This window comes from Bradyrhizobium sp. SZCCHNRI1009, assembly GCF_032487575.1.
Classification (GTDB): domain Bacteria; phylum Pseudomonadota; class Alphaproteobacteria; order Rhizobiales; family Xanthobacteraceae; genus Bradyrhizobium.
In genome coordinates this window covers 1-43,970 of record NZ_JAUEUL010000036.1, presented here as the reverse complement: position 1 = coordinate 43,970, position 43,970 = coordinate 1, and the positions used below count along the sequence as shown (strand labels likewise).

Genomic DNA, 43,970 nt, shown 5'->3' with positions numbered 1-43,970 from the left:
CAATTTTGAGGTGTCAACCATGTCTCCGAACACCTGTCAGCCATGTCCCCGGGCTGAACACTGCGCTCGCAATGACGCCCGTACTGTCTGCCGTGCTCACGTTGTCCGACAGCACTTTCTGATGCATGAGAATATAGTTTCGCGACCTCGCGACACGTTTTGCGCCCGAGCTTTGATTTTTCGCCCTCTCATCAAAGAGGGCGCAGGGAAGGCCGGGCGCTGGCCGCGCCCGTGGCCCGCCTGCTCAAAAAATGCAGGCGGCAGGTACCACAGGTCTGGCCGAATACGCCCGGCCCTCCCTGCGCGATGGTTTTGACGGCTGCTTCGCGTTCTCCCCGGCGCACCGGCTTTTGGCCACCGTTGCCTGCGCGGCGCGTGAGCGCCGGCGCAAGCGTGACACCAGCATCGGGGTGTCAGGACCGCGCGACTTGACCGTGCGTGCATCGCCGTTCGTCCGCGCGAATGATCACGCTGCAACGACACACGCCCATCGCATTCCGCTGCCGACGTCCATGACGACCGCGATACGTCCCCTCCGACGCAACGGAACGAGCCGGACTCTAATGCTGATTTTGCGAAATCGGCAAGTGGATTATTTTTCAGCGGAGGGCTGGACAGGATTTTCACGCGCGATCTGATTTGCCCGTCGGGCAGCCATAGCGCCGTCGCACTCCGCGACGCCGACCGGCCGGGTGCCGCGCCGGTTTCGGAGCTTAACCCTCATGGTGAGGAGCGCCGAAGGCGCGTCTGCGGACGATGCTGCGCATCGCCGGGCGAGCCACGAGGTCCGAGCAGGGACCTCGCCCTTCGAGACGCCCGCCTTCGGCGGGCTCCTCAGGGTGAGGAGAGGAGGCTTGCCGCGGGACTAAGTAGTCAGTGGCCAACACGGCGATCGTGGGCTCTCGTGAGGTTGGAGATGATGACCCATGTTCAACTCCGGCTTCGAAGCTAACCCTCATGGTGAGGAGGCGCGAAGCGCCGTCTCGAACCATGAGGCCCACGATGAGGCCGCATACTCACCGCCTTGATCGCGCCTGCGATGCGTCACAGCGAAGGCCGTCATTGATCCAGATCAAACGCCCTCAAAAACACACCCCAGATCCGGATCAAATCCTTGATGTTCCTCGATTTGATCCAGATCAAACGGCCGCACGCCTACCGCAGCATGGCCCAGACACGTCCATATTGGCCGTCAAAAAGCGCCACATCTCGCCGTCAGATTCTGCGGCACAGCATGCGCTGATGACGCGAACTAACAGGCACGGCGGACCAACACGTCCGGCCCGAAATCGTCACACCAGCGCGCCCGTACAGAGAAACCAGCGTCCTGGAAAGCAATGCGAAACAACAGCGCTCAACGTTCGGCTCAACACGATTATGCTTCCCACCAACGACAGACCCGGCCACTCGCCCACGTGGCCGTGAACGTGGCACCGGCCCGGTATCAGCCGGCCGCACAGCCCGGCAGCCGCAGCACCGGACGCGGCGAGCGGCGGTTCTGGCTGACGATGCAGACAGCGATGCTGGCCGTCGGCGTGCTGCTGGTGAACCTGCTGCTGTTCTTTCCTGCGCTCGGCATCGCGCTGATGTGGAATCTGCTGATTCCCGTCGCGCCCGCCTTGGTGACGATCTCGCCCGGCCTGTGGCGCAACATCTGTCCGATGGCGACATTCCATCTGCTGCCGAACAAGATGGGCATCTCGCAGAACATCAGGATGCCGGAATGGGGCGCGGCGACGCTGGCGGTGATCAGCGTGACGCTTCTCTTCATCGTGGTACCGATGCGGCGCATCGGGCTCAATGTCGATGGCCCGCTGACGGCGGTCATGCTGCTGTCGGCCGCGGTCATGGCGTTCGCGATGGGCTCGGTGTTCGAGATGCGCTCGGGCTGGTGCACCTCGCTGTGCCCGATCCATCCGGTCGAGCGGCTCTACGGCACCAACCCGGCGCTGACCTTCAAGAATGCCCGCTGCAACATCTGCGAGGCCTGCAGCAATCCGTGCCCCGACTCCACGCCGGAGCTGACGCCGACCGCCGGCGTGCCCACCAAAGTCCAGCAGTTCCTCGGCAACTTCCTGATCGGCAGCTTCCCCGGCTTCGTCTGGGGCTGGTATCAAGTGCCGGATTATCCGCCGCAGCAGGTCGACCAGGCCGCGATCATCACCGCCTATGTGTGGCCGCTGGGCGCCGCGCTCGTCAGCTACGTCGTGTTCAGGGTCGGCGAGCGCATCCTGCGCTACAGGCCCGCCGCCCGCACCCGGATGCATCGCATCTTCGCGGCGGCCGCGATCAGCACCTACTACTGGTACCGCCTGCCCGGCCCGGCATCATTGCTGCCGGACTGGTTTCCGTTGGTCTCGCATCTCATCACGACGCCGTTCTTCTTCTGGTTCCTGGTGCTGCGCTCGCCGAAGGTGAGCTGGCTGAAGCGGCCGGTGATGGCGTCGAACTACTGGTCGAGCCGATTCGAGAGCACGGCCAACAAGAATCTCATCCGCGTGTCGCCCGGCAAGGCGTGAAGCCCCGCGGTCTCGTCCCACCATCGTCACAGCGTATCCGATCGAGGAGTAAACCATGTCGAACTTCAGGACCGTCACCGTCAAGGGCCGCCAGTTCCGCGTCCGCGCGGGTGACGTGCTGCTCGATGGCGCGCTCGCCAACGGCGTCGAGATTCCGTTCGACTGCCGCGCCGGCACCTGCGGCACCTGCATGGTTCACGTCTCGAAGGGGCAGACGGTGTGCGGCGAGACGCATACGCAGGGCATGATCTATGCGTGCCAGGCGCGCGTCGTCTCCGACCTCGACGTCGACGTGGAGGACGTGCCGGAGATCGATATCAGCAAGGCACGGCTGGTCGGCCTGCGCGAGGTCGCGCCAGATATCATGGAGCTGATGATCGCGCCCGAGAAGAGCATCAGCTATCTGCCGGGCCAGTACTTCAAGTTCACCTTCGCCGGCTATCCGGCGCGCGCCTACAGCCCGACCGCCTCGTTCGACGGCCGCATCGGCGGCCGCGTCATCCATCTCAACATCAAGAAGGTCCGTGGCGGCCGCGTCACGCAAGCGCTCGGCAGCGGCATCCGGCCCGGCCATCGGCTGCGCATCCAGGGGCCCTATGGTCACGCGTTCCTGCGTCCGGGCGGCGCCGGCCGTCTCGTCCTCGCCGGCAGCGGCACCGGCTTCGCGCCGATCTGGGCGATCGCGGCGATGGCGTTGCGCGAGAACCGCAGCCGTCCCATGGTGATCATCGCCGGCGCCAAGAAGCTGCCGCAGCTCTACATGACGCCGATCCTGGCGCAGCTCGCGCGGCTGCCGAATGTCACGATCATTCCGACCGTGGAGGAAGGCCCGATCAACCATCCGTCGATCCGCACTGGGCGGATCGAGCCGCACATGCCGACGCTGACGTCTTCCGACGTGGTCTATGCCTGCGGCTCGCCGCGCATGGTGACCGCGCTCGCCGGGATGGTCGAGAAGGCCGGCGCGACGTTCTATGCCGACCCGTTCGATTCAGCACCGCCGGAAGCGCCATCCGGCCTGATCGGACGCATCAAGACGCTCGTGGCGCGACGTCCGCCCGAGCCTGAGCCGGGCCGTGACGGCGGCAGGGGGCGTGACGCGTCGCTCGATCCGTTCGAGCGGGCGTTGTCGCTGGTGCCGAAGGATCCGATCGACGACGATCTCGGCCTGCGCCGGTCGGAGCCACGGCGCAGCCCGGCCGCCGAACGCGACCACGCGCTCTCGCTGGTCCGCGAGCGCGCCGCGCGCGGCGATCCCGCCCAGCTGCAGGAGCGCCCGCGCCGCGTCGCCGGCGAAATGGCGTCGGGCCATGTGTGAGGCGAGTGAGGCGGCCGCTCCAATTCCCAACATCGCGCTCGCAAGCATGAAGGGGCGTAGAGCCGGCAGAGCCGTGCAGCCGTCCTTCGAGACGCCCGCCTCCGGCGGGCTCCTCAGGACGAGGGCTGAGTGTGCGGCGCGATCCTCAAGAGCTTCAAACCCTCTCCATGAACACGCTAACAGCGTGTTCATGGTCCCGTATGCAGCGGCTGCTCCGCCACTTGCCCCTCATGGTGAGGAGCGCCGCATCGCGGCGCGTCTCAAACCACGAGGCCCCAAATGCCTCGATGCACACCGGTCGTCACTCCGGGGCGCTCGCGCAAGCGAGCGAGCCCGGAGTCCATAGCCACGAATAGACGTGGTGGAGCACGATCACTGAGAGCCGTCTGACTCACGACGGCTGCGGCGTATGGATTCCGGGCTCGCGCTGCGCGCGCCCCGGAATGACGGCGAGGATGGAGAGGCAGCCCGTCGTCAAATCAGCTTCCGCCGCGCGAGGCTGCGCATCAGGGCGCCGACGCCGAACGTCCACGGCTCGCATTCGTCGCTGTTGCGCATGCGGTTGACGAGGCGGCCGAGCTGCGGAGCTGAAATCGTGACGATGTCGTCGCGCTTGTGCGTAAAGCCCTGACCGGCTGCGTCGCGGTCCTTGACCGGCGCGAACATCGTGCCGAGGAACAGCGCGAAGCCGTCGGGATATTGATGCACGGCGCCGATGGTCTGCGCGACGAGGTCGGTCGGATCGCGGCTGATCTTGCTGATGGAGGAATGGCCGTCGAGCACGAAGCCGTCGCTGCCGGTCACGTTCAGCGCGACGTCCATCTTCCTGACGTCGTCGAGCGAAAAGCTCCTGTCGAACAGGCGCAGCAGCGGTCCGATGGCGCAGGAGGCGTTGTTGTCCTTGGCCTTGGACAGCAACAGCGCCGAGCGGCCCTCGAAGTCGCGCAGGTTGACGTCGTTGCCGAGCATCGCGCCGACGATCTTGCCGCGGCTCGACACCGCCAGCACCACCTCCGGCTCCGGGTTGTTCCAGGTCGATTTCGGATGCAGCCCGGCATCCATGCCGGTGCCGACCGACGACATGGTCGGCGCCTTGGTGAAGACCTCGGCGTCGGGGCCGATGCCGACCTCGAGATACTGGCTCCAGGCGTTCTGCTCGATCAGCACCTGCTTGAGGTGCATGGCCTGGTCGGAGCCGGGCTTCAGCTTGGAGAAATCGTCGCCGACGAGACGCACCACCTCTGTCCGGATCGCCTCGGCCGAGGCCGGATTGCCGCGCGCGCGCTCCTCGATGACGCGCTCCAGCATCGAGATCGCGAAGGTGACGCCGGCCGCTTTGAGCACCTGGAGATCAACCGGCGCCAGCAGCCACGGCTTGGCGGGATCACGGCGATCGGGGGGCGTGTTGGCGAGGATCGCGGCGAGATCGCCGATGCGCTGCCCGCCCATGCCGCGCAGTGCAGCCGCGGGATCGTCGTGCTCGCACAGCGCGCTGACGGTCGGGAAGGCCGAGGTGACATCGTAGACGCCGTCATCGCGCACCGCCACGACGGCCGGACCATCGACGTCGGGCCGCCAGACCCGGCCGACCAGCGTTCCCTGGGTGCCGTCGTCGGGCAGCATGGTCTCGGGCGTCAGATTGATCATGGCGTTCTCCCTGGTGTCTCGTTGAGGCAGCCGTAGCATTGCTGCGAGAATGATCCAAGATGGGAGCGCGCGATCACCAGCTGTAGCGCACCACGCCCTTGCCCGCGTAGGAGCGGCTGATGGTCGAGAACTCGCCTTCGAAGGTCGCGGCCGCCGACCAGCCGTTGCGCCAGGCGATTTCGGCCGAGGCCGTGGTGAGCGCGAGGTCGCGCGACTGCGCGGCGCCGTTGACGATGAAACTCGTGCCTGGCAGCGCCTGGAAGCCGGCGGTCATGGTGCGATCCGGGTTGAAATTGTGCGCCCAGGCGGTGCGGCCACGCAGCGACAGCACGCCGTCGGCGAGCGCAAACGACCGGTCGACGCGCGCGCCAAGCTCGATGCGCGCATCCGTCACGGTCTTGCCGGCATAGCTCAGCGCGAAGGTGCCCGCGCCGGAGAGCACCTGCTCGGCATAGGACGGCAACACGTAAGCCGTCGCCTGCCCGCCGAGATAGGGCGTGACCCCGCCCCATCGCGTGGCGTAGCGGCGGCCAGCCTCGAGGCGAGCGGAATAGGCCGATGCATTGAAGCGGGCGCGGAGCTGGTCGACGCCGGCGACGGCCACGGTGCGGTCGGTGGTCACGTCGTGCCAGCCATAGGCGAGCGCGGCGGAGAGATAGTCCGGGCCGTTGCGATAGCGGGCGAAGGCGCCGGCCTGGAACAGGTCGGAGCGGCCGCTGCCGCCGCCATTGACGCTGAAGCTGGTGCCGCCGCCCGACAGCGCGAAGCCGGCCAGCCAGTTCGGCGACACGATGTAGTCGGCGCCGGCGGCGAAGCCGACCTCGCGGATGGTGGTGTCGTTCGAGCCGAGCGCGGCATTGCCGTCGGTGAACGAACCGCCACCAAACGGCGCCGCCCAGGTGCTCCAGCGCTCGTCGAAGCGCCGGGCCAAAGCGGCCTTGACCGGCATGCGCGCGAAGGCATCACGCGGCGCGGCGCCCTGCCCTGCGTCGGCGAACGCCGTTGCCGGAGCCGATGCGTTCGCGCGGCGCCCGGCGACGAAGGGATCGGTCATCAGGCCAAGGAAGATCTTCATCGAGTCGAACATCGCCTGCTGCGAGGCGGTGGCGATCTCGCCGGACGCCTGCGTCAGGCCGGCCGGGGTCAGCGCGCCGAAGGCGAGCGGGATGCCGCCGGTGCGGTTGAAGTAGCCGGTCGTGGTGTCCGTGACGTTCTGCTGGTTGGTATTGGTCCCGGCCGTGCCGAGCGTCAGGTTCAGATAGACGTTGTTGGCGTCGTAGCTCAGGCTCGAGGAGAAGTTGGCCGGCAGGTTGGTGTTGACCAGCGCGTTGAAGGTGCCGCTGATGCCGCCGGCGGCATTGACGATCGTGTACTGCTTGCTGACGTAGCTGCCAGGGGTGAACGCCGCCTGCACCGTGGCGCCACCCAGCGTCGCGGTGCCCGTCACGTTGACCCGGTCGGCATTGGCCGGCGACACCTCGACCATGTAGCTCGCGGCAGCCGTGAACACGAGATTGCCCTGCACCGTCAGCAGCCCGATCGAATTGCCGGGCGCGAGCGCGCCGCCATTGACCAGCGTGCTGCCGACGACGCCGTTGCCGCCGAGCGTGCCGCCGGCATTCACGGTCACGCTGCTGCCGGCGATCGAACCGTTGACGGCGAGGATGCCGCCATCGACCGTTGTCGGACCGGTGTAGGTGTTGATGCCGGACAGCGTCAGCCTGCCGCTGCCGACCTTGGTCAACGCGCCAGGTCCGACCGTGCCGCACTCGCACGGGTCGTAGTCGCTGATCACGCCGGAGACCTCGGTCGAGAGATTGTTGCCGCCAACCACCAGCGTGTTGAAGGCGCCGATGTAATAGTTGCCGGATCCCGCCAGGGAGCCGGCGGTGATGCGGCCGTCGCCATTGGCCCCCGTGCTGCCGGAGAAGTCGACCACGCCGGTGCCGTTGGTCACGAACTGCGCGGCGCCGCCGGTCGTATTGTCGAGGAAACGGGTGCGACCGCCCGCATTGGTGATGATGGTGGCGGAGCCTGCGGTCGCATGGTCGAAGAACAGGGTGGAAGCGCCGTCGTTGGTGGTGATGGTCGCATTCGCCGCGGTGGAATGGGCGTTGAACTGGATATGCCCGTCCATGTTGTTGGTGATCTCTGCGTTGCCCGCGGACGGCGTGTCGCTGCCGAAGCCCATCCCGAACATCAGGTAGGAATTGCCGCCATTGGTGATGACCGCGTTGGCGGCCGTCGCGGCATTGACGAACGCGACCAGGCTGAACGTATCATTCGTGATCGTCGCATTGCCGGCGCTGGTGTTGGCGTTGAACAGCGTGCGGCCCTGATGGTTGGTGATCACGGCGTTCCCCGCCGTCGCCGTATCGGTGCCTCCGGCGACGCCGAACGCCGTCGTGGCGATCGACTGGTTCACGATCGTCATCGTGCCGGCGGAGCTCGCGCCGAGGAAGTTGGTGGTGCCGCCATCATTGGTGAGCGAGACGATGCCGGACGTGTCGGCCCTGACGACGTTGAAGATGCCGAAATTCGACACGTCGCCGATGATGCGGGCGGTGTGGGTGGCGTCGCCGAGCTGCAGGGTCGCGCCGTTGCCGATGAAGGTGCCGCCCGAATAGGAGTTGTTGCCGAGCAGGATGGTGGTGCTGTTGCCGAGCAGCTCGGCGCGCACGCCGGCAACGGTCTCGCCGAGGTTGTTGCCGATGGTAATGGTCTGGCCGGAATTGGCGTCGTTGATGAAGCCCCAGCCGGAGCCGGCGACGCCGAAATTCACGTCGGCGCCGCCGATCGCATAGGACTGGGCGTTGCCGAGGACAATCCAGGAATCCGGATTGAGCGGCGCGGTGACCGTGATGGTCGATGCGCCGGTGGCGCCGAACAGCGCCCGCTGGCCGCTCGATGCGGGTGGCGCGCCGGCCGGCGGGGTCTCCCAGTTGGTCGCGAGGTTGTAGTCGGAGGTCGCAGTCGAAGAGCCGGTGCCGCCCCAGGTGTAGTCGGTCTGGGCCTGCGCCGACGTCGTCGGCCCGAGCCCGAAGAGCCCGAGCATGAGCCCCAGCGCGCCCCACACGCCTCGCGCCGTCGGACGCCCCGCCGTTTCGACCCGCCTCTGCACGCAATCCCCCGATCTTGCTCTGCACCCCCGTGATGCAATCCAAGACCTAGCAGGCGCGCGGCGCCCGCCGAGATCGACGGCGTCCCTGTTCCTTGTTTGAAATCAGCGCGTTACGCGTTTGATCGCGGTTGTAGCGGGCGCGCAACGCATCCACCCAAAAAGTCGCCCCCCGCAATGGCCTGGGGGACGTGCGACCGATGGCTCACGGATTCGGCGAGCTCTCGCCGGCGACCTGCAGCAGTTGCGAGCGACGGACGCGCTCGCGATGGGCAGTGTAGAGGCCGCTGGAAACGATGAAGGCGGCGCCGACGATGGTCCAGACGTCCGGCACCTCGCCGAACACCAGGAAGCCGAGGATGCTGACCCACAGCAACTGGGTGTAGGAGAACGGCGCCAGCACCGAGGCGTCGGCATAGCGGAATGCCAGCACGACGATCCACTGCCCCATGGTCGAAGCGACGCCGACCAGCACGCCGAAGGCGATGTCCTGCCAGGACGGCGTGGTCCACACGAATGGCACGATGGCCGAGAGCACGCAGACGCCGGCGATCGACGAATACGACATGATCGTGATCGCGTGCTCGCGCCCGCTCATCATTCGCGTCATGATCAGGGTGCAGGCCCAGGCAAAGGCCGAGACGATCGGAAACAGCGCGGCAAGATGGAACGCGCCGGTGCCGGGGCGAAGAATCACCAGCACGCCAAACAGGCCAACCGCGGTTGCGACCCAGCGCCGCAGGCCGACCTTCTCGCTGAGGAAGATGATCGACAGCGCGGTGACGAACAGCGGCGCGACGAAGCCGGTCGCGGAGGCCTCGGCGATCGGCAGATAGCGTAAACCAGTGATGAACATCAGCGACGAGCCGAGCAGCGCGACGCCGCGCAGCAGCTGGAACTTGAGCTGCTCTGTGCGCATCGCGAACAGCGGCGAGCCCGGGATCATCGCCGGCACCATGATCGCTGCGAACACCACGAAGCGGAGCCAAGTGATCTCGATCGAGGGCAGCGTCTTCGACAGATATTTCGCCGTGACGTCCGAGGTGCCGAGGAACACGGTCGACAGCAGGATCAGCGCGATGCCGCGGAACGGCCTGTCGGCGCGTGCCGGCGCGCGCTTGCGCGCGGCTGTCGGCTTCTCCTGCACGGAGGTCGGCATGTCGTCGAGGCGCGCGGCGGCGGCCGCACTCGGGGGCGGGGTCACGGTCGAACTCGGAAGTTTTGGAACGGGGACGATTCGGTGAGTGGCGACGAAACGCCAATCACTACGTTGCGACAACCCATCGAAGCGGGCAGCACTTATGCGTTGCCACGCGTCCGGGTAGCAAACATCCGTAATTTTCCGTGATGCTGCGCTACAGCATGGGCAGCCCACGCGGCTTCGGCCCGCGCGGAAAGGCGTGATCGATCGCGGCGATCTCGGCCGCGGTGAGCTCGATGTCGCCGGCCGCCGCATTCTGCTCGGCATGCTCGGGCCGCGACGCCTTGGGGATCGCGAACAGCGACGACGCCCGCGTGAGGAAAGCGAGCGCGACCTGGCGCGGCGTCGCGCCGTGCTGCTCCGCGATCCGCTGCAGCACCTCGCCGCCGGCGCTGCGGCGTTCCGGAAAGTCGTCATGGCCGAACGGCGAATAGGCGACGACGGCGACGCCGTGCTGGCCGCACCACGGGATGACGGCGTGCTCGATGGCGCGCTCCTGCAGGTGATAGAGCACCTGGTTGCAGGCGATCCTGCCGTCGCCGGCGACCTCCAGCAGCTCGTCGAGATCGTCGACGTCGAAATTGCTGACGCCCCAGGCCGCGATCTTGCCGGCCGCCTTGAGCTCCTCGAACGCTGCCACCGTCTCCGCGAGCGGATAGGAGCCGGGCCAGTGCAACAGATAGCAGTCGAGCCGGTCGGTCTTGAGCCGCTTCAGCGAGCGCTCGCAGGCGGTGATGGTGCCACGGCGGGAGGCGTTGCTCGGCAGCACCTTCGACACCAGGAACACGTCGTCGCGCCGGCCGGCGATGGCTTCGGCGATGACGAGCTCGGCATCGCCATACATCTCCGCGGTGTCGATGTGGCTCATGCCGAGATCCAGGCCGCGCCGCAACGTGGCGATGGCGCGGCTGCGGTCGGCGTGGTCGAGATACCAGGTGCCCTGCCCGATCACGGACACGCCGGCGCTGCCGGTTCCGAATGTCTTGTGCTTCATGGCGGCGAGCATAGAGGATGGAGCGCGCGACGTCGATTGGCGCTCCCCAGGAACGTCATTCCGGGGCGACGCGTCAGCGTCGAACCCGGAATCTCGAACTTGGTTTGCACCGGCTCGTTTCCGCCATGTCGAGATTCCGGGTTCGGGGCCTTGCGGCCTCGCCCCGGAATGACGGCGGGCTTTGCTAGCTCGCCACCTTCACCGACGCCTCGGCCTGCGCCGGCGTCTGCGCGATCAGCCGCTTCATCTCCGGAATGCACGAGCCGCAATTCGTTCCCGCCTTGAGCTGCGCGCCGATCGCGGCGGGCGTGCGCGCGCCGGCGGCGATCGCATCGCAGATGGTGTCGCGGCCGACGCCGAAGCAGGCGCAGACGATCGGGCCGCCGCCGACGCCGTCGGGCGCGCGGCCGGACAGCAGCATGCGGCGCTGATCGTCGTCGAGACGATCGGCTGAAAACATCGTCTTCACGACGTTCCAGTCGCCGGCATCATGGCCCGGTCCGACGAAGACGCAGGTCTCGATGCGGTCGCCGCCGAAGGACGCGGCGCGATAGACGCCGCCGCCGACATCCATGTAGTCCGTGACATCGTCGGTGGCGCGCGCCTTGAACCACGCCGGCCAGCGCATGAGGTCGCCGTTGTCGGCGAACAGATAGCCGAAGCCGCCCTGCACCGTCGCCCGCGCCCACCACAGATGGGACGGCAGCGCGAGCTCGGTGCGCGACAGGATGAAGCCGCGGAAGACGTACTCATAGGGACTGATCGCGGCCGGCGTCGCCTTGGCCTCGGGCTGGCCGGAGAACGGATCGGTGTGCGAGGCGACGAGCGCGCCGACGCGGCCATGCGAGGAGTTCGTCGCGTTCCAATGGATCGGCGCGAACAGCATGCCGCGCTGCTGGCGCTCGCTGACGACGACCTTGAGGATGCACCGGCCGTGCTCGGTCGTCACCTTGGCGAAGCCGTCATGCATCAGGCCGTAGCGCAGCGCGTCGTCCGGATGCACCTCGACGAACGGCTCCGGCAGATGCGCTCCGAGACGCGGGCTCAACCCGGTGCGCGTCATGGTGTGCCACTGGTCGCGGATGCGCCCGGTGTTCAGCCGCAGGGGCCGCGCGGCATTGGTCTCGCTGCGCAGCGCCGGCACCTCCGGCGCGACGAAGCGGGCCTTGCGGTCGCCGGTGAAGAAGGCGCCGTCGGCGAAGAAGCGCGGCGCGGGCGGCTTGCCCGCGCGCACCGGCCATTGCACCGGGGCCATTGTGTCGTATTCGTCGTCGCTGAGGCTCGCCAGCGCGCCGATGTCGAAGTCGCGGCTGCCGTCGTTCTCGAACCCCGACAGCGCGGCGTGCTCGCGGAAGATGTCCGCGGCGGAGCCGTAGTCGAAGGCGGAAGCGAAGCCGAGCCGCTTGCCGACCTCGCTGAGGATCCACCAGTCCGGCATGGCCTCGCCGGCCGGCGCCATGAAGGCGCGCTGGCGCGAGATGCGCCGCTCGGAGTTGGTGACCGTGCCCGACTTCTCGCCCCAGGCCTGCGCCGGCAGCAGCACGTGCACGCCAGCATCCACGGTGTCGTTGGAGCGCACGTTCTCGGAGACGACGAGCAGCTCGAGCTTCTTCAGGGCCGACAGCACGAGATCGGCGTCCGGCAGCGACACCGCCGGATTGGTGCCGATCACCCACAGCGCCTTGATCTCGCCGCGCGCGATCGCCTCGAACATCGCGACCGCCTTCAATCCCTCATGGGTGGCGATATCGGGCGCCTTCCAGAAGCGCCTGATACGATCGATGTCCGGCGGCGTGAAGCCCATATGCGCGGCGAGCTGGTTGGCGAGCCCGCCGACCTCGCGGCCGCCCATCGCGTTGGGCTGGCCGGTCAGCGAGAACGGCCCCATACCCGGCTTGCCGATGCGCGCGGTGGCAAGATGGCAGTTGAGGATCGCATTGACCTTGTCGGTGCCCTGAGCCGACTGGTTGACACCCTGCGAGTACAAGGTGACGACCTCTGGCGTGTCGCGGAACAGCTTGAAGAAGGCGGCGACATCGGGCTCGGACAGACCGGTGGCGAGCGCGGTCGCCGCGGTGCTGCCGGCAAGGCTGCGCGCGCGCGCCAGGGTCTCGTCGAAGCCAGACGTATGGCGCGCGATGTAGTCGCTGTCGAGCGCGCCGTTGTCGGCGAGATGCACCAGCAGGCCGGAGAACAGCGCCGCATCCGTGCCGGGCCTCAATCCCAGGAACAGGTCGGCTTCTTCAGCCGTGTCGGTACGGCGCGGATCGATGACCACGAACCTGGCGCCGCGCGTCTGCTTGTTGGCCAGCATGCGCTGGTAGAGCACCGGGTGGCACCAGGCGGCGTTGCTGCCCACGAAGACCAGCAGATCGGCCCGATCGAGATCCTCATATGTGCCGGGGACGGTGTCGGCGCCGAAGGCGCGGCGGTGGCCGGCGACCGACGACGCCATGCACAGCCGCGAATTGGTGTCGACATTGGCCGAGCCGAGAAAACCCTTCATCAGCTTGTTGGCGACGTAGTAGTCCTCGGTCAGCATCTGGCCCGAGAGATAGAACGCCACGGCGTCCTCGCCGTCGCGGGCGACGATGTGCTTGAGGCGGGTCGCGACGTGATCGAGCGCATCGCTCCACGCCACCCGCTCCATGCCGCCCTTGCAGCGGATCATCGGATAGAGCAGCCGGCTCTCGAGCCCGAGCGTCTCGCCGAGCGCCGAGCCTTTGGAGCAGAGCCGGCCGAGATTGGCCGGATGCGACGGATCGCCGGAGATCGCCGCGCCGCCGCTGCCGTCGGGCGTGGCGAGCACGCCGCAGCCGACGCCGCAATACGGACAGGCGGTGCGCACCGTGCGCAACTGGGGATCAACAGTCGTCATCGTGCGAGGTCCCCTCTCTCACGCTGCCCGTGGCCGCGCCGCGGCGCGGCCGAACATCATCTCGGTCCGGATCGCCGCGACCGGCTCGCGGCTGCGGATCAGGTCGCGATACCACAGAGCATCCCTGGTCTCCCCGATCAGCACGGCGCCGGTGAGGCGCCCGTCGGCGATGACGAGCTTCTTGTAGATGCCGCGCCTGGCATCGTTGAGCACGATCGTCTCGCTGCCCTCGGCACCAACGAAATCTCCGGCCGAGAACACCGACACCCCCGACACTTTCAGATTGGTCGAGACGACGCTGCCGCCATAGGCCGCCTTGCGTCCGGCCAGATGCTGCGCCAGCACCCGCGCCTGCTCGTAGGCCGGTTCGACCAGCCCGTAACAGGTGCCGCGGTGCTCGGCGCATTCGCCGAGCGCGAAGATGCCGGGCGCCGAGGTCTGCATCGCGTCGTCGACGACGATGCCGCGGTTGACGGCGAGCCCCGCTTCCTTTGCCAAGGTCACATTCGGCCGGATGCCGGCGGCGAAGATCACCGCGTCCGCGGCGAGGCGGCGCCCGTCGGCCAGCTCGACGCCTTCGACCCGGCCGTTGCCGTGGATGGAAGCGGTGCTGGCATTGAGCAGAACCTCGATGCCCTTGCGCGCCACCAGCGACTTGAGCAAAGCGGCGGCCGGCGCATCGAGCTGCCGCTCCATCAGCCGGTCCATCAGATGCAGCAGCGTCACCTTGGCGCCGGCGCGCGCCAGGCCATAGGCCGCTTCAAGCCCGAGCAGCCCGCCGCCGACGACCACGACGCGGCCCTTCTTGGCCGCCAGCGCCAGAAGCACGTCGGTGTCGCGGCTGTCGCGGAACGTGTGCACGCCCGGCAGATCGGCGCCCGGCACCGGCAGCCGCAGCGGCAGCGAGCCGGTGGCGAGGACGAGGCGCGAGAACGCCACGTTCTCGTCGTTCTCGATCTGCAGCTCGCGGCGGCCGACATCGATGCCGGTGACGCGCGCGCCGTACTTCAACGTCACGCCGCGCTCGCGCCACCAGGCGGCTGGCTTGAGCTCGATCTCATGCGACGCGGCCTCGCCGGCCAGCACCGACGACAGCAGCACGCGGTTGTAGGCCAGCCGCGGCTCCTCGCCGATGACGGCGATCGCGTAGCGGCCGAGCACGGTCTGCGACAATTCCTCGGCCAGCTTCGCAGCAGCCATGCCGTTGCCGACGATGACGAGCGGTTCACTCAAGGCGCCTACTCCGCCGCCTGCGCCTTGCCATAGGCTTCCGCGATCATGTAGCCGGACAGCGTGGCATAGGCCGCGGTCCAGGCGGCGGCGACCTCGGGCGTCCAGCCGTCGCCGAGGCCCTTTTCCAGGGTCCACAGCAGCGCAGCACCGACTACCGGATAGTGCTCCGGCCTGGCACCGTAATCGACGTGGCGCTTGGCGAGCGCGCTTGCCGCCGGCAGGATCGCAGGCAGGTTGGTCAATCCATTCACCACGACCGCCAAGGTCGCCATCAGCTTCTTGCGCTGCTCGGTGAGGTCGTCCGGAAACATCGCGCGAACCTGCGGCGCGACCTCGAACAGGCGATCGTAGAAGATGGTCGCGGCCTGATCAGAGATCGGCGCGACCTTGGCAAAGCTATCCTGAACCAATGCGATCTGAGACGGTGTCATGGGAATCCTTCGATGATGGAAACGAGAACCCGTTAGTCGCCCGACGCGGAGAGCGGTTCGATCCGCTCTCCGCTTTCCAATCGTCACGCCGCCTCGACGTAGCGATGGCGCTCGTAGAGGAATTCCAGCACGCGCTGCCGGCACTTCACGTAAGTCGGGTTGGTCGCGAGCTCGAGCCGCTTGCGCGGCCGCGGCAGCGCGACCTCGAGCACCTCGCCGATATGCGCGCTCGGGCCGTTGGTCATCATCACGATGCGGTCCGACAGCAGCACGGCCTCGTCGACGTCGTGCGTGATCATCAGGATGGTGTTGCCGAGCTTCTGATGCAGCGCCATCACCGAATCCTGCAGGTGCGCGCGGGTCAACGCGTCGAGCGCGCCGAACGGCTCGTCGAGCAGCAGCACCTTCGGCTCCATCGCCAGCGCACGCGCAATGCCGACGCGCTGCTTCATGCCGCCGGAGATCTCGTTCGGGCGCTTGTCCTTGGCGTGGGCCATCTGCACGAGGTTGAGGTTGTGCATGGTCCAGGCGTCGCGCTCGGCCCGGGTCTTGGTCTTGGCGAACACCTTGTCGACGCCGAGACGCACGTTTTCATAGACCGTGAGCCAGGGCAGCAGGCTGTGGTTCTGGAACACGACGGCGCGGTCGGGTCCCGGCGAATTCACCTCGCGCTCCTCCAGCAGTACGCCGCCGGTGGTCGCCGTGGTAAGGCCTGCGACGATGTTGAGCATCGTCGACTTGCCGCAGCCGGAATGGCCGATGATCGAGACGTACTCGCCCTTCTCGATCGAGAGGTTGATGCCCTTCAGCACTTCGGTGGTGGCGTTGCCGCGGGTGAACGTCTTGTCGACGTGATCGAGCTTCAGATAGGCCATGATCCCTTCCCTCTCAGTTCGTCGCGGTGCCGCGGGTGACGACCTTGCCCAAGACCGCGATCAGGCGGTCGAGCACGAAGCCGATGATGCCGACATAGAACAGGGCGAGAATGATCTCGCTGATGTGCGAGGAATTCCACGCGTCCCAGATGAAGAAGCCGATGCCAACGCCGCCGATCAGCATCTCGGCCGCGACGATCGCAAGCCAGGACAGGCCGATGCCGATGCGCAGGCCGGTGAAGATGTAGGGGGCCGCCGCCGGGATCATGATCTTGGCGAAGAACTCCAGCGGATTGAGCTGCACCACCGCCGCAACGTTGCGGTAGTCCTGCGGAATGTTGCGGATGCCGACCGCGGTGTTGATGATGATCGGCCAGACCGAGGTGATGAAGATCACGAAGATCGCCGACGGCTGGCCGTCGCGGAAGGCAGCCAGCGACAGCGGCAGCCAGGCGAGCGGCGGGATCGTGCGCAGCACCTGAAAGATCGGATCGAGGCCGCGCATCGCCCACACCGACTGGCCGATCAAGGTGCCGACACCGACGCCGACGACAACGGCGATCGCGTAGCCGAAGGCGACGCGGCGCAGGCTGGCCTCGAGATGCCAGAACAGGCCCTTGTCGATGCCGCCGTGATCGAAGAACGGATCGAGGATCAGCTCGCGGGTATCGCTGAACACCCGGGAGGGCGGCGGCAGCGCCGAGCCCGCCCGGCGGCAGACCAGCTCCCAGATCAGCAGGAACAGCATCAGCACGATCAGCGGCGGGACGACACGCACCGCGACGTCGCGCGCCATCTTCACGTAGCGCTCGGCTTTTGGCTGCTGCTTGGGAGTCATGGTCACGATGGACGCGGACACGGACGTGGACGCGGTCGGCACGACCTTCGGAGCGCTATCGTTGATCAACGCTGGCATGGACATCGGAAACCTTTCTCCGTGCAATGAGAGGGGCCGCGCGTTTTGCACGCGCGGCGGGAGGTCCTGATCAGGCCTCGATCCGCTTGATCGACAGCGACTTCAGGTAGGCCGCCGGATCTTCCGGATCGAACACCTTGCCGTCGAAGAACGTCTCCTTGCCGCGCGACTTGGAGGTCGGAATCTCGGCGACCGCGACGTTCATCTCCTTGGCGGCCTCGCGCCAGATGTCCTCGCGGTTGACCTTGGCGATCAGCGACTTGGCGTCGAAGCCAGCTTCATACTTGCCCCAGCGGATGTCCTCGGTGATGAACCAGAGGTCGTGGCTCTGGAACGGATAGGAGGCGAAATCACGCCAGTACTTCATGATGTGCGGCGAGTTCTCGACCACCTTGCCGGTGCCGTAGTCGAACTTGCCGGCGGTGCGTCCGGCGACGTCCTCGACCGGGCAATTCATCCACTGCCGCTTGGCCATGATGGTCGCAAGCTCCTGCTTGTTCTCCATCTTGTCGCACCACTGCTGGGCCTCCATGACCGCCATGGTCAGCGCCTTCGCGGCCTTCGGATATTTGTCGACATAGGCCGAGCGCATCGCGAAGGATTTCTCGGGATGCTTGTTCCAGATCTCACCCGTGGTGACCGCGGTATAGCCGATGCCCTGGTTGACGAGCTGCGCATTCCACGGCTCGCCGACGCAGAAGCAGTCCATCGTGCCGACCTTCATGTTCGCCACCATCTGCGGCGGCGGCACAACGATGGTCTCGATGTCCTTGTCGGGATCGATGCCGCCGGCCGCGAGCCAGTAGCGCAGCCAGAGGTCGTGGGTGCCGCCCGGGAAGGTCATCGCCGCCTTCACCGACTTCCCCGCCGCCTTCTTCTTCTCCAGCGCGGCCTTGAACGGCGCGGTATCGAGGCCGAGCTTCAGGTCTGCATATTCCTTGCCGACCGAGATGCACTGTGCGTCGAGATTTAGCCGCGCCAGGATGTACATCGGCGTCGGCTGGTTGTTCTGCGTCACCTTGCCCGAGGAGATCAGGTACGGCATCGGCGTCAGGATGTGCGCGCCGTCGATGCCGTTGCCCTCGGAGCCGAGCACGAGGTTGTCGCGCGTGGTGCCCCACGAGGCCTGCTTCTGCACGTCGACATCCGGCATGCCGTATTTGGCGAAGATGCCCTTGTCCTTGGCGACGAACAGCGGACCGGCGTCGCTCAGCGCGATGAAGCCGAGCTTGGCGCTGGTGACTTCCGGCCCCGCCCCCTGGGCAAAAGCGCCGCCCGGAAAGCCCAGCCTCGCGGCCGCGAGCAGCGCGGCCGTGCCTGCGCCGGCCTTGAGAAGCTGGCGACGGCTGAGGCCGTTGCGGCGAGCAGGATTGGCAGTCTTCGTCATGAGTGCTGTCGTCCTTTGTCTGAGAAGAGCGCTCGATGGATGAATGGCCGTCCGTTGCGGGTCGCCGCGCCACGCACAAAAGGGCGTGTTCCGAGATGGCCTCGGAAGGGGCAGCGTCACGATTCGGATGAGGGTTGCGCGGACGGCATCGATGGCGTCGCAAACGCTCTTTCAAGCTTCGTGCCAACGCGCCGATTTTTAGTTTCGAAGCGAATTCAAACGCTTAGCCATGCACAGCGATGCATCAGACGCAGGAGGTCGCATCCAAAATTTGCGATTCGCCCACTTTGTGTGCGCCGCACACCAAGTGGGCATAGCGCGATTGTTCCATGAGCATCCGGGCATCAAAGCAGCCCTTCGAAACATCCGCGGCGACGACATCCAAGCGCAATCAATTGAAACTACTCATCTTTATACTGGCGCCAGATTTGGCACAGGCATTGCTTGCAATTCGGCAAGTCAACGATGACTGCGGTTCGCTGGACTGTCGAGGCCGATGGGGCCTGATTATCCGGGACGGACGCGCGCACGCGACCGAGGTCTTCTCGGCGCGGTCGTCGTGACGCCCTTCCCGCATTCGACATCCGATCCGCCTGCCCGTGGCGATGTCCTTCGAGAGCCAGACCCTCTCGCAAGGCAGCTCGCAATCCATTCCCGAGAGCAAGCAAAGGACGTTTGAATGTCGTATCTCGCGCCTTCCGAATTCGTGACCAAGATGGTGGACGCAGGCGAGTCCAAGATCTTCATGTCCACCCGCGACACCGTCATCCGCGCCTACATGGCGGGCGCGATCCTGGCGCTCGCGGCCTGGTTTGCCGTCACGATCAATGTGAATACCGGCCAGCCGATCATCGGCGCCCTGTTGTTTCCGGTCGGCTTCTGCATGCTCTACCTGCTCGGCTTCGATCTCCTGACCGGCGTGTTCGTGCTGTCGCCGCTGGCGCTGATCGACAAGCGTCCGGGCGTGACCATCGCAGGCGTGCTGCGCAACTGGGGACTCGTCTTCATCGGCAATTTCGCCGGCGCGCTGACGGTGGCCTTCATGATGGCGTTCGTGACGACCTTCGGCTTCACGCAGGAGCCGGACAAGGTCGGCGCCGTCATCGGCAATATCGGTGAAGGCCGGACGCTCGGCTACGCGGCGCATGGCGCGGCCGGCATGGCGACGCTGTTCATCCGCGGCATGCTGTGCAACTGGATGGTCTCCACCGGCGTGGTCGGCGCGATGATCTCGACCACCGTGCCAGGCAAGGTGCTGGCGATGTGGATGCCGATCCTGGTCTTCTTCTACATGGTGTTCGAGCATTCGGTGGTGAACATGTTCCTGTTCCCGTCGGGGCTGATGCTCCATGCGAAGTTCTCGATCATGGACTATCTGATCTGGAACGAGATCCCGACCGTGCTCGGCAATCTCGTCGGCGGCCTCTCCTTTACCGGCCTCACGCTCTATGCCACCCATATCAGGACGCAGCCGAAGCGCGATGCCAAGGTCTCCGTTCGCGCAGCCGCCTGATTTCATTTTCCCTTGGGAGCCCGCCCGCGCTAAGGTCGGGCTCCCTCGCCTTCGCCCCACAGCCAAATGCCATTGCGGATCACAATCGGAGCGCATTCCGACAAAGGGCAGAAGCCGGGCAACCAGGACTTCCACGGCGCCCTGATCCCCGATGAGCCTGCGCTCAGCCTGAAAGGCATCGCGGTCGCCATCGCCGATGGCATCAGCAGCAGCGAGGTCAGCCACATCGCGAGCGAGTCCGCGGTCAAGAGCTTCCTGACCGATTATTACTGCACGCCGGATGCCTGGTCGGTGAAGACGTCGGCGCGACGCGTGATCACGGCCGCCAACTCCTGGCTTCATGCCCAGACCAGAGCCAGCCAATACGCCTATGACCGCGACAAGGGTTACGTCTGCACGCTCAGCGCGATCGTGATCAAGGCGGCCACCGCGCATCTCTTCCATGTCGGCGACTGCCGCATCTCACGCCTCGCCGGCCATTCGCTCGAGCAGCTCACCGACGATCATCGCGTCATGATCTCGTCGCAGCAGAGCTATCTGGGGCGCGCGCTCGGGGTCAACCCTCAGGTCGAAATCGACTATCAGGCTGTCAGGATCGAGCGCGGCGACATCTTCGTGCTCGCGACCGACGGCGTTCACGAGCATGTCGGCAAGCGTTTTGTCGCCAACGTGTTGAAAGAGAATTCCCTCGACCTCGACCAGGCGGCCCGCATCATCGTCGCCGAGGCGCTGGCGCAGGGCAGCGCGGACAATCTCACCATCCAGATCGTGCGGATCGACGAGCTCGGTGTCGGCGACGCCGCCGAGATTCCGGTCCAGGCCGAGCAGCTGCCGCCGGCGCCGCTGCTGGACGCGCGGATGATCTTCGAGGGCTACCGGATCGTGCGCGAGATCCATTCCAGCAGCCGCAGCCACATCTATCTGGCGGTCGACGTCGAGACGGAGCTCCCCGTCGCCATCAAGGTGCCTTCGATCGACCTGCGCGGCGACCCGGCCTATTTGAAGCGCTTCCTGATGGAAGAGTGGATCGCGCGACGGATCGACAATCCGCACGTGCTGAAGGCCTTCCCATCGACGCGCCGCCGCGATCATCTCTACGTCGTCACCGAATTCGTCGAAGGCCAGACCCTGGCGCAATGGATGATCGACCATCCGAAAGCCGATCTCGATACTGTCAGAGACATCATCGAGCAGATCGCCAACGGACTGCAGGCGCTGCATCGCAAGGAAATGCTGCACCAGGATCTGCGGCCTGCAAACATCATGATCGACCGGACCCGGACGGCGAAGATCATCGATTTCGGATCGGTGCGCGTCAGCGGCGTGGTCGAGGCCGACCCGGCCGCCGACCACGACAGCATCCTCGGCACCCAGCAATATACGGCGCCGGAATATTTTCTCGGCGAGGGCGGCTCCGAATGGTCCGATCAGTTCTCGCTCGGCGTGATCGCCTACCAGATGCTGACAGGCCGGCTGCCCTATGGCGCGCAGATGGCGCGCGCGAGAACCCCGGCACAGTTTCGCAAGGTGCGCTATCAGCCGGCCTCGGGCGATGACCAAACCGTCCCGCTGTGGATCGACGGCGCACTTCGCCGCGCCGTCCATCCGGTCGCTGCCAAACGTTACGAGAGCCTCTCGGAATTCGTCTTCGACCTTCGGCACCCCAATCCGGCCTATGTCGGCGGCGACCGGACACCGCTGATCGAGCGCAATCCGCTGCTGTTCTGGAAGGCAACGACGGCGCTGCTCGCGATCGCCGTCGTCATCCTGCTCGCGGCTCGCCACGGCGGCTGGTAGGCGAGCCCGGCGCTCGCGCCCCGATCAAGCGGGTTCAGGCGCGATCGCGCCGAGCGGACGCGGCGCCACGCCCGCTCCCGGCTTCATGCGGAAATCATAGGTCATCAAGTGCCATGGCCCGACGGCCAGCTTGCCATCCGGCATCACGGCGTCGGTGCTCCGTTGCACCTGGGCGATGAGGTCGTCCTTGACGCCGAAGACGACGTCGCTGTCGAGATATTCGTCGCCGCCGACGAAGACGTGGGTGATCAGCGGCTCGTAATCCTTGGCGTCCACCAGGAAATGCACATGGGCCGGGCGCATCGGATGACGCTTCGTCTCGAGGATCATCCGTCCCACCGGACCGTCGGTCGGGATCGGATAGCTGCAGGGCAGGATGGTGCGGAAGAAGAAGCGACCATCCGCATCCGTGATGAAGCGCGCCCGCGACGACGGACCATCGCTTTCATAGGACGGCCGCTGCGAATCGTAGAAGCCCTCGTCGTCGGCATGCCAGACATCGACCGTGGCGCCCGCCAGCGGAGCACCCGACAGATCGGTCACCCGTCCCTGGACGAACATCTTCTCGCCCTTGAGATCCGCCGAGATGTCGGTGCCGTGGGGCGTCACCTTGTGCTCGCCGACGTAGAACGGACCGAGCACGGTCGTCTCCGTCGCCCCTGCCCGGTCGCGATGATTGATGGCGTCGACCAGCATCGACACGCCGAGCACGTCGGACAGCAGGATGAACTCCTGCCGGCTCGCGGTGCAGGTCTGGCCGGTGCGGGTCAGGAACTCGATTGCGGCCGCCCATTCGTCGAACGTGAGATTGGTCTTGCGGACATAGTCGTGCAGCGAGGCCACCAATTCCTGCATGAGGAATTTGACCCGTGGGTCGGGTGTCCCCTCGAAGCTCTTGACGACGGCATCCGTGAGCTCGGCTTCGTTGAATTGCGTCATGGGCGGTCCTCCTGCGGCGAAGGCTACATCAGCCCGACGGGCGCTGCCATTGGAAGCGCGGCGATTTTCCGCTATCACCCAGCTCCATCGCCTCCGCGCAAGCCGTCCGCGCGGGCCACGAAAACCGAACGACAGCGGAGACGCCGATGCTCGCCCCCACGCCCGCCTCGCCCGAAACCGTCGGCATGTCGCAAGCCGCGCTCGACCGCATCGATGCCCACCTGAAACGGCGCTATGTCGAGGCAGGCCGTTTTCCAGGCACGCAGTTGATGGTCTATCGCCGCGGCAAGGTCGTGCACACGAGCTCGCTCGGCTTTGCCGATGTCGAGCGCAAGGTGCCGGTCAGGGACGACACGATCTACCGCATCTATTCCATGACCAAGCCGCTCACCACGGTCGCCTTCATGATGCTGGTCGAGGAAGGCAAGGTGCTGCTCGACGACCCCGTCGCGAAATACATCCCGGAATGGAAGAACCTCGGCGTGTTCGTCGCCGGCACGGCGCCGGCGTTCGTCAGCCGCCCGCCGACACGGCCGATGCTGATCGTCGACCTCCTGCGCCACACCTCCGGCCTCACCTACGGCTTCCAGCAGCGCTCGAACGTCGATGCCGCGTATCGCGACGCCAAGATCGGCGCGGTCGAAAAGGCGGGAACGCTGCAGTCGATGATCGACGATCTCTCGCGTATTCCGCTCGAATTCTCGCCGGGCGAGGCCTGGAACTACTCGGTGTCCACCGACGTGGTCGGCTATCTCGTCGGCAAGATCGCCGACCAGCCGTTCGAGCAGTTCCTCAAACAGCGCATCTTCGATCCGCTCGGCATGACCGACACCGACTTCCACGTCCCCGCCGCGAAGGCGCACCGGCTGGCGGCGTGCTATTCCGCCGATGCGGGCGACACCCTGTCCTTCCACGCCGCCGATCGCAAGGGCGGCCTGACCCTGCAGGACGACCCGGCGACCAGCACGTTCCTCAGCCCGCCCGACTTCATCTCCGGCGGCGGCGGCCTGTGCTCGACGACAGCCGACTACCTCACGTTCTGCCGCGCATTGCTCAATGGCGGCGAGCTCGGCGGCGTCAGGCTGCTCGGGCCGAAGACGCTGAAGCTGATGACCTCGAACCATCTGCCCGGCGGCGTCGACCTGCCGGCGCTCTCGCGCTCGATGTTCTCGGAGGCGGCCTACAACGGCGTCGGCTTTGGTCTCGGCTTCTCGGTGACGATCGACCCGGCCAAGACGCTGATCCCCGGCAGCGCCGGCGAATATGCCTGGGGCGGTGCGGCCTCCACCGCGTTCTGGATCGACCCGGCCGAGGAGCTGATCACGATCTTCATGACTCAGGTGCTGCCGTCGAACGCCTACCCGATCCGCCGTGAGCTGCGCACGATGGTGTACGCGGCCATCACCGAGAGCAACCTCTAGAAGAGGCGCTGTGGCGGCAAAGCCGCGCAGGGAACCGGCGATCCCCACGCGTTTCGCTTGGCGTGCACGTGGCGCTTTCCTATGCTGACAGTCATGTGAACGGCTGCAACCGCCAAGCCCTTGCGGACGCAGCCGCTCCAGCCTGATATGCGCTCGCTGCACCCATTCGCCTCCACCCGACGCGTCTCCCGCACGCGTCAGACCCAACGGCGATCAGCCGCGCCAGCTCAAACGGGGCATCCGTGCCAAAACTCTCCCTGCCGATCCGGCTTGCTCTTCTGGTCGCGGGGACCACACTGCCACTCATCCTGTTCGCAGGCGGAATCGTCTTGCACAACTACATGCAGGACCGCAGCGACGCCCGTCAGCGCGTGCTGGAGACGGTGCGCAGCATCCGGCTGACGCTCGATGCCGAAATGCAGCGCATGACGGGCGGGGTGCGGGTGCTGGCGCTGACCGATGCGCTGACCACCGGCGATTTCGAACGCTTCCGGCCGATCGCGATGGGCTTCCTCGAGCAGTACGGCAAGAACGGCACGATCGTGGTCGCCGACCGCGACGGACGCCAATTGTTCTCGTCGGCGACGCCGGATACGGCTCACCTGCCGACGCGAAACAACCGCGAGATCACCCGCCGCGTGTTCGAGACCCGGCAGCCGCAATATTCCGACCTGTTCTACGGCGTCGTGAAAAAGAGCCTGATCATCACCGTCGAGGTGCCCGTCTTTCGCGACGGCGAGGTCGTCTATGACATCTCGTTCAGCCCGCCGATCGAGATGTTCCAGACCATCCTGGAAAAGCAGCGGCCGAACCCGGACTGGACGTTGTCGCTGCTCGACCGCCAGGCGACCGTCTTCGCACGCGTGCCGAATCCGACGGAGACGATCGGCAGGCAGGCTTCGCCCTCGGTGTTCGATCGCATGCGCAGCGAGCAGGAGGCGACGCTCTCGAGCGTATCGCTCGAGGGCGTGCCGCTGCTGTCGAGCTTCACCCATTCCACCCTCACCGGATGGACCATCGGCGCCGGGATCGCCGAGGATTCGCTGGTGGCACCGCTGTGGCGCAACCTCGCCGTCACCAGCCTGCTCGGCGGCATCATGCTGGCGATCGGCCTGGCCTTCGCGGTGCGGATGGCGACGACGATCGCGCGTGCCGAGATGCTGCACGACCTGCTGATCGAGGAGCTCAATCACCGGGTCAAGAATACGCTGGCGATCCTCCAGGCGATCGCGGTGCAGACCTTCCGCAGCGCCAGCCGCCATGAGCGCGAGAAGTTCGAGGGCCGGCTCGGCGCGCTCGCCGAGGCGCATAATCTGCTCAGCAAGGAGAAATGGCAGGGCTCCGAGCTGCAGGACGTGATCGAGCGCGTGCTCAAGCCCTATCGCCTCAACACGCCCGACCGCATCAGGATCTCCGGCCCGAAGGTGGCGCTGTCGCCGCGGCTCGCGGTCGTGCTGTCGATGATCGTGCACGAGATCGCAACCAACGCCGCCAAGTATGGCGCGCTCTCGAACGACACCGGCACGGTCGATCTGTCCTGGGAGCTGACGAGCGCGGCCGACGCCGCGAAGAAGCTGCCGGCACGGCTGCGGCTGGTGTGGCAGGAGACCGGCGGCCCGGTGGTCTCGGCGCCGATCCAGCGCGGCTTCGGCTCCCGCCTGATCGAGCGCAGCGCGCGCGATCAGCTCGGCGGCGAGGCCACGGTCGACTTCCTGCCGCCGGGCGTGGTCTACACCATCACCTGCAAGCTCGACGATTGAGCCGCGTCAGCCGAACCTCTGCAGCGCCGGGAACGTCTCGAGCAGCCAGATGCTGAAGGTCGAGACCGCGCCGGTGAGAAAGCCGATGCCGGTGGCGATCATCAGCACGCCCATCGCGCGCTCGATGTTCACGAGATGGCCACGCATGCGCATGAACAGCGCCGAGAACTGCTCGATCATGAACGCCGCGACCAGGAACGGAATGCCGAGGCCGGCGGAATAGACGGCAAGGAGCCCGGCGCCCTTGGCGACCGTCGTCTCCGCGGCTGCGATCGAGAGGATTGCAGCCAGGATCGGCCCGATGCACGGGGTCCAGCCGAAGGCGAAGGCGAGCCCCATGACATAGGCGCCCCACAGGCCGACCGGCTTGGGGATCGGCAGCCGCCCTTCGCGCATCAGGAACGCGATCCGGGTCAGGCCGAGGAAGTGCAGGCCCATCACGATGATGACGATGCCGGCGAGAATGGACAACTGCTCCGACCAGGCCCGGATCAGACCGCCGATCAGCGAGGCGCTCGCCCCCAGCATGACGAACACGGTGGAGAAGCCCAGCACGAACAGTGCGGCCGAGATCATCACCGCGCGGCGCGACGCGGCCGGAGGCTCCTCGCTCTCGATGTGCTCGATCGTGGCGCCGGTGAGATAGACCAGATACGGAGGAACCAGCGGCAGCACGCAGGGCGAAAGAAAACTGACCAGGCCAGCAATGAACGCGGCCGGAATCGATACGTTCTGGATCATGCGAGTCCCGCGATACGCCCCTCCAGGCGCAAGCCGGGGCACGACGCTTCTTGCCGCCGATACGGGGAATACGCAACAGACGTGCCGAAGTTACGGCGCTCAACGATGATCACCGCCTGCAGGCCTTCGCTAGGATTGAGCCCGACGTCCCCGGATCGGAGCCTCGTCGGCAAAGTCCCGCCCGGATGCGGCACGTCCACCCGTTCCAACCGGCTCGTCCGCGAGCCGCTGCGCGCATCACCGCGGGATCACGACATATCACAAATGCGCTAAATGCACCTTTGTGCACACATCGAACTGTGCTATTTCACTACTCGAAGCAAAGGCTGCCTGCGCTGACCCGGCTGCAGCTTCGGATCGCGCAGCTTGTCGGGATTGTCAGCTTGAACCATCTCATCGCAGAGCGATCTCAGATCGTCCTCGCTCAGACGGTTCAGCTTCATACGCAGGTCGAGGATGGCAACCGAGACCAAATGTGCCGATTCGCGATTGCCCGTCGCCGCGAGCGTGGCGCGGCACTGCTCCAGGGATGCAAGCACTGCAAGCATTTGTTCGTCTGAATTGGCCACAGGCGTCGTTTCCGTTCTAGCGTGCGACGAGATGGAGCCGAGCAACTCCCGACTCGCGGATGGCTTCCAAATACGTCATGTCGTTGCTCCCCTGCGCTTTGCCCATGCGGCTCATCCGAGCCGCGCGCCCACCCCCTGGGACGGCACGACGACGTCCTGGCATGGCGCATGGTGAAGACACATCACCGCTCCCCGGCATTCGATGAGTTAGCGCCACGATCCGTTCATCAAGATAGCATGACAACGGACCATCTTCGAATACCATTTCATTGCAGTCGAGGCAAAAACCGTCGATCTTAGGTTCGACTCGCGCTAAGCGTGTCTCTGTCCTACATGATGTGTCAGACCGCGCGTCTGCTGGCGGTAAGACCATGCTGCAGAGAACTGAACGTGGCAGACTCATCGACCCTCGATCGCTCAACCAAATCATGGCACGAACGTGCCCTGCCCGTAATTTATCGGAATCACTCTAGCAGGCGGAGAGAGCTTGTATGCGCGTTGCGGCGGAACGGGGCGTTCCTCAGAAGGAACGCCAGGACCTAGCCGAGACCCCTGCGACGCTGGCGCCAGGGGAGCACGGCGACTCGTCTGCTGCGGCAGGATCGAGCATTGAACTGAGCCGAGAGAGTGGCGGCGCCAAGGGCGCAACGGCGAGCAAGCCGGCAAAAACTGCGACGGGCCGGGCCGCCCCGGCCAAGTCGACCGTGAGCAAATCGGCGCTGGCAAGCCTCACCGACTGGGATGCAGCGCGGATCTTCCTCGAGGTTGTCAGGGCCGGCAGCTTCCGCTCCGCGGCAGAGCGGCTGACGCTCTCGATCAATGCCGTACGGCGACGCATCGATGATTTCGAGCGGCAGATCGGCGCGACGCTGTTCACACGCGACGTCCACGGCGCTCGGCTGACCGACGAAGGCGCACTGGTGGTCTCTGCCGTCGAACGCATGGAGGCCGCGTCATTCGAGCTGCTGCGCGCGGGCGATGGTCTCGCCGGCGCTGCGTCGGGCGAGGTCCGGGTCGCGGTGACCGAGGGGCTCGGCACGTTCTGGCTGGCGCCGCGGCTGGTCGAATTTCAGCAGAGCTTTCCCAACGTCATGGTCGACCTCTATTGCGCGATGCGCTCGGCCGACGTGTCACGCCACGAGGCCGACGTGGCCATCCATCTCTCCCGGCCGGCGGCGCTCGACGTCAAGCTGGTCCGGCTCGGCCGCATGCACCTGATGTGCTTTGCGAGCGAGAAATATTTGGAGATATTTGGCATCCCAAAGACGATTGACGATCTCGTCAAACATCGCTTGGTTCTGCAGGTGGCGGACGAAGCCGCCGCCAACGCCGCCTTCGCCACCATCTTTCCCGGTTTCGAGCAGCGGGACCTGATCGCGATGACCACCAATGTCTCGAGCGCCAATTACTGGGCCGTGGCGCACGGCGCCGGCATCGGGGTCTTCCCAACCTATGCGAGTGCCCTGGGCGGGAAGATCATACCACTTGAGGTTGACCTCAAGTGGTCCTACGACATCTGGCTGTCCTACCATGCCACCACCGGACGCATCCCTAGGGTGCGTCACATGATCGACTGGCTGGTCGAGGCCTTTAACCCTGGCAAATACCCGTGGTTTAAAGACGAATTCATTCATCCACAGCAACTTAAAACAGTATATATGGGTGAACCCCTGACCCATCTATTCGGGGGCTTTCCGATGGAAGGACGGTAAAATCAGTATGAACAAATCAGCGGCAAAGAAAATGAAGCAGCGCAGTGCGGGCAAGCCCGACATCGAGCTCGGCAAGCGGATTCGCCTCCGGCGTGTAGAGCAGAAGATCTCGCAGGCTGAACTCGGCGAGAAGCTCGGCGTGAGCTTCCAGCAGGTCCAGAAGTACGAGAAGGGCGTCAACCGGGTCGGCGCTGCGCGTCTGCAGCAGATCGCCACCGCGCTCGACGTGCCCGTGACGTTCTTCTACGACGGCGACAGCAAGGCGCGCGAGGTCGAGAGCCTCCTGTTCCTGGACTCAGCCTTCAGCCTGCGGTTGCTGCGCGCCTACAGCAAGATCAAGGACCAGACCGTACAACGTCAGCTGGTATCCTTGATGGAATCGATCGCAGCGAACGAAGAATAGGCAAGGCTGTCTGATCCGTCAGACAGATCTGCCCGTGATGGATATGGACCATCTTCGCTCGAGGGCGCAACTTGGGGGCGCCAGGCTTTGCCAGCTCGGGCGAGTTCACTGCCTCGGCTCGAGGCCGAGTGATCGGCGCGGCCGGCACACCGGCCCTTCTCGTCCGCCCAGCGATCGCTGCGCGGTCTGAGGCTTCGTCACCCTGTATACTCGTGCTCTCTGCCGTCATAGGAAGTGGCGGCATGGCGGCGTTTCGGCTCCGTCCCGGCCGACGCTGATCGCGAACGCGGCGCGTCCTCTCCTGGGCCCCCATGCACAGGTCGAGAGCGTCGGCTTCGACGTCCTATTGCCTGCCGACCATAGCATTAACTCACATTGACGCCGTCATCGGCGCGGTGAACGATGCCGGTTGCCTGCCCCCTGCCGACGGACCCTCATGCCGACCATCTCCGAGCTCCCCACCACCTTCGCCGAGGGCAAGATCCTCATGACCAGAGCGAGCGACGGCGTCGGCATCATCACCTTCAACAACCCGGATAAGCGCAATGCGATGTCGCTGGAGATGTGGGAGGGGCTCGGCCAGGCCCTGGTCGCGCTGCGCGACGATGACGCGATCCGGGTCGTGGTGCTGACCGGCGCCGGCGGCAAGGCCTTCGTGTCCGGCGCCGACATCAGCCAGTTCGAGCAGAGCCGCCACAACGCCGCGGCCTCGGAGGCCTATGCCGAGCGCAGCGCCGCCCAGCGGGCGCTGCTCGCCGGCTACCCGAAGCCGACGATCGCCTGCGTCAGCGGCTTCTGCCTCGGCGGCGGCCTGCAGATCGCGATGCTGACCGACATGCGCTTCGCCGCCGCGGACAGCCAGTTCGGCATCCCCGCCGCCAGGCTCGGCATCGCCTATGGCTATGACGGCCTGCGCAACCTGGTGTCACTGGTCGGCCCGTCGCAGGCGCGGCTGCTGCTCTATACGGGCCTGCGGGTCGATGCCGCGGAGGCGCTGCGCATCGGCCTCATCGATCGGATGATCCCCAACGACGAGCTGCTGCCGGCGACGCTGGAGATCGCCCGCACCATCGCCGGCAATGCGCCGCTGGCGGTCAAGGCTGCCAAGATCACCATCGCCGAAGTGCTGAAGGACGAAAGCCGGCGCGACATGGAAGCCATCAAGCGGATCGGCGACGCCTGCATGGATTCGGAGGATTTCCGCGAGGGCCGCCGCGCCTTCATGGAGAAGCGCAAGCCGGCCTTCAAGGGACGTTAGAGCGCCTCCAGCACCGCCTTGGTCACGTCAATCGTGCCGGCCTTGCCGCCGAACTCGAACGGCTTGAGGCCGGAGGCATAGACTTGGTCGACGGCCAGCTCGATCCGCTGCGCCGCTTCGGCTGCGCCCTCGATGCCATGCGTGTCCGCCAGCCAGTCCAGCATCATCGCGGCCGAGAGGATCATCGCGGTCGGATTGGCCTTGCCCTGCCCCATGATGTCGGGCGCGGTGCCGTGGCAGGGCTGGAACACGGCGTGGCGGTCGCCGATGTCGGCCGACGGCGCCATGCCCATGCCGCCGACGAGACCGGCGGCGAGATCGGACAGGATGTCGCCGAACATGTTCTCGGTGACCAGGACGTCGAAATCCCACGGGCGCTTCACCAGCATGAGCGCGCAGGCATCGATGTAGAGGCGGTCCGTCTTCACGTCCGGATGAAGTTGAGCGACCTCGTCGAAGATCTTGCGAAAGTAGGCGAAGGCCTTGAAGACGTTGGCCTTGTCGACGCAGGCCAAAGTTCCCGAGCGGCCGCGCGCGCGGCGCCGGGCGGCGAGCTTGAAGGAGAAGTGGAACAGCCGCTCGGATGTCTTGCGGGTAATGACGAGGGTCTCGCGCGCCTCCTCATGTGTCACTACACCTTTGCCCATCGAGGCGAACAGGCCTTCGGTGGACTCGCGGATGACGACGAAGTCGATCCCGTGCTCGGCGGCACCAACGATCGGGCTCGGCACGCCCGGGATCAGCCGCGCCGGCCGCACGCCAGCATAGAGGTCGAAATGGAAGCGCAGCTCGATCTGCGGCGCGATCTCGGTGTTGTCGGGATAGCGCACCGAGGGCAGCCCGCAGGCGCCGAGCAGGATCGCGTCCGCCTCTTCGCACAGCCGGATCGTGCTGTCGGCGATCGAGACGCCGGTTGCGAGATAGTTGTTGGCGCCGGCCTGGGCCTCGGTGAAGCGGAACGACAGGCCGGCCTTGGCCTCGACCTTGCGCAGCACCTCGAGCGCGGGCGCCATGACTTCAGGACCGATGCCGTCGCCGGGGAGGACTGCGATGTGGAGTGAATTGGTCGAGGGCATGGGCGACGCTTTCGAGGACGACATCAATGAGCCGTCATGCCCGGGCTTGACCCGGGCATCCACGACTTTCTAACGCCGCGGCGCCAAAGACGTGGATGGCCGGGTCAAGCCCGGCCATGACGAGCGGACGGAGTTGCGATTTACGGCGTCAGCACCGCACGGCCGACCAGCTGACCCTTTTGCAGATCGTGCAAGGCATCGTTGGCCTTGGACAACGGCATCGGCGTCACCGGGATCGGGGCGATGTGCTTGGCGCGGACGAGATCGAGCAGCTCCTTGGTCTCGCGGAGATTGCCGACATAGCTGCCCTGGATGGTGACCGCCTTGATCGGAATGAGTGGCAGCGCCCACGGCGCGCCGCCGCCGAACAGGCCGACGATGACGAGCTTGCCGCCCTTGGTCAGGCAATCGAAGCCGAGCTGCGCGGTGGCGGCATTGCCGACCAGGTCGATGACGGCGCGGATCGGCTCGCCTGCGGCCTTGTTCAGTTGCTCCAGCGCATCCGGCGCCTTGCCGTCGACCGCCGCCAGCGCCCCGGCCGCCAGCGCCGCCTCGCGCTTGCGCGCGTCGATGTCGACCACGATCGCGCCCTTGCCGCCCATGGCCTTCAACAGCGACAGCGCCATCAGCCCGAGGCCGCCGGCGCCGAAGATCACGATCGGCGTGCCGAAATCCTTCTCGACCTTCTTGAGCGCGCTGTAGGTCGTGACGCCCGAGCAGGCGTAGGGCGCGGTCGTCACCGGATCGAGGCCCTTGAGGTCGATCAGGTGGCGCGGATGCGGCACGGTCATGTGGTCCGCATAGCCGCCGTCGCAATAGACGCCGAGCGAGGCCGGCTTCAGGCACATGTTCTCGTCACCGGCGAGACAGGTGGCGCACTTGCCGCAGCCGATCCAGGGATAGACCAGCACGACGTCGCCGGCCTTCAGCCCGCCCTTCTCCGCCTCGGTAACCTCCGGCCCGAACGCCACGATCTCACCGGCGCTCTCATGGCCCATGGTCCGCGGCAGCGACACGCCGCGATCCTTGAGCGAGAGCGGCTTGCGGCCGTGGCCGAGATCATAGCCGCCCTCCCAGATGTGCAGATCGCTGTGGCAGACGCCGGCTGCCTTCACCTTGATCAGCACCTGCTTGCCGAACGGCTGCGGCGTCGGCTCGTCGACCTCGGTCAGCGGCGCATTGAAATCGGTGACCTTGAAGCTCTTCATGCTTTCACTCCCGTCGTCCGGCGCGGCCAGGACCGGACGGCGCATCGACGGGACGAGCGGCGCGGCTGCGCGCGGCAACGGCGCCTTTCGACCTCCTCCCGGCATGAGCGCGTCCGGCTGGTCCGGACTGTTCTTGCGATGTCGCGACATTGGCTGGAAACGCGTGGAGCGGCAAGGCTGCGCGCAGCATGTGCGGTCATGGCAGCCCTGCAGCGTTTTGCCTCAGCGAGCTCAAGGTTTTGCAGCGTCGCTGAAGCCAGCCTCGCGCAGGATGTCCTCGGTGTGCTCTCCGAGGCTCGCGGCCCGGGGGCCGGCCGCAACTTTCGCCTCCGACATCCGAAACGGCAGGTTGACGACCTTGAAGTTGCCGGCTGCATCCTCCACATCGGCCAGCGCGCCGCGATGCGCGATCTGCGGATCAGCCAGCGCATCGGCCACGCTGCGGTAGGCCGAGCTGGGTACGCCGCCCGCGTTCAAGACCTCCAGGCATTGGGCGACGTCGAGCCGGCGCGACCAGGCCTCGACGCCATCCATCAGCGCCCCCCAGTTTGCCCGCCGGTCGGAATATTTTGCGAATCTGGGATCATCGACCCAGTCCGGATGGCCGATCACGGTCATCAGGTTCTGGAAGGTCTTCTCGCTGGCGATGGCGATCATCACATAGCCGTCGCGACACTCCGCCGGGCCGAAGGTCGGCCGCGACGGCTGCGCGACGGGAAATTGCGACCATTGGATCTCGTTGAGCGTCAGGCTCAGCATCGATTCCAGCATCGAGCAGTCGATGTGCTGGCCGCGCCCGCTGCGCTCGCGCTGATACAGAGCGGAGGCGATGGCGCCGAACGCGTAGGTCCCGGTGACGACGTCGGCATGATAGATGCCGCAATAATCGGGCCGGCTGCGCCCCGGCTGGTAGGCGAGATGCGCCATGTCGTAGCCCGAAGCCGCATGGATCACCGGGGCATAGGCCGGGAGTTCCGCCGATGGGCCGGTCTGGCCGTAACCCGAGATCGAGCAGTAGATCAGCCGCGGGTTCAGCGCGCTCAAGGCCGCATAGTCGAGCCCGAGCCGCTGCATCACGCCCGGGCGGAAGTTCTCGACCAGGATATCGGCCTCGGCGACCAGCCGACACACCGCGGCGACACCGTCGCGCGACTTGAGGTCGAGCACGACGCTCTTCTTGCCGACGTTGAGCTGACCGAAAGCGGTAGAGCAGCCATGACGCATCGGAGGCCGGGTGCGCATGGTTTCACCTTCGACTGACTCGATCTTGATCACCTCCGCTCCCATATCGGCAAGCATGCGGGCACAGTGCGGGCCGGCGATGGTGGTCGAGAAGTCGAGGACGCGCAGTCCCTCGAAACATCCTGTCAAACGGCTCTCATCGTTTCCCACTAGACTCACCCTGGCAGCTCCCTGGTTTGAACTCTTCTCGCTCGGCACCGAGGCCGAAGCTCCGCTTTGCCGTCGCCGATTCACAAAGCGTAAGCCATCGATCGTCGTGCAGGTCGTTTCTAGATCGAACCATTCGATGTCGAAAGCGTTTGGCCTTTCGCCGCAATGCGGCAACGCTTTTCTTCATGACTGAATTTGGACCTTTTCTTGCATAGGACGAACATGGGGCTTGATCGAGGACATCTCTTGCGGGTTCTGTTCGTTACGACCGAAATGGACGATTTCGTCCGGGTGGGCGGACTGGCTGCCGTTTCGGCGGCACTTCCCCGGGCACTACGCTCACATACCGACGTCAGGATCATGCTCCCCGGCTACCGGGACGTGATCGAGCAACTGACTTACATCGAGATCGTCGGCCAATGTGCGCCTTTGGCAGAGATGCCGGGCTGCGCACTGGGACGGTCGTCGACCCGCGATGGCCTGCCGGTCTACGTCCTGCTCTGCGACGAGCTTTATGACCGGCCGGGCAACCCCTACGGCGACGAGAACGGGCAGGACTGGGCGGACAATGACATCCGCTTTGGCCGTCTCGCCGCCGCCGCCGCCGAGCTCGCGGCGGGCACGCTGGACAAGAACTGGGCAGCCGATCTGGTCCACGCCAATGATTGGCAGGCCGCATTGGTGCCGGCCTATCTGGCGTGGCGCGGGGTCGACGTGCCGTCGATCCTGACCATCCACAACCTCGCCTATCAGGGCCTTTTCCCGCGCGAGTCGCTGCGCCGGATCGGCGCCCCCGAATCCTCGTTCCACATCGACGGTCTGGAGTTCTACGACAAACTGTCCTTTCTCAAGGGCGGTCTGGTCTATGCGTCGCATCTCACCACGGTCAGCTCGACCTATGCCCAGGAGATCACGACGCCCGAGCTCGGCTGCGGACTGGAGGGCCTGCTCCGGCAGCGCTCCAATGCCCATGAGCTGACCGGCATTCTCAACGGCATCGACGAGAGCTGGGATCCCCGCTACTGCCAGAAGCTGGCGCAGCCCTTCGCCGCGGGCGACTGGAAGGGCAAGAAGGCCAACGCCGACTACGTCCGCAAGCAGTTCGGCCTCGCCGTGTCGCGTGGACCGATGTTCGGCATCGTCGCGCGCCTGGTTCATCAGAAGGGCATCGACCTGGTGCTGGAAGCCGCCGATGAGATCGTCGGCGCCGGCGGCCAGATCGTGGTCACCGGCACCGGCGAGCCGGCCATCGAGCGCGCCCTGATGGAGGCGCACCGCCGCCGGCCGGACGCGATCGGGGTCGCCATCGGCTTCAACGATGCGCAGGCGCGGCGCATCTTCGCCGGCAGCGACTTCACCCTGATGCCGTCGCGCTTCGAGCCCTGCGGCCTGAGCCAGATGTATGCCCAGCGCTTCGGCTCGCTGCCGATCGGGCACCAGACCGGCGGCCTCGCCGAGACCATCACAGATGGCGAGACCGGATTCCTGTTCGAGAAGCCGTCGGCGGAATCCTTCCTCGGCGGGGTAAAGCGCGCGTTTTCGGCGTTCACCAGTACCGAACGGCTGAACGAGATGCGGCTTTCGGCGATGGCCCGCTCGTTCAGTTGGGACCTGTCGGCAGCCTGCTACAACGCGCTGTACCGGAAGATGCTGGCGTCTTAAGCCGGGACGGCTGTCGTAGCCCGCATGAGCGGAGCGACAGGCGCGATGATTTCGACGTTCGGAGCAGACCCCGGCTATCGCTGCGCTCATCGGGGCTACGGCCAAATAACAAAAGCCCGGACATCGTCCGGGCTTTTTTCATGGGCCTTGAAAGGCTGGCTTCTTACGCCGCGCGGACCGCTTCCAGGAAGCTGCCGACCTCTCGCTTGAGGCGGTTGGAATCTCCAGCCAGTGACTTGGCCGACGACAGCACCTCGGCGGAGGCCGAGCCGGTCTGCGAGGCGCCACGCTGCACGTCCGTGATGTTGGACGAGACCTGCTGGGTGCCGTGGGCGGCCTGCTGCACGTTGCGCGAGATTTCCTGCGTTGCCGCGCCCTGCTCTTCGACCGCCGCCGCGATCGCGGCACCGATCTCGGCGAGCCGCTCGATCGTCGAGCTGATCGCCTGGATCGAAGTCACCGATTCCTGCGTCGCGGCCTGCACGCCTGAGATCTGCTGTGAGATCTCCTCGGTCGCCTTCGCCGTCTGTTCGGCGAGCGCCTTCACCTCGGTCGCAACCACCGCGAAACCGCGGCCGGCATCGCCGGCCCGCGCCGCCTCGATGGTGGCGTTGAGTGCAAGGAGATTGGTCTGTCCGGCAATGCTGTTGATGAGCTCGACGACGTCGCCGATGCGGGCTGCGGCCTGCGACAAATCGGCGACGCGCCCATTGGTCTGGCGCACCTGCTGCACGGCGTCGCCGGCCATGCGCGCCGACGCCTGGACCTGACGGCTGATCTCGGTCACCGACGAGGACAGCTCCTCGGTGGCGGAGGCGACCGACTGGACGTTGGCGGACGCTTCCTCCGACGCAGCCGCCACCACCGTGCTGAGCTCCTGCGATCGGTTCGCCGTGTTGGTCAGCGTATCCGCCGAGGTTTCGAGCCCCGAGGCCGCCGACGACACGGTGTTGACGATGTCGGCAATCGTCGACTCGAAGTTGCGCGTCAGCGCATCCAGCCGCCGGGCCCGATCGATCTGCGCCTGCGCATCGCGCTGCGCGGCCTCGTCCGAATCCTTCTTGGCGATCAGCGCGTCCTTGAAGATCTTCAGCGCGCGCGCCATCGCGCCGATCTCGTCCTTGCGGGACTCGTTCGGAATGTCGGCGCTCAGCTCGCCATTGGCGAGGCGCAGGGTCACGCCGGTCAGCCCGACCAGCGGGCCGATGACGCCGCGGACGACGCCGAGCACCACCGCCACCGACACCAGCGCGACAACGAGCAGGATTCCGAGAGCGGTGAACAGGCGCAGCCGCGCGGCCTCGATCGACTGATCGATCGCCTGGTGCGCCGACGTCAGCGCCGCATCGCGCAGCACGATCACATTGTTCAGCATCGGCGTGGTCCAGCGGCCCCACTCCTCGGGGGTGACCGGCGAAGGTTGACCGTCGCGCGCCGCGGTGACGATCTGACGATAACGGCGCTCGCCGTCGCCCATCAGCGTCGAGCGGACATGTTCGAGCGCAGAGCTGACGTCCGGATTGTCGCGCACGCTGCGGGCCGCGAGCTCCATCTGCTGCCACAACAGGGTCACCTGCCCGCTCTGTTCGGTGACCTCGGCGAGGCGTGCCGGCGTCCAGTTCAGGCTCTGGATGAAGAAGCGAAGAACCGCGGAGCGCGCACCATTCACCGTCCGCATCGATTGCGACAGTTGCGCCAGTTGGCCCGACGGCAGCAGGTTCTCGACGTCGCCACCGACGCGCGACAGCTCGATTGCGGTCGCGTCGATCGCGGCATTCAATGACTCGGCGGCGCGGCCGAGGCCGTCGATCGTTGCCGCCTGGATGTTGGCCGGACGCTGCGCAAAGGGCAGCCCCACGGCACCGCGAGCTGCCGACCGGATACCGCGAAGGGTCTGCTCGGCGGCGTCGATGCTGCTGGTCGCCAACCCCGCCGCCTTGGCGGATGACTTGGCCTGGTTGAGCAGATCGTCGGTGCTCGCGATGGTCTTGTCGAGCTTGGCAGCATCGTCGGCCGAAGCGGGCGCCGGAGCAGCCAGCAGATTCCAGATATTCCGTTCGAGCGGGATCTGGGCGTTCACCTTCATCGCCAGCTCGAAAGCGTCAAGGACGCGTCGCGCCTGCTCGCGCTTGACCAGATCTCCCCACCCGCTCCATGCGAGCACGAATGCAAAGGCCATGGCGAAGAAACCGGTCAGCAGATTGCCGGCCAAGATCTTCCATTTGAGACTGATCGCCCCGGTCTCCGGCTTGATCGTCTCATTGTGCAGCACCGCGCGCTCGGACATTGCCTATTCCCAATCAAATACCGTTGCCCGGCCGGTCGCGCGCGTATCGGCTGATGCGCGCTTGCGCAGCGGCCCTTCGGCGACGTTCCCGCACGGTCGGCAGACAAGATTGCGGCGACTGCCGCGCCACAATGATTAAGAACGAATGACGACTAATCCCTTAAAACAAGTTGATCCATGCGGTATCGGAATGCCGAAATGCTGCACCATTAGGATCGGGTCAGCGCATTGGCCTGCTACTCGGCTGCCGCTGCAAGCTTGATCGAGGGATCGTGCAACACCACGCCGGCGAGCGGATCGTGCTCGCCCGACCAGGGCATGCGCTCCAGGACCGACTGCGTGTGCTGATAGCCCGCAGTCCAGCGTGCGATGATGCCCCGCTCGGTGAAATCGATATCCTTGGTATGGCTCTCGCGAGCGAGTTGCGGAGCCAGCAGCCGGACGACATGCATCCGCGTCTGGCAGCCGTGACTGATGAGATCGCGGACCGCCGGATCGTTGCGGGTCGACTCGGGCAAATGGACCGCAAGCTGATTGATGATATGGCGCAGCCGATGCGTCTGCTGCTGGCGCGCGATATGGCTGGAGATCCGGCTCGAATACTGCACGTCTTTGTGGCGGTTGAACACCTCCGCCATGGTCGTCGGCTCGGCGCCTTCGGGATTCCACAGATGCACCGCGAAGATCAGCGAGTTCTTTCGCGGATTGTCGTCGAACACCACCTCGGTCGGCGTGTTCGACAGGATGCCGCCGTCCCAATACAGTTCGCCGTCGATGCGAACGGCCGGAAACGCCGGCGGCAGCGCGCCGGATGCCAGGATGTGGCGGACATCCAGAGCGTCGTCGCGGCTGTCGAAATAGCGCATCCGGCTCGTCCTGACGTGCGCCGCCCCGACGGTGAGGCGCACATCGCCATTGTTGAGACGATCGAAGTCGACGAGCTCCTGCAGCGTTTCGCGCAGCGGGGCGGTCGAGTAGTAGCCGGCCTGCTCGGCCCCGAGCGGATAGGCCTCCCCGGCATGCGCCAGGGCGTTGGGACGGAAGAAGCCCGGAATCCCGTGCGTCACGGTCGTCCAATAGGACAGCCGCTCGTTGAAATCCGGAAAGGCCGTGCGTACCGTCCAGGCCGGCCGCCGGTGCATCCGCTTCCAGAACTCCCGCAGCCGCGTCATGCGGTCCTGCACGGGGCTGCCGGCGATGAGCGCGGCATTGATGGCGCCGATCGAGGTGCCGATCACCCAGTCCGGCTCCAGGCCGGCCTCGTGCAGCGCCTGATAGACGCCGGCCTGATAAGAGCCGAGCGCGCCCCCGCCCTGCAGCACGAGAACCACCTGCCCGGGCAGCTTGCCGCGATCGATCATCGCGCGCATTGTATCTTCGATCTCTGCCATGCTTCCCTCCCGGTGCATTGTCCTGTTCGCAGTCTTCAGGTCGTTGTTACATCGCCCGACCGTCAATGTGCGGTCCAACCACCATCGACCGGCAGGGCAACACCGGTGATCGATGCGGCGGCATCGCTGGCGAGAAAGACGGCGAGCGCGCCGATCTCCTCCACCGTTGCAAAGCGCTTGTTCGGCTGTTGCGCGAGCAGGACATCGCGGATGACCTGATCGCGGGAGATGCCGTGCGCCTTCGCCTGTCCGTCGATCTGCGCCTCGACCAGCGGCGTGTAGACGTAGCCTGGACAGATCGCATTGCAGGTGATGCCGATCTCGGCCGCCTCCAGCGCCGCGACCTTGGTGAGGCCGATGATGCCGTGCTTGGCAGCAACATAGGCCGATTTGAACGGCGACGCGACGAGGCCATGCGCCGAGGCGACGTTGACGATGCGGCCGAAGCCGTTCCGCCGCATCGACGGCAGCGCCAGCCGGATCGTGTGGAATGCCGACGAGAGGTTGATCGCGACGATGGCATTCCACTTGTCGACCGGAAACTCCTCCAATGGCGCGACGTGCTGAATGCCGGCGTTGTTGACCAATACGTCGATACGACCGAACTCATGCAGGGCATCGTTGATCATTTGCTCGATTGCCGCGGGCTGCATCATGTCGGCCGCGGCATAGCCGGTCCGCACACCGAACTCGGCTGCAATATCCGACCGCATCCGATCGATGTCCTGCGGCGCGCCAAAGCCGTTCAGCACCACATGTGCCCCCGCGCCGGCGAGCGCCCGCGCGATGCCGAGGCCGATACCGCTGGTCGAGCCCGTGATCACCGCCACCTTGCCGGACAACGGACGTAACGAGCGCGGGGTCGTCATCGTATCTGCAGCCATGGCTGTTCCTTCATCCGTTTCGAAGATTGCTCGAGGCGAGAACAAACTGCCGGGCTGCCGCGACGAATGGAAATGCCGTTTGGCTCGCCCCACGATACGGTTTCGCTATCGCGATCGTTGATGCGATGCGCGGTCTGCTAGGATATTGCATCCGGGACGTCGGCCCGGTCGAACGGAGCTCTCCCATGGAAATGCATCAGGTTCGGTATTTTCTTGCCGTTGCCCGGCTGCTGCACTTCACGCGCGCGGCCGAGGAATGCAACGTGACGCAGCCGTCGCTGACCCGTGCGATCAAGCAGCTCGAAGCCGAGCTCGGCGGCGATTTGTTCCGGCGTGAGCGGCCGGCCGCGCAACTCACAGAGCTTGGCCAGCGCATGCATCCACTGCTGAAGCAGTGCTACGAGGCCGCCGTCGGCGCGCGAACGCTCGCCTCGTCCTTCAAGAGCGGAGAGCTCGGCACGCTCCGGATCGCGCTCGCCGACTCGGTCGACCTTGCGCTGCTGATCCCGCTGCTCGATCAGCTGCAGCGCCAGTTCAACCAGCTCGAGCTCAGGTTTCTGCGCGGCTCCAGCCGCATGATCGCAGAGCATCTGAAGAACGGCGAAGCGGAGCTCGGCATCGCCTCTGAGATCGACGAGACCTGGGATCGCCTGGATGTCTGGCCTCTCTTCACGGAGGACTTCGCGCTCGCCGTGAGCAGCCGGCACCGGCTGGCGGGGCAGGACGCGATCACGATCGATGATCTCAGTGGCGACGCGCTGCTCTGCCGCAACTACTGCGAACATGCGGACAGGTTGCGCACGCTGCTCCGCGAGCGCGGCGTCGACCTCGGACGAACTCATGACGTCCACTCCGAACGCGACCTGATCGCGCTGATGGAAGCCGGAGTCGGCATCGGTGTGGTGCCGCAAACGACCGCGCTGCCGGAGACCCTGCATCGGGCCCCCGTCGACGGCCTCGACGTGCGGCGCACCGTGCATCTCTACGGCGTTGCTGGCCGCGAGCGCACGGCGGTTGCCTCGACCGTGATGCGCATGCTGCGCGGCAGGAACTGGCAGGAGTGGCTCGGTCAGCTGTCCTGAGCTGCGGCCTGGCGAAGCGCTTCGACCAGATCGTCGATCTCCATCCGCCTGCGGAAATCAGGATCGACGAAGCGCGCCTTCACGAGGCCATCGCGCCCGACCACGAAGGCAGCCGGGATGGGCAACACCCAGCCGTCATTGCCGTGGAAGCTCGCCAGGTCCTGGTGCGCCAGCAGTTGCTGGATCTCACGACCAAGCCAGATCGCGAGGTTGAGCGACAAAGCATAGCCGTTGTCGAGATCCGTCAACACCGGGAAGGTGGCGCCGGCGTCCGACTTGAACTGCTGCGTGAACGCCTGGAGCTCCGGCATGATCGCGACGATCGCGCCGCCCGCGGCGTCGATGCGCTGCTGCGCCTTGATCACCGCGCGAACGTTGAGCCGGCAATAGGGACACCAATGGCCGCGGAAGAACATCACGGCGACCGGCCCCCGGACGAGGCAGGATTGCAGGCTCACCAGGCGGCCAGCCTCATCGGGCAGGATGAAGGGCGGCATCGTCTCACCGGGCCGCGGCGCTGTCTCGCCGCCACCGTTTTCTCCGAGCCGCGCCACCAGGCGGTCGACGGCGGACGCATAGGCCGGAAAGATCTCGCGACCCGCAGCGGCATAGGCCTCGAGTTGCTGCCGCAGGGTGCCCTGTATCTCCCTGCATTGCAGGAAGGCCTGTCTGAGCCGCTCGGCATCCGCGGGTGAAAGCACTGTCATGAGCTGCTCCGGCACGTTCAGGACCCCAACCATGATAGTTTCCCGGGCAAGCCGACCACAAGGGCGGCCTGCCCGGCTGCCGCGCTCAGGGCCGGTAGAAATTGCCGGTGGGATCGAGCATGCCGGACGCCGAATAGAGCTGCCCGTCGCTCATGAAGAAGACGGTGTTGTTCGGCACCTTCCTGGCGTGGCGCATCATGGCCCGATGATTGGCGTCGCCGGTGGCCATCGTCATCATGCTGGTCTTGCCGGCGCTGTAGACATAGGCCATGCCGGGCGCGAGATCGAGGCCGCCTTGCGCAATGGCTGCGGTGGCAGAGACCGCGACCACGGCCGCGGCAATCAAGGTCTTGGACAGGCGGGTCATGGATATCTCCTCCTCATGAATGCTGTCGCCCGTCATCGGGCATCCGCATTACAAGCGCGGCCTCTCCTGCTTGAGAAATGCCGTTGTCCAATCGCGAGGATAGCGCCCGCCTATCGATAGCGGCGGTCTATCGGCTCCAGAGAAAGGATGCATTTCCATCACGTGCTCTGCTCCCCGATGCTGCGCCCTGCGATGCCCGCTCGGCGCGGGCCGCTGTTCCATCAGAGGAGACAATGACATGTTGATGCAGATCGCAGCTACACGCGCGCGCCGCCTGAGCGCGGCTTTCGTCCTGGCCCTTGCTACGACGATGATCGCGGCGTCCGGCGCCCGCGCCGGCGAGTGTCCGGCCGACAAGATCAAGGCCGGCGTGCGTGAGAAAGCCGACGTCAAGGCGGTCGGCGTGACCGACGTCACCCTTGGCGCGATCGATCTCGCCAAGCAGCCCGCCAATCTCAAGGACCGCGAGCTGCGCTTCCGCAAGCTGACCATCGCCCCCGGCGGCATCGTGCCGTGGCACAGCCACGACGATCGCCCGGCGCTGATCTTCGTTCAGCAGGGCGAGATCGTCGAATATGCCAGCAACTGCGCCGAGCCGATCCTGCACAAGGCCGGCGATCTGAGAGCCGAGGTGTTCGGCACGTCCCATTGGTGGAAGAACGACGGCAAGGAGACGGTCATCCTCTACGTCGGCGACGTTCGCAAGGATCCGCACGATCACAACATGTAGGTCGCATGCCGCGGCCAGCCGGCTTCGGATCGTCCGCTTCCAGGCCGGCGATCCGGATACGGCCGCGTTGCGCTGCCGAGCCGAGGAGATGACCATGACGGATCTGTCCGCACGATTGCCGATTGGAGCCCACCATGCGAATGCACGAACGGCGGCGTGGCGCGCGGTCCTGGTCGGCCTGCTCGCCTTTTTCAGCCTCGTCGATCTGTTCGCGGCGCAGGCGATGCTGCCGGTTCTCACGCGCTACTATCAGGTCAGCGCGGCCGAGATGGGGCTCGCCGTCAACGCCTGCACGCTGGGAATGGCGATCGCGAGCCTGGTCATCGGCCTGCTCAGCCCGCTGATCGATCGCCGGATCGGCATCGTTGCCAGCCTTGCCCTGCTCGCCGGCTTCACCGCACTGCTCGGCAGCGCGCCGGACCTCTCCATCTTCGCAGGCTTGCGCATCCTGCAGGGCCTTTGCATGGCCTCGGCGTTCGCCCCATTGGCGCTAACTTACCAAATTAACGCTTGGTATTCTCGTTTTCTTGGCGGCTCTTGGAGATGGCGTTGAA

General features: G+C 65.9%; 33 protein-coding genes and 1 pseudogene. 13 read left to right on the top strand and 21 right to left on the bottom strand.

The window, feature by feature from the left end; translation table 11 throughout:
* The first annotated feature begins 1,415 nt into the window (after nt 1-1,415).
* Complete coding sequence (locus QX010_RS31700) at nt 1,416-2,519, top strand: ferredoxin (protein ID WP_316183517.1); 1,104 nt, start codon at nt 1,416-1,418, stop codon at nt 2,517-2,519.
* A gap of 55 nt (nt 2,520-2,574) precedes the next feature.
* Complete coding sequence (locus tag QX010_RS31695) at nt 2,575-3,837, top strand: 2Fe-2S iron-sulfur cluster-binding protein (RefSeq protein WP_316183516.1); 1,263 nt, start codon at nt 2,575-2,577, stop codon at nt 3,835-3,837.
* Nucleotides 3,838-4,311: 474 nt separating this feature from the next.
* Here QX010_RS31695 and QX010_RS31690 read toward each other — a convergent pair whose 3' ends face one another.
* The 10 genes from QX010_RS31690 to QX010_RS31645 all read right to left on the bottom strand — a co-directional run bounded on the left by QX010_RS31690 (nt 4,312) and on the right by QX010_RS31645 (nt 18,517).
* Entirely contained in the window at nt 4,312-5,484 is a 1,173-nt protein-coding gene (locus QX010_RS31690; RefSeq protein ID WP_316183515.1) for a fumarylacetoacetate hydrolase family protein, read from the bottom strand.
* Nucleotides 5,485-5,557: 73 nt separating this feature from the next.
* Nucleotides 5,558-8,539, bottom strand: coding sequence for an autotransporter domain-containing protein (locus tag QX010_RS31685; RefSeq protein WP_316183514.1), 2,982 nt, complete (start codon nt 8,537-8,539; stop codon nt 5,558-5,560).
* Between the two features lie 268 nt (nt 8,540-8,807).
* The gene (locus QX010_RS31680; RefSeq protein WP_316183522.1) at nt 8,808-9,761 is read right to left on the bottom strand and encodes a DMT family transporter; all 954 of its coding nucleotides are present in this window, start codon (nt 9,759-9,761) and stop codon (nt 8,808-8,810) included.
* 196 nt (nt 9,762-9,957) lie between these two features.
* Nucleotides 9,958-10,797: an aldo/keto reductase gene (locus tag QX010_RS31675; protein WP_316183513.1), complete on the bottom strand. Its 840-nt coding sequence runs from the start codon at nt 10,795-10,797 to the stop codon at nt 9,958-9,960.
* A gap of 184 nt (nt 10,798-10,981) precedes the next feature.
* Nucleotides 10,982-13,675: a molybdopterin-dependent oxidoreductase gene (locus tag QX010_RS31670; protein WP_316183512.1), complete on the bottom strand. Its 2,694-nt coding sequence runs from the start codon at nt 13,673-13,675 to the stop codon at nt 10,982-10,984.
* 18 nt (nt 13,676-13,693) lie between these two features.
* Entirely contained in the window at nt 13,694-14,908 is a 1,215-nt protein-coding gene (locus QX010_RS31665; protein WP_410051998.1) for an NAD(P)/FAD-dependent oxidoreductase, read from the bottom strand.
* Nucleotides 14,909-14,913: 5 nt separating this feature from the next.
* Nucleotides 14,914-15,339 (bottom strand): globin family protein, encoded by a 426-nt coding sequence (locus QX010_RS31660; protein ID WP_315802524.1) that lies wholly within the window; start codon nt 15,337-15,339, stop codon nt 14,914-14,916.
* Nucleotides 15,340-15,422: 83 nt separating this feature from the next.
* On the bottom strand, nt 15,423-16,217 hold the full coding sequence (locus QX010_RS31655; protein ID WP_315802554.1) for an ABC transporter ATP-binding protein: 795 nt from the start codon (nt 16,215-16,217) through the stop codon (nt 15,423-15,425).
* Nucleotides 16,218-16,227: 10 nt separating this feature from the next.
* Complete coding sequence (gene ntrB / locus QX010_RS31650) at nt 16,228-17,136, bottom strand: nitrate ABC transporter permease (protein WP_316183511.1); 909 nt, start codon at nt 17,134-17,136, stop codon at nt 16,228-16,230.
* Between the two features lie 64 nt (nt 17,137-17,200).
* Complete coding sequence (locus QX010_RS31645) at nt 17,201-18,517, bottom strand: CmpA/NrtA family ABC transporter substrate-binding protein (protein ID WP_316183510.1); 1,317 nt, start codon at nt 18,515-18,517, stop codon at nt 17,201-17,203.
* A 679-nt stretch (nt 18,518-19,196) separates the two neighbouring features.
* On the opposite strand from QX010_RS31645, the gene QX010_RS31640 reads away from it, so the two are divergent.
* Together QX010_RS31640 and QX010_RS31635 are read left to right on the top strand one after the other, a co-directional pair.
* A complete protein-coding gene (locus QX010_RS31640; RefSeq protein WP_316183509.1) occupies nt 19,197-20,030 on the top strand; it encodes a formate/nitrite transporter family protein in 834 nt (277 codons plus the stop codon).
* 66 nt (nt 20,031-20,096) lie between these two features.
* Nucleotides 20,097-21,827 carry a bifunctional protein-serine/threonine kinase/phosphatase gene (locus QX010_RS31635; RefSeq protein ID WP_316183508.1) on the top strand — a complete coding sequence of 577 codons (1,731 nt, stop codon included), beginning with the start codon at nt 20,097-20,099 and terminating at the stop codon, nt 21,825-21,827.
* A gap of 24 nt (nt 21,828-21,851) precedes the next feature.
* Here the strand turns inward: QX010_RS31635 and QX010_RS31630 are convergent, their stop codons facing one another.
* Complete coding sequence (locus QX010_RS31630) at nt 21,852-22,766, bottom strand: intradiol ring-cleavage dioxygenase (RefSeq protein ID WP_316183507.1); 915 nt, start codon at nt 22,764-22,766, stop codon at nt 21,852-21,854.
* A 146-nt stretch (nt 22,767-22,912) separates the two neighbouring features.
* On the opposite strand from QX010_RS31630, the gene QX010_RS31625 reads away from it, so the two are divergent.
* Nucleotides 22,913-24,187 (top strand): serine hydrolase domain-containing protein, encoded by a 1,275-nt coding sequence (locus QX010_RS31625; protein ID WP_316183506.1) that lies wholly within the window; start codon nt 22,913-22,915, stop codon nt 24,185-24,187.
* 242 nt (nt 24,188-24,429) lie between these two features.
* The gene (locus QX010_RS31620) at nt 24,430-25,947 is read left to right on the top strand and encodes a sensor histidine kinase (protein WP_316183505.1); all 1,518 of its coding nucleotides are present in this window, start codon (nt 24,430-24,432) and stop codon (nt 25,945-25,947) included.
* A 6-nt stretch (nt 25,948-25,953) separates the two neighbouring features.
* Here QX010_RS31620 and QX010_RS31615 read toward each other — a convergent pair whose 3' ends face one another.
* Complete coding sequence (locus tag QX010_RS31615; RefSeq protein ID WP_315802516.1) at nt 25,954-26,688, bottom strand: cytochrome c biogenesis CcdA family protein; 735 nt, start codon at nt 26,686-26,688, stop codon at nt 25,954-25,956.
* A 302-nt stretch (nt 26,689-26,990) separates the two neighbouring features.
* Nucleotides 26,991-27,236, bottom strand: a complete 246-nt coding sequence (locus QX010_RS31610) for a hypothetical protein (RefSeq protein ID WP_315802553.1) — start codon at nt 27,234-27,236, stop codon at nt 26,991-26,993.
* A 512-nt stretch (nt 27,237-27,748) separates the two neighbouring features.
* Between QX010_RS31610 and QX010_RS31605 the strand changes: the two genes are divergently transcribed.
* From QX010_RS31605 to QX010_RS31595, 3 genes are all read left to right on the top strand, one after another.
* Entirely contained in the window at nt 27,749-28,969 is a 1,221-nt protein-coding gene (locus QX010_RS31605) for a LysR family transcriptional regulator (RefSeq protein ID WP_315802515.1), read from the top strand.
* Between the two features lie 7 nt (nt 28,970-28,976).
* A complete protein-coding gene (locus QX010_RS31600; protein ID WP_015668220.1) occupies nt 28,977-29,372 on the top strand; it encodes a helix-turn-helix domain-containing protein in 396 nt (131 codons plus the stop codon).
* Nucleotides 29,373-29,808: 436 nt separating this feature from the next.
* Nucleotides 29,809-30,630 carry an enoyl-CoA hydratase gene (locus QX010_RS31595; RefSeq protein WP_316183504.1) on the top strand — a complete coding sequence of 274 codons (822 nt, stop codon included), beginning with the start codon at nt 29,809-29,811 and terminating at the stop codon, nt 30,628-30,630.
* On the opposite strand, the gene QX010_RS31590 is transcribed toward QX010_RS31595, so the two are convergent.
* From QX010_RS31590 to QX010_RS31580, 3 genes are all read right to left on the bottom strand, one after another.
* On the bottom strand, nt 30,627-31,706 hold the full coding sequence (locus tag QX010_RS31590; RefSeq protein WP_316183520.1) for an isocitrate/isopropylmalate dehydrogenase family protein: 1,080 nt from the start codon (nt 31,704-31,706) through the stop codon (nt 30,627-30,629). The two genes, QX010_RS31595 and QX010_RS31590, sit on opposite strands and share 4 nt — an antisense overlap.
* Nucleotides 31,707-31,846: 140 nt before the next feature.
* The gene (locus QX010_RS31585) at nt 31,847-32,914 is read right to left on the bottom strand and encodes an alcohol dehydrogenase (RefSeq protein WP_316183503.1); all 1,068 of its coding nucleotides are present in this window, start codon (nt 32,912-32,914) and stop codon (nt 31,847-31,849) included.
* Between the two features lie 231 nt (nt 32,915-33,145).
* Nucleotides 33,146-34,315, bottom strand: coding sequence for a CaiB/BaiF CoA transferase family protein (locus tag QX010_RS31580; RefSeq protein WP_410051997.1), 1,170 nt, complete (start codon nt 34,313-34,315; stop codon nt 33,146-33,148).
* Between the two features lie 237 nt (nt 34,316-34,552).
* On the opposite strand from QX010_RS31580, the gene glgA reads away from it, so the two are divergent.
* Complete coding sequence (gene glgA, locus QX010_RS31575; RefSeq protein WP_316183502.1) at nt 34,553-35,968, top strand: glycogen synthase GlgA; 1,416 nt, start codon at nt 34,553-34,555, stop codon at nt 35,966-35,968.
* Between the two features lie 163 nt (nt 35,969-36,131).
* Here the strand turns inward: glgA and QX010_RS31570 are convergent, their stop codons facing one another.
* The 3 genes from QX010_RS31570 to QX010_RS31560 all read right to left on the bottom strand — a co-directional run bounded on the left by QX010_RS31570 (nt 36,132) and on the right by QX010_RS31560 (nt 40,530).
* Nucleotides 36,132-38,255, bottom strand: a complete 2,124-nt coding sequence (locus QX010_RS31570; RefSeq protein WP_316183501.1) for a HAMP domain-containing methyl-accepting chemotaxis protein — start codon at nt 38,253-38,255, stop codon at nt 36,132-36,134.
* Nucleotides 38,256-38,491: 236 nt separating this feature from the next.
* Complete coding sequence (locus tag QX010_RS31565; protein WP_316183500.1) at nt 38,492-39,646, bottom strand: patatin-like phospholipase family protein; 1,155 nt, start codon at nt 39,644-39,646, stop codon at nt 38,492-38,494.
* A gap of 62 nt (nt 39,647-39,708) precedes the next feature.
* The gene (locus tag QX010_RS31560; RefSeq protein WP_316183499.1) at nt 39,709-40,530 is read right to left on the bottom strand and encodes a 3-hydroxybutyrate dehydrogenase; all 822 of its coding nucleotides are present in this window, start codon (nt 40,528-40,530) and stop codon (nt 39,709-39,711) included.
* Nucleotides 40,531-40,715: 185 nt separating this feature from the next.
* On the opposite strand from QX010_RS31560, the gene QX010_RS31555 reads away from it, so the two are divergent.
* A complete protein-coding gene (locus tag QX010_RS31555) occupies nt 40,716-41,612 on the top strand; it encodes a LysR family transcriptional regulator (protein WP_316183498.1) in 897 nt (298 codons plus the stop codon).
* On the opposite strand, the gene QX010_RS31550 is transcribed toward QX010_RS31555, so the two are convergent.
* The gene (locus QX010_RS31550) at nt 41,600-42,319 is read right to left on the bottom strand and encodes a peroxiredoxin-like family protein (RefSeq protein WP_316183497.1); all 720 of its coding nucleotides are present in this window, start codon (nt 42,317-42,319) and stop codon (nt 41,600-41,602) included. The genes QX010_RS31555 and QX010_RS31550 overlap by 13 nt on opposite strands.
* Nucleotides 42,320-42,404: 85 nt before the next feature.
* A complete protein-coding gene (locus QX010_RS31545; RefSeq protein ID WP_316183496.1) occupies nt 42,405-42,686 on the bottom strand; it encodes a hypothetical protein in 282 nt (93 codons plus the stop codon).
* Between the two features lie 310 nt (nt 42,687-42,996).
* Between QX010_RS31545 and QX010_RS31540 the strand changes: the two genes are divergently transcribed.
* Nucleotides 42,997-43,416 carry a cupin domain-containing protein gene (locus tag QX010_RS31540; protein ID WP_316183518.1) on the top strand — a complete coding sequence of 140 codons (420 nt, stop codon included), beginning with the start codon at nt 42,997-42,999 and terminating at the stop codon, nt 43,414-43,416.
* 94 nt (nt 43,417-43,510) lie between these two features.
* Nucleotides 43,511-43,915: pseudogene (locus QX010_RS31535) on the top strand (MFS transporter); the annotation flags it as partial.
* Nucleotides 43,916-43,970: the final 55 nt, after the last annotated feature.

Bases quoted from the DNA above. Each gene is read 5' to 3' on its own strand.
- QX010_RS31550 (WP_316183497.1), bottom strand. From the start codon at position 42,319: ATGACAGTGCTTTCACCCGCGGATGCCGAGCGGCTCAGACAGGCCTTC.
- QX010_RS31605 (WP_315802515.1), top strand. From the start codon at position 27,749: ATGCGCGTTGCGGCGGAACGGGGCGTTCCTCAGAAGGAACGCCAGGAC.
- QX010_RS31570 (WP_316183501.1), bottom strand. From the start codon at position 38,255: ATGTCCGAGCGCGCGGTGCTGCACAATGAGACGATCAAGCCGGAGACC.
- QX010_RS31680 (WP_316183522.1), bottom strand. From the start codon at position 9,761: ATGCCGACCTCCGTGCAGGAGAAGCCGACAGCCGCGCGCAAGCGCGCG.
- QX010_RS31615 (WP_315802516.1), bottom strand. From the start codon at position 26,688: ATGATCCAGAACGTATCGATTCCGGCCGCGTTCATTGCTGGCCTGGTC.
- QX010_RS31685 (WP_316183514.1), bottom strand. From the start codon at position 8,539: ATGCTCGGGCTCTTCGGGCTCGGGCCGACGACGTCGGCGCAGGCCCAG.
- QX010_RS31560 (WP_316183499.1), bottom strand. From the start codon at position 40,530: ATGGCTGCAGATACGATGACGACCCCGCGCTCGTTACGTCCGTTGTCC.
- QX010_RS31545 (WP_316183496.1), bottom strand. From the start codon at position 42,686: ATGACCCGCCTGTCCAAGACCTTGATTGCCGCGGCCGTGGTCGCGGTC.
- QX010_RS31585 (WP_316183503.1), bottom strand. From the start codon at position 32,914: ATGAAGAGCTTCAAGGTCACCGATTTCAATGCGCCGCTGACCGAGGTC.
- QX010_RS31695 (WP_316183516.1), top strand. From the start codon at position 2,575: ATGTCGAACTTCAGGACCGTCACCGTCAAGGGCCGCCAGTTCCGCGTC.
- QX010_RS31660 (WP_315802524.1), bottom strand. From the start codon at position 15,339: ATGACACCGTCTCAGATCGCATTGGTTCAGGATAGCTTTGCCAAGGTC.
- QX010_RS31590 (WP_316183520.1), bottom strand. From the start codon at position 31,706: ATGCCCTCGACCAATTCACTCCACATCGCAGTCCTCCCCGGCGACGGC.
- QX010_RS31670 (WP_316183512.1), bottom strand. From the start codon at position 13,675: ATGACGACTGTTGATCCCCAGTTGCGCACGGTGCGCACCGCCTGTCCG.
- QX010_RS31630 (WP_316183507.1), bottom strand. From the start codon at position 22,766: ATGACGCAATTCAACGAAGCCGAGCTCACGGATGCCGTCGTCAAGAGC.
- QX010_RS31540 (WP_316183518.1), top strand. From the start codon at position 42,997: ATGATCGCGGCGTCCGGCGCCCGCGCCGGCGAGTGTCCGGCCGACAAG.
- QX010_RS31645 (WP_316183510.1), bottom strand. From the start codon at position 18,517: ATGACGAAGACTGCCAATCCTGCTCGCCGCAACGGCCTCAGCCGTCGC.
- QX010_RS31595 (WP_316183504.1), top strand. From the start codon at position 29,809: ATGCCGACCATCTCCGAGCTCCCCACCACCTTCGCCGAGGGCAAGATC.
- QX010_RS31690 (WP_316183515.1), bottom strand. From the start codon at position 5,484: ATGATCAATCTGACGCCCGAGACCATGCTGCCCGACGACGGCACCCAG.
- QX010_RS31565 (WP_316183500.1), bottom strand. From the start codon at position 39,646: ATGGCAGAGATCGAAGATACAATGCGCGCGATGATCGATCGCGGCAAG.
- QX010_RS31555 (WP_316183498.1), top strand. From the start codon at position 40,716: ATGGAAATGCATCAGGTTCGGTATTTTCTTGCCGTTGCCCGGCTGCTG.
- QX010_RS31635 (WP_316183508.1), top strand. From the start codon at position 20,097: ATGCCATTGCGGATCACAATCGGAGCGCATTCCGACAAAGGGCAGAAG.
- QX010_RS31610 (WP_315802553.1), bottom strand. From the start codon at position 27,236: ATGCTTGCAGTGCTTGCATCCCTGGAGCAGTGCCGCGCCACGCTCGCG.
- QX010_RS31640 (WP_316183509.1), top strand. From the start codon at position 19,197: ATGTCGTATCTCGCGCCTTCCGAATTCGTGACCAAGATGGTGGACGCA.
- QX010_RS31625 (WP_316183506.1), top strand. From the start codon at position 22,913: ATGCTCGCCCCCACGCCCGCCTCGCCCGAAACCGTCGGCATGTCGCAA.
- ntrB (WP_316183511.1), bottom strand. From the start codon at position 17,136: ATGTCCATGCCAGCGTTGATCAACGATAGCGCTCCGAAGGTCGTGCCG.
- QX010_RS31675 (WP_316183513.1), bottom strand. From the start codon at position 10,797: ATGAAGCACAAGACATTCGGAACCGGCAGCGCCGGCGTGTCCGTGATC.
- QX010_RS31600 (WP_015668220.1), top strand. From the start codon at position 28,977: ATGAACAAATCAGCGGCAAAGAAAATGAAGCAGCGCAGTGCGGGCAAG.